This window comes from Nocardioides sp. (assembly GCF_041393715.1).
Taxonomy (GTDB): domain Bacteria; phylum Actinomycetota; class Actinomycetes; order Propionibacteriales; family Nocardioidaceae; genus Nocardioides.
Map to the genome: position 1 here is coordinate 56,043 of NZ_JAWKJQ010000007.1, position 56,409 is coordinate 112,451.

A 56,409-nucleotide genomic window follows, 5' to 3' on the forward strand; every position below is an offset into this window, starting at 1 on the left:
GACGCCCCCGAGGAGGTGATCGGTGGGCGGGTGGTGGACATGGAGCGCGACGCGCACGCCTTCTTCGGGTCGGACCTCCCGGCCCTGCTGGCCTGGAACCCGGACGATGCGGAGCTTCGGAGCGTCCACGCCGAGGTTCTGTGGGTCGGCGGCGACCAGAGTCCCCCGATGTTCGGCGAGATGCGCGACCGCCTCCGTCGGCTGGTGCCCCACTACAGCGAGCTCACCGTCCGAGGCGCCGGGCACCAGCTCGCGAGCACGCACCCGGCCGTGCTGGCCTCGGCACTCGTCGCGCACTTCACCGAGTGACGCACAGCCTCGACACAGCGAACCCGCAGGTCGTCCACGGCACCGTCTTGGGGTCGTGACAGGTGGCGGAGCGACGGTGGTGGCATCGACGGAGATCCCCAGGAGGACCCGATGCTCGCCAGGTCACACTCGCTTCGCACCCTCACCGCCGGCGCGCTGCTCGCGACGCCGCTGCTGGCCGTGCCGTTGGCCGTCCCGGCCGTGGCCGCGGACTGGCGGCCCTACGGTCCACCCGGGATGCCGGCGTACTCCGCGCAGGTGACGACCACCGAGCCGGCCACCGCGAGCGAGTCCGAGGGGGTGGTGCTGATCGACACCGAGCTCGACTACGGCACCGGCGAGGCCGCGGGCACCGGCCTGGTGCTCACCTCCGACGGCACGGTCGTCACCAACCACCACGTGGTCGAGGGCAGCACGAGCATCACGGTGACCGACCCCAGCACCGGCACGACGTACGACGCCGACCTGGTGGGCTACGACGCGGCGGCCGACATCGCCGTCCTGCAGCTGCAGGATGCCAGCGGGCTGACGACCATCGACCCCGACCGCACCACCTCGGTGGGCGAGGATGTGACCGCGGTCGGCAACGCCGGCGGCACCGGCACCCTCAGCGCCGCCGACGGCTCGGTCACCGCGACCGGCGCCGACATCCAGGTCAGCGACGAGCAGGGCGGCTACGAGAGCCTCAGCGACCTGATCCAGGTGGACGCCACCGTCATCTCCGGCGACAGCGGTGGTGCGCTCCTCGACGCCGACGACGAGGTGATCGGCATGAACGTCGCGGCCTCGACCGGCTACGTCATCGAGGGCTACGCCATCCCGATCTCGACCGTGCTGTCCCTGGCCGACCGGATCGAGGCCGGCGACACCAGCGGCGGCATCGAGCTCGGGTACGGCGCGGCGCTGGGCATCCAGGTCTACGCCGGCTCCGGCGGCCTCCAGGTCGGCGGCGTCGTGCGCGGCGGCGCGGCCGACGACGCCGGGCTGACCGCCGGCTCCACCCTGACCTCCGTCGACGGCACCGCGGTCGACACCGTCGACCAGATCGCCGCCGTGCTCGCCGAGCACGCTCCCGGCGACTCGGTGCGGATCACCTGGACCGACTCCTCGGGTTCCTCGCACACCGCCCGGGCCACCCTCGGTCAGGCGCCCGTCGCCTGAGACCCGACGGCACCCGGCCGCTACACGTGCCGGATCCCGTCGAGGACCAGCAGCGCGGCGAAGACGAAGAACGCCGCGGCGGCGGCGTACTTGATGACCCGTTCGGGGAGCCGCTTGCCCAGCGCGTAGCCGACCCAGATCGCGAGGGCATCGGCCGCGACCATCCCGATGGTGCTGCCGACCCAGGTCCCGAACCAGTCCTCGCGCACGGCCAGCGTGATCGTGGCCAGCATCGTCTTGTCGCCGAGCTCGGCCAGGCAGAAGGCGCTGCCCACGGCGAGGATCGAGAACCCGGTGCTCCGCTTGGCCTTCTGCGCCTCCTCCTCGGTGAGCTCGTCGCCGCGCGGTCCACCACCCGAACGCCACGAAGGCGACGCCGGCCCCGATCGAGATCCAGCCCTGATAGTCGGCGAAGGCCGCGCCGATGGAGAGGCCGATCGCCACCGAGGCGAGGTGCACGACGGCGGTGGCCACGGTGATCCCGACCAGGACGTCGCGGGCGCGGTACCGGGTCGCGAAGGTCATCGCCATCAGCTGGCTCTTGTCGCCCAGCTCGGCCACGAAGATGACCGCGGTGCTGAGCAGTAGTGCTTCCCACATGTGAGAACTCCTCGTCCTCCCGGACGAAGAGTCGCAGCCGACGAGTCCTCGACCGGGCTCGTCGTGCACGAATCCGGTCGAAAGTCTCGTCCGCCAGGATCTCCTGGCCTGCCGCACCGGACCCGTGGGTCAGCATGTCGACGCGGCTGTTGGGGACTACTCCCTTTCGCTGACCCCCAGCCTACCGAACGGGGTCCCGGGGCGGCACCACGGTCGCGGCGGCTGCGCTCAGCCGCATGCCCGCGCGTCGTCGGCGACGACCGCGATGTGCAGCTGCGCGTGGCCGGCGTACTCCTGGGCGGTGGCCAGGTCGTCGGTCGCCAGCGCGAGCGAGGTCCAGCCGAAGATCCGCTGGGCGTGGCTCTGCAGGCCCGGGAAGGTGTTGTTGGACGGGGACCAGTCGGCCACGGCCTGCTCGGCCTGCGCCCAGCGCGCCTCCGGGTCCGACCACGAGCCGCCGAGGACGTTGGCGGTCAGGCACTCGCGCTCGTCGGCGCCCGGCCCGGTGATCCCGGTCTCGCCGTGGGCGCCGGGCAGCAGCCCCTCCTCCGCCTCGCCGGCGATCTCGCCATCGCCGTCGGCGTCGCCGTACTCCGGCCCGTGGCTGCCGACGACGAGGTTGCGAGCGGTCTCCGCGCCCCGGTGCGCCTCGGTGATGTCCTCGGCCGACTGCCACTGGTCGATGGCCCTCTGGATGGCGTCGACCCGCCCGTCGAGCGCCTTGTCACCGGAGTCGACGGGGCCGTCGTCGGAGCCGGACGAGCAGCCGGCGAGGGCGAGACCGAGGACGACGGCGAGGGCGGCGAGGCGGGACATGCGGCCAACCTCAGCACGGCGGACGGCCCGAGAGAAGGGAGCCGAGACGGCCGTAAGCCTTCCGTCAGACCGGTCGCGGGGCTCGAACACCGAACGCTCGGCGCCGCCGGCCCCGGTCAGGTGCCGGTCAGGTGCTCGGGGCGGACCGGCACCCGGGTGAGGGCCAGTCCGGTGGCCGCGCGGATCGCGGCCACCACGGCCGGCGTCGAGGAGATCGTCGGGGGCTCCCCGACGCCGCGCAGGCCGTAGGGCGCGTGCGGGTCGGCGAGCTCGAGGACGTCGACCCGCATCGGTGGCATGTCGAGCATGGTGGGGATCAGGTAGTCGGTGAACGACGGGTTGCGGACCAGCCCGTCGACCACCTGGATCTCCTCCATCACCGCCAGCCCCAGCCCCTGGGCGCTGCCGCCGTGGATCTGGCCGACCACCGCGCCGGGGTTGAGGGCGTGGCCGACGTCCTGGGCGCAGTCGAGCGCGACCACCTTGACCAGGCCGAGCTCCACGTCCACGTCCACCACGGCACGGTGCGCCGCGAACGCCAGCTGCACGTGGGCGTCGCCCTGCCCGGTCTCGGGGTCGAGGGGCGAGGTGGGCCGATGGTGCCACTCCACCGTGTGCACGACGGGCTCATCGGCGACCAGGTCCGCGACGTCGATGCTCACGTCACCGGGGCCGGTCACCCGGCCGTCCTCGAGGCGCAGCAGCTCGGCGGCGACCCCGGCGCTCTCCGACGCCCTGGCCAGCAGCTCGCCCGCGACCTCGCGGCAGGCAGCCTGCACCGCCCCGCCGGTGACATAGCTCTGGCGCGACGCCGAGGTCGAGCCGGCGGATCCCACGGTCGTGTCGGCCGTCGCGACCCGGACCCGAGCGAGGCCGAGCTCCGTGCGGACGATCTGCTGCTGCAGGGCCACCAGACCCTGACCGACCTCCACGGCGGCGGTGTGCACGGTGGCCAGCGGCTCACCGCCCACCGCCTCGACCGACACCCGTGCGGTCGAGTAGTCGTCGAACCCCTCGGAGAAGCCGACGTTCTTGATGCCGACGGCATAGCCCACACCACGGCGTACGCCCTCGCCGTGGGTGGTGTTGCCGACCCCGCCGGGCAGCGCTCGCAGGTCGGCGGTGGGCGGCGGCGGCAGGGGCAGGTCGCGCACCCGGCGGACCAGCTCGGCCACCGGTGCGGCCGAGTCGAGCACCTGACCGGTGGCGATCCGGTCGCCCTCGGTCAGGGCGTTGCGGACCCGGATCTCGACGGGGTCGACCCCGACCGCCTCGCCGAGCCGGTCCATCTGGGACTCGTAGGCGAACGCCGCCTGCACCGCTCCGAAGCCGCGCATCGCGCCGCACGGTGGGTTGTTCGTGTAGGCGCCGTAGCAGTCGATCGAGACGTTCGGGACGGCGTACGGACCGGCGCCCATGGTGCCGGCGTTGCCGACGACCGCGGGCGTGCTGGACGCGTAGGCGCCGCCGTCGAGCACGATCTCCGCGCGGACGTAGACGAGGCGGCCGTCCCGGTCGGCGCCGTGCTCGTAGCGCATCCACGCCGGGTGCCGGTGCACGTGCCCGAAGAACGACTCCTCGCGCGAGTAGACCATCTTGACCGGCCGCCCGATGCGCAGCGCGAGCAGGCAGGCGTGCACCTGGATCGACAGGTCCTCGCGCGCCCCGAAGGCGCCGCCGACGCCGGCCAGCGTGATCCGGACCAGCTCCTCGTCGAGCCCGAGCGCGGCCGCCACCTGGCCGCGGTCGACGTGGAGCCACTGGGTGGCGACGTAGAGGTCGACCCCGCCGTCGGGCGCCGGCACCGCCAGCCCCGACTCGGGGCCGAGGAAGGCCTGGTCCTGCATGCCGACCTCGTACTCACCGGTGACCACCACCTCGGCGGTGGCCTCGGGGTCGCCGTGCCGCAGCCGCACGTGCCGGACCGTGTTGCCGCCCTCGTGCAGGGGCTCGCACTCGCCGCGCACCGCCGCGCGGGCGTCGGTCACCGGCGGCAGCACGGCATAGCCGACCTCGACCAGCTCGGCCGCGCGGCGGGCCGTCTCGGGGTGGTCGGCGGCCACCAGCGCGACCGGCTCGCCCTGGTAGCGCACCCGGTCCTGAGCGAGCACGGGCTGGTCGCGGTGCTCCAGGCCGAACCGGTTCACGCCGGTCACGTCCTCATGGGTGAGCACCGCGAGCACGCCGGGCAGCGCGAGCGCGGCAGCGGTGCTCACCTCGACGATCCGGGCGTGGGCGTGCGGGCTGCGCACCGTGGCGCCCCAGGCCGCGCCGTCGGCCCACAGGTCGGAGGAGAACGCGAACTCGCCGCGCACCTTGGGCACCCCGTCGGGCCGGGAGGCGCTCTCGCCCACGCCTCCGGGGGTACGACGCCGGGTGTCGGTCGGCGCGCTGGTCATCGCCCGCTCCGAGCCTGCAGGTCGCGGGTGGCGGTGACCGCGCGCTGCGCCAGGTCGTGCTGGTCGGCGGTCACCAGCGTGTCGTCCTCGACCACGGTGGCCCCGCCGACCAGTAGCCGGGCCAGGGGCGGCCGCGAGCCCAGGACGAGCGCGGCCACCGGGTCCTCACAGCCGGCGTGGCCGAGCCCGTCGACCCGCCACAGCGCCACGTCGCCGAGCTTGCCGGGCTCCAGCGAGCCGAGCTCGTCCTCGCGTCCGAGGACCCGAGCCCCGCCCACGGTGGCCAGCGCCAGCGCGTCACGGGCGGTCATCGCGGCCGGTCCCTCGCGCAGCCGCGCCACCATCACCGCGGCGTGCATCTCGGTGGCCAGCGAGCTCTCCTCGTTGGAGGCCGAGCCGTCGACACCGAGGCCCACGGCCACCCCCTGCCGGCGCATCTCGGCGACCGGCGCGAGCCCGGAACCCAGGCGGGCGTTGCTGGTCGGGCAGTGGGCGACGGCCGTGCCGGTGCCGGCGAGGCGACGGACGTCGCCGTCGTGGAGGTGCACGGCGTGGGCCAGCCAGACGTCCCCACCCAGCCAGCCCAGCCGGTCGGCGTACTCGGTCGGCGAGCAGCCGAAGCTGCTCCGACAGAAGTCCTCCTCGTCGAGGGTCTCGGCCAGGTGGGTGTGCAGACGCGCGCCGCGGTCGCGGGCGAGGGCGGCGGCCTCGCGCATCAGCGCCTCGGTGACGGAGAACGGCGAGCACGGCGCGACGCCCATCCGCAGCATCGAGCCGGGGGCGGGGTCGTGATGCTCGTCGAGGGCGGCGAGCGTGCCGGCCAGCGCCGCGTCGGTCGTCTCGACGAGGGAGTCCGGCGGCAGCCCACCCCGGCTGCGCCCCAGGTCCATCGACCCGCGGGTGGGGTGGAAGCGCAGGCCCACCTCACGGGCGGCGCGGACCGTCGCGCCCAGCACGTCGCCACCGTCGCGTGGGAAGACGTAGTGGTGGTCGGTGGTGCTGGTGCAGCCGGTCAGCGCCAGCCAGCCGAGTCCCGCGGCCGCGGCGGCTCCCACGACCTCCTCGTCGAGGCCCTCCCAGACCGGGTACAGCGTGGTGAGCCAGCCGAAGAGGTCCTCCTGCTGGGCCAGGCCGCGGGTCGCCCACTGGTAGAGGTGGTGGTGGGTGTTGACCAGGCCGGGCGTCGCCAGACAGCCGCGGCCGTCGACGACGGTGTCGGCGACGGCGACGACCGCCGGGTCGGCAGGGCCGGGTCCGACCGCCGCGATGCGGTCGCCGTCGAGGACGACGTGCCCGTCGGGGTGCTCGGTGCCGGCGGCGTCGACGGTCGCGACGGCGCACCCCTGGATCACCGTGGTCATCGGCCGCCTCCGCTGCGCGAGGCGGCGAGCCGGACGGCGTCGAGGATCTTCTGGTAGCCCGTGCAGCGGCACAGGTTGCCGGCCAGCGCCTCGCGGACGTCGGCGTCGGTCGGGTCGGTCTCCCGCTGCAGCAGCTCGTGGACGGCGACCACGAGCCCCGGCGTACAGAAGCCGCACTGGACGGCGCCCGCGTCGAGGAACGCCTGCTGCACCCGGTCGAGGCGATCCCCGTCGGCCAGCCCCTCCACGGTCACGACGGCGCGACCCTCGACCTGACCCGCCGCGACCAGGCAGGAGCAGACCGGCAGGCCGTCGAGATAGACCGTGCACGACCCGCACTCGCCCTGCTCACAGGCATTCTTCGAGCCGGGCAGACCGAGCCGCTCCCGGAGCATCGACAGCAGGCTCTCCCCGGCCCAGACGTCGTCGGCGACGCGTTCCTCGCCGTTGACCGTGCAGCGCACCCTCATGAACCCTCCCCCGCGCGGTACTCGTCCCACGCCCACCCGGCGGTGCGGGCCGCGACCACGGCGAGCGCGTGGCGGCGGTACGCCGCGCTGCCGCGGACGTCGTCGATGGGGTCGGCAGCCTCGGCGACGAGCTCGCCGAACCGGCGGAGAGCGCCGTGACCGACGGGGGCTCGATCGTCCCAGTCGAGCTCACCGGCGAGGTGCTCCTCGGCCGCCGGAGCCGAGCGCGGCGTCGGCCCGGCCGACCCGATGCCGGTGCCGACCCGTCGCTCGTCGGGGTCCAGCGCCAGGCCGAACGACGCCACCGCGATCACCATCGCGTTGCGGGTGCCGACCTTCGCGAACTGCTGCGGCCCCCGACCGACCGGCACGTGCACGGCCGCGATCAGCTCGTCGGGATCGAGAGCGTGCCTCTTCACGCCGGTGAAGAACTCCGCGACCCGGATCGTCCGGCTGCCGCGCACCGAGGCCACCTCGACGCTGGCGCCCACCGCCAGCAGGGGCGGATGCGCGTCGCCCGCGGGGGAGGCCGACCCGAGGTTGCCGGCGACCGTGCCGCGGTTGCGGATCTGCGGCGAGCCCACGGTGCGCGAGGCCATCGCCAGCCCCGGGCTCAGGGCGGCGAGCTCGGCCTGGACCCGGGCGTAGGTCACGCCCGCGCCGATCCGCAGCACGGCGCCGTCGACCGACCAGCCGCGGATCTCCTCGACCGCGGTCAGGTCGAGCAGCCCGGGAGGGCGGGCGCGCCCGAAGTTGAGGTCGACCATCACGTCGGTGCCGCCCGCGATCGGGACCAGCTCCGGACGCTCGGCGCGCAGCGTCAGGGCCTCCGCCCAGGTCTGCGGACGCACCAGGTCCATGGGTCACCGCCTCGCCGCTCTCCCGACTTCCTATCCCTCCCGGCGCTCCTTGGGAAGACGCTGGGCAGCGATGCGCTGCTCGGCGCCCGTAGTCTCGGGGGATGCCCGAGTTCAGCTGGCGGCCGGCCAACGAGGCGTCCACCGAGGAGGTCGAGGCCGTGTTCGACGGCGGTGGCGCCCGCAAGTGCCGCTGCCAGGCGCTCAAGGTGCCCGGCTGGATCTGGCGCGACAGCACCCAGGACGAGCGCGACGCCGCGCTGCTCCAGCAGACCGGCTGCGGCACGCCCGGCCCGACGTCCGGCCTGATCGGGTACGTCGACGGCGAGCCCGCCGGCTGGGTCGCCGTCGAGCCGCGCGAGAACTACCCCCGGATCTGGGCCCGGCAGAAGTCCTGGATGCGGAGGGATCCCGAGCTCGAGGGGGTCTGGTCGGTCACCTGCTTCGTGGTCCGCAAGGGCTTCCGACGTCAGGGCCTGATGTATGAGCTGGCAGCGGCCACCGTCGACTACGGCCGGCAGGTCGGCGCCCAGGTCCTCGAGGGCTATCCCAGCGAGCCGGCGCCCGGCAAGACCATCATCTGGGACGAGGCGTCGGTCGGGCTGCTCCAGGTCTTCCTCGCCGCCGGCTATGAGGTCGAGGCCTCCCCCACCCTGCGCCGCCGGGTGGTTCGTCACCGCCTCGGCGCGGCGACCTGACCGCCGGGAGGGCGCGGCCCGACCCGCTAGGGTCCTTGTCCTGTTCGTCCGGACGGACCGAGGAGGAACGTGGGTGTGCGGCTGCTCCTGGCAGTGCTGACCATGGGCGTCGTCGCCTCGATCGCGCCGGTCCCGCCGGAGGGGACCATCGAGGAGTTCGTCGCCCGCGAGCTGCCGGCGTCCGGTGCCCCCGGCGTCGCCTATGCCGTGATCACCGATGGTGAGATCACTACGCTTCGGGGTCACGGCGTGGTCGAGAAGGGGTCGACCACCGAGGTCACCCCGGACACGCCGTTCCTGACCGGGTCGATCTCCAAGAGCTTCACCGCGCTCGCCGTCATCCAGCTGGTGGAGAGGGGGGAGGTCGACCTCGACACCGGCATCGGCGCCTACGTCGAGGAGTTCACGGATCAGCCCGCGGGCAGCATCACCGTCCGGCAGCTGCTCGACCACACCAGCGGCTACTCCACGCTCCAGGGCAACTCCACCCGCACCGCCGCCGACGGCGCGGACGACGACCTCGCACATCGGGTGGCCGGGCTTGCCGCCGACGCCCCGGCCCATCGACCGGGCGAGCGCTGGGAGTACTCCAACGCCAACTACCTCATCCTCGGCCGAGCGGTCGAGGTCGTCAGCGGGCAGTCCTACCAGGCCTACGTCAGCCAGCACATCTTCGAGCCCCTCGGCATGACACACAGCTTCGTGGCCGACGGGGACACCCACGACTCCATGGCGACCGGGCACACCCCGTGGTTCGGCACCAAGCGCCCCGTCGTCGGCAGCCCGCCGGGCCCGGGCACGGCGCCCGCGGGCGGCGTCGTCGCGAGTGCCGGCGACCTGGCGCTGTATCTGCAGATGATGATGAACGGCAAGGACGACGTGGTCACCGCCCACGACAAGGCACAGATGATGACACCGGCCGGAGCGGTGTCCCCGTCCTATGGCTTCGGCTGGTTCCTGGACCCGACAAGCGGGACGGTCTGGCACGATGGGTCGACGCCGGGATTCGAGACGCTCGCAACCATGGAACCCGAGGAGCGAAGCGGTGTCGTCGTCCTGGTCAACGCCGGGAGCGGGATGGGGTTCGGTGAGACGGTCGGGCTCCGCAACGGCATCACGGCGCGAGCCCTGGGTCTGGACGACGACGGTGCGGGCTCCGCCCTGCCCCGGCAGGCGCTGTTCCTCGGCGCGGCGCTCCTCCCCCTCGGCTATCTCCTCAGCATCGTCTGGGCCTGGCGTCAGCGCGCGAGGATCCGCGCGAAGTCCGGCTTCTCCGGGCTGTTCAGTCTCTGGTTCCCGCTGCTCACCACGTCGGCGGCGGCGTGGGTGTGGCTCGTGCTGGTGCCGCGGCTGTTCGGCGCGCCGCTGAGCACGATCCGGGTGTTCTCGCCCGACTTCGGGCTGGCGCTGATCGCGTCCGGCGTCGGCGGTGTCGTCTGGGCGGTGTCCAGGCTGGCGGTGGCCTACTCGGGTCGGTCCGACACCTGAGCCGGCCGGTGCGGCGACGACGCGTCCGACCGCGCCCGCAACACGCCCGCGACGAGGAGCAGTTGCGCGGCGACGTAGGTCGCCATCACCCAGAAGCCCTGGGCGGGCAGCCCGAAGCCCGGCACGAAGGACTCGAGGGCGATCAGCCCGTCGGAGACCAGGAAGACCGCCCCGCCGACGCCGGCGTACCCGTTCAGGCCGGTCGACAGCACGGCCATCGTGCCGAGGCACGCGCCGTAGACCAGGACCGGCACGAGCATGTCCGCCGCCCCGCCCACGCAGGCGGCGACCAGGCCCACCACGGCGACGACGTACGCCGCCAGCCAGGGGCGGTGGACGTGGAGCAGGCTGTGGTGGCGGTAGGGCAGGAACGCCACGATGTAGCAGACCTGCGCGAGCAGGAAGAAGCCGACCATCAGCAGGAAGGCCGGGTCGCCGTCGACCAGCCTGGGCGCGGTGTCGCCGAGCCAGGAGAACCCGAGCGCCAGCAGGGTGAGGGAGACGAGCCGGCCGCGTGGTGTCGAGGTCTCCTCCCACAGCGCGGCTGCGAGAAGCGGCATCAGCAGCACCTGGGTCCCGCCACTGAGCCGGGACCGGTCGAGCAGCTGGGCCAGCAGGTGGATCGCGCTTACCACCGCGAACACCCCCAGGAGCAGCTGCGCAACACGCCGATCGGGAAGCATGGCCGGAGCGTAGCGACGAGGGCGGCCGCGGGTGGCCGAGAAGCACCGACTCCATGAACACGACGCCACGCACCTCACGTCCACTCGCTCGACTCGACCTCGGGTTCGAGGTCCTGCACAGCCCGGACTGGCCGGTGCTGACCATCAAGGTCGACGGCGTGGACCGGTTCGCCGCCGTGGCCAGCGACTGGCGAGGCTTCGATCCGGGACAGATGCTCGGGCCGCTGTCCCCACTCGTCCCCGAGCCGTTCGGTCGCCGCGTCGCCCTGTGCCGGTGCTCATGCGGTGAGGCCGGCTGCGGCGTCATGGCGCCGCTCATCGTCGAGTCACCCGACGGACGGACGATCTCCTGGCTGGACTTCCGCGACTACGTCGGCGTGTTCGGCGGGCCGACCGTGGCCGAGGACATGGTCGAGCAGCTCCTGTCGGTCTCACCCGAGGACTGGGTTCGCACCTTCGGCCGGCCGATCGGCTAGCGGAACCGTCGGCCGGCCTCTGCCGACGTAGCGGCCCCAGCCGCCCGGGCGGCTCGAGGCGCGCGGGGGTGAACGGCCCGACCCGGGGCCACCCGGGGGCGGTCACCGCGGGCGGCCTACCATCGCCAGCATGTCCAGCCGCGACATGCTCCGGTGGCGGCCCGCCCGGGCCCGGGGGTCCGGGGACGGCCGTCTCGCACGGCTCTGGTGGGTGGGCCTGCCGCTGGTGCCGATCCAGGGATACCGGCTCAGGCGCAGCATCCCGCGCTTCGCGGACGCCGACGGCACCACCGGCCAGGTCGGGTCGGGCACTCGCCGGATGACGGTCGTGGCGCTCGGGGACAGCGTCACGGCCGGATACGCGCTCGACCACCACCGCTCCTCGATCGCGGGCCAGCTGGCGCAGCGGCTCGCCGAGAGGTACGACGCCACGGTCGACTGGCGGGCCTGCGCGAGGACCGGCGCCACCGCCGGGGAAGCCAGGGACCTGGTCTCTCGGGAAGCGCTGGCCGACGCGGACCTGGTGTTCGTCTCCGTCGGTGTGAACGACCTCAAGAACCTGCACAGCACGACGCGCTTCCGCCGCGAGCTCGAGGCACTGCTCGACGAGGTACTCGCCGCCGCCCCGCGGGCCCAGGTCTGCCTGCTGGGCATCCCGCCCCTCCAGCACTTCCCGGCGTTCCCGAGACCTCTGGCCGACGCGCTCGGGTGGCGGGGCAGGGTCTTCGACGCGATCGGCGTGCAGGCGATCCACGCCCGCCCGAGGACGTTCCGCATCGAGACCACGCAGGCACTCGAGCCCGACATGTTCGCCGCCGACGGCTTCCATCCGAGCCCCACCCTGCACGCCGCCTTCGCCGACGCCGTGATGGCGAGCCCGAGCCTGGCCGCCGCCGCGCCGGGCGACGACGGCCGGGCGCGGCACTGAGCCTCCGCGCACCCCACGACCCGGACGCGCAACCCGCCGACCGCCGGCGCCGACTCGCCTAGGTGCGGCGCAGGAGGGCTCGCCCTCGGCGTGCCACCGCGAGACGCCACGAGCGCCGCCGCTCGCGCCGCTGCTGCCGTCGTAGCCGCACCGACCAGGCCGGCTCGCGATAGAGCGGGATCATCTCCACCTCCATCGGGACGCACACGCGGTCACGGCGGTCGAACATGTCACGAACCTAGCCCGCTCGACCCGGGGCGCGCTGCTGGCGGTCCGGGTCCGCGCCGGCGCGGGAGTCCGCACCCTGCGGACGTCAGAGCGGCAGCTCGACGAGCACGGTGGTGCCCCGGCCGGGGGTCGACTCCAGGCGCAGCGACGCCTCGATGAGGGCGCAGCGTTCGGCGATGGAGGAGAGGCCGAAGTGCTGGGACCCGTCGCCGTCTCCCGCCCGCTCGGCGCTCCGGGCGGAGGGATCGAAGCCGACGCCGTCGTCGGTGCAGCCGAGGACCACGGAGTCGCCGACGCGGCGCAGGGAGAGCACGACACGGTCGGCCTCGGCGTGGCGGACGGCGTTGGCGAGCGCCTCCTGGGCGATGCGGTAGAGCGCGGCGGCCGCGTGGTCCGGCACGAGCTCGAACTCCTCCGAGGCGTCGACGACCACGTCGATCGACGGGCCGTCGGCGGAGCCGGCGGCCTGAGCCAGCGACTCCAGTGCCGCGACCAGGCCGAGGTCGTCGAGGACCAGGCTGTGCAGGCCGGAGATGGCCGCGCGGGTCTGGGCGTAGGCCAGGTCGGCGAGGTCGCGGACCGTCGACAGCTCGCGGCGCGCGCGGGCGGCCAGGTCGGCCGGCGGGGTCGGGGCGATGCCGATGCCCGCCACGGTCAGGTCGGCCGACGAGAGGTGCATGGCCATGGAGGCGAGCGCGGTGGTCACACCGTCGTGGAGGTCGAAGGCGATCCGGCGGCGCTCGGCCTCCTGCGCGGAGATCGCGGCCTCGATCAGCCGGTCGCGCTCCGAGCGGTGCCGGTGGACGGCGCGCCAGAGCTGCTCGGCGTGCAGCCGCAGTCCCAGCACCTCGGCGTACGACGTCGCCAGCTGCTGGTCGGCCTCGGTGAACGGCCGATCGGGCGACCGGTGCATCGCCAGCACGCCGGCAACCACACCCTCGAGCCCGGGCGCCGGCAGGCACATCCGGGCGATGGTCTGACCGGGCGCCAGGCCGAGGAGCCGGCGGTGCACCGCGTTGCGCGGGGAGTCCTCCGCGAGCAGCGCCGCCCGGCCCGAGCGGGCCACCAGACCGGCGACGCCGAAGCCCACCGGGATCCTCAGCAGCGACGCCGCCACCGGATCGGCCGGCCAGGCGTCGGCGACCGTGAGCTCCTGCCCGTCGGCGGCGAAGACGACCACCCCGTCGGCGCCCAGCGCCGACCCGACCGCCTCGGCGGTGGTGCCGCCGGGCGGGTTCGCTGCGGCGCTCACCGGAACAGCCCCTCCCGCAACGCCACCGCGATCGCGGCACTCCGGTCGGAGACGCCGAGCTTGCGATAGAGCCCTCGGATGTGGGTCTTCACGGTGTCCTCGCTGACCACCAGCTTGGCCGCGACGCCCTTGTTGGAGTGCCCGGAGACCAGCAGCTCCAGCACCTCCGACTCGCGCTGGGTGAGCCCGAGGTGCGCACCCGGCCAGAACTCCCCCGCCAACAGCCGGGCCGCCGACAGGGCCACCCGACCGGCCAGCGCCGGGTCGATCACCGTCTCGCCCTCGGCGACCCGCTCCAGCTGCGCGACCAGCTCCGCGGCGTCGATCCGCTTGAGCACGTAGCCCGACGCGCCCACCCGCAGGGCCTGGAAGAGGTAGTGCTCGTCGTCGTAGACCGTCAGCATCACCACCTTGGTCTCCGGGTGCTCGGTGGTGATCTGGCGAGTCAGGTCGAGACCCGACTCGCGGCCGATGCGGACGTCGGCCAGCACGATGTCGGGCCGCTCCGCCGCCACCAGGCCCAGCGCCGCCGGTGCCGTGGTCGCCGAGCCGGCGATCTCCACGCGATCGGGGAAGTGCAGCAGCATCGCGTCGAGCCCGTGCAGCACCATCTCGTGGTCGTCCACGAGCACCAGGCGCAGCGGCTTCGACATGCGGTGAAGCGTAGGGGGTGCGCGGAGTCGAGCCGCCCAGAGCGTCGTCCGCCCGCCCGCCTCCGGCTCGGCCCACGTGGCGATAGTCCGCTACGTTGCGCACCAGTCAGAACCCCTGAGGTGGTGCCGAACGTAGCGGACTATCTCCCACCGGGAGGCGCGGGTCAGGCGAAGATGATCAGCCGGCCGGCCACCCAGGTGAGGTCGTCGGCAGCCTGGCCGGGCTCGACCGCCGGGGTGGTCAGGTGGGAGAAGATCATCCGCACGATGGTGTCGAGGGTGGCCAGCCGGGCGGCGTCGTCCATGTCCAGGTCGTAGGCCACGCTGCGGCTGCGGATCATCGACTTCGCCAGCTCGATCAGCTCGCCGGCGTTGGTGGTGAGCAGCGGCAGCAGCCCGACGTCGGCGCCCTGACCGCCGCTGAGGATCGCCTGCAGCACCGGCTGGTCGCGCGCGGCCGTCAGCACCGACTCGACCGCCTGGTGGATCGCGGCGAGCAGGTCGTCGGGATGGGCGTCGAAGGCATCCTCGACGGGGAGCCAGAAGCCGGCGAGCTCGCGCAGCACCATCGCCTCGCCGAGCCGCTCCCGGTTGCCGAACTCGTTGTAGACCGTCTGCCTGCTGACGCCGGCGCGCGCCGCCAGGCTCGCCATCGTCAGCGACGCCCATCCGCCCGAAGCCGTCAGCTCGACGGCCGCGGACAGGATCTTGTCGCGGGTACTCTCGACACCCCCGGGCTCGGACACGGGCGACAGTGTAGGAAGCCACGCGGGGCCAGTGGAAGAGGATTCTCGCTTCACGGTGCGGATTTTGCCTGGCCGGGCGCCGTACCCCGGGCCGGCGACCTGCGCGAGACTGGTCCCATGGCTCCTGCGAACCAGCCCGACCACCCGACCGGCATCGACTTCGGCGGCTCCGGCATCAAGGCCGCCGCGGTCGACCTCGAGACCGGTGACTTCGCCTCCGAGCGGGTCCGGGTCGACACCCCGCAGCCGGCCACCCCCGACGCGGTGGCGGAGGCGATGGTGGAGCTGCTCGCCCAGCTGCCGGACTCGGGCGGACCGGTCGGCGTCACGGTCCCCGGCGTCGTCAGGCACGGCGTGGTCCACTCCGCCGCCAACATCGACAAGGCCTGGATCGGCACCGACGCCGACGCCCTGTTCACCCGGGCCACCGGCCGCGACGTCCACGTGGTCAACGACGCCGACGCGGCCGGCCTCGCCGAGGTCCGGTACGGCGCGGCGCGCGGCCAACGCGGCCTGGTCATCGTCACCACACTCGGCACCGGCATCGGGTCGGCGATGGTCCACGACGGCGTGCTGGTGCCCAACTCCGAGCTCGGCCATCTCGAGATCGACGGCCACAACGCGGAGTCGCGGGCCGCCAACTCCGCCCGCGAGCGCGAGGAGCTGTCCTGGGAGACGTGGGCGAAGCGACTGAGGCGCTACTACTCCACGCTCGAGGCGCTGTTCTCCCCCGACCTGATCGTCGTCGGCGGCGGGGTGTCCAAGCACAGCGACGAGTTCCTGCCGCTGATCGGGATCGACACCCCCCTCGTGCCCGCCACGCTGCGCAACAAGGCCGGCATCGTCGGGGCCGCCCTGGTCGCCGAGCGGGAGCTGCGCGACTGACCGGCCCGGCCGCGCTCAGGTCGACGCTGGGCTCGGCTCCCAGAGGAACACGTCGGGGCTCGCATAGCTGCCGCTGGGCCTGCCGGTGCGTCCGGGGACCAGGTCGGTGGCGTAGGAGGTGAAGGCGATCCGCTGGCCGTTGCCGGACAGCGACGGCTCCTCGCTGCCGTAGTTGCCGTCGGTGAGCTGGGTGACGTCGGCGGCGCCCGGGCTCCAGGACAGCACCTGGCTCTGACCGCTCACGACGCCGGCGAACGCCACCACCGACCCGTCGCCCGAGACGGTGGGCTCGCCGCCGAGGTCGACGTATCCGGAGGGCACGCTGACCGTGCTCCCCGACGCGGCGGTGTAGACGCGCACGTCGTAGGCGTAGTCGGGTCCCGAGTAGTCGGACACGTAGTAGGCCACCACCCCGCCGTCGGCCGACAGCGCCGGGTCGCTGGCGAGCACCGAGCCGTCGGTGATCTTCTGCGACCGGCCGGTGCGAAGGTCGCGGAGCACCACGTCTCCGACGCCGGGGGCGGCCGACCGCGCGACGGCGTAGGTCAGCCATCGACCGTTGCCGGACAGCACCGGCGTCTCCGCCCGACGGTCCGCCCCGGCGTTGACGAAGGTGGTGGTCCGCTTCTTCCGGTCGTAGACGTAGACGTCGGGCCGCTTGTCACGGTCTGCCTTCACCAAGCGGGCGCGGGTGTCGTAGGCGACGTAGCGTCCGTCGTCGGACACGCTCACCGAGAGGGCGCCCCGCGAGCGCGGCACGAGCTGGAAGCCGCTGTGTCCCTTCCGCCAGATGAAGACGTCCTCCTGGGTGCCGTCGGGGTCGTGGCTCACCAGGTGACGCGACCACGAGACGAAGGCGATCAGCCGTCCGTCGGCAGAGATGTCGGGCGCCGTGCCGGGCGCCACCGGCCGGACCTGCTCGGAGCCGGTGTGCACGCGGTAGACCCAGCCGCCGGCCGCGTTGGTCGGACCACCCAGGTCGGAGGCGACCGAGGCGAAGGCCACCCAGGCCCCGTTGGCGGAGATCTCCGGGATGTCGCTGGTGTCGTCACCGGTGGTGAGCCGTGAGTAGATGCCGTAGGGCGTCACCGGCCCGACATCGAGCTGCACCCGGTCGGTGACCCGGCCCGCGCCCTTGGCGTCGGTGAACCGCACCCGGAGGATGAAGGTGCCGACCGCGACCGGCACGCCGGACATCACCCCGGTCTTCGGCTCCAGGGTCAGGCCGTCGGTGTCGCCGCTGAGGATCTGCCACTTGCCGGGACGGCTCGGCGTCGTCGTCTTGAGCTTGAAGGAGTAGGCCAGGCCGGCGTGCGCGCTGGCCATCCGCGTGGTGGCGATCACCGGCTGGGGGGCCGCCGCCCCGGCACCCGGCAGCGCCGCGAGCGACGCCGTCACGGCAGCTGCCGCGACCAGAAGGACCCGAACCCTCACCGACATGGAAACCCCCGTCTCGTCGTCGATCGACCCGGCCACGTTACCCCCGTTCCCTCCGGTCGTGTGTCCCAGCCGTCGTCGTCTCCGCGGGGCCGGACACAACCCGCGGCCGGCCGGATCAGGGCAGGGTCACGGCAGGGTCACGGCAGGATCAGGGCAGGGTCACGGCAGCGTCACCGTCGCGAGCAGGGAGAAGTGGTCGCTCACCTTGGGGTCGTCCTGCCGCACCCGCTGGGCGCGGACGCGCAGGCCGTCGGAGAAGAACAGGTAGTCGATGGTGCGGTCGGGTGCCGTCACCGACGGGTCGTTGGGGAACTGCGTGAAGTACGCCGGGTCCCCGCTGTCGACCTGCGCCGTGGAGGGGAAGTGGCGGTAGGCCTCGAGCAGCGGCGCCAGCTCGGTGTCCGGGTCATAGAGACGCTGCTGCGCCTTCGGCAGCCGGTCGTACGCCGACCGGGTGGCGAGCAGGTTGAAGTCCCCGCCGGCGACCCACGGCCCGGCGGTGTCGTCGAGGATGCTCTGCACCGCCTCGACCTGACGCTGCATCGTGTCGCAGCCCTGCGCGAACGCGTCGAGATGGGTGTCGAGGACGGTGAACGGGTCGCCGCCGCGCACCGGCAGCTCGACGGCCAGCACGGCCCGGTCGAAGTTGAAGGCGACGGTGACGGGGTCGCCGCAGAGATGCGGGAGCTGGTAGCGGGTGGCGCTGTCGATGCGGGTCTTGCTCAGCACGCCCAGGCTCATCCCGACCTCGCCCATCACCTTCGGGTGCGGCACGAACCGGGCCTTCCAGTAGTAGGCCGAGGCGGTGCACGGGAAGGCGCCCCCCAGCCGCGCCTTGAGCTGCGCGAGCTGGTCGACGCCGTCGGTGCGGGCACTGCTGCGGTCGACCTCCTGGAGCAGCACCACGTCGGGGTCCTCGTCACGGATCTCCTGCGCGACCTCCTGCAGGGTCCGGGCCAGCGACTGCTTGGTGGGGCGCTTGTCCGGCCCGGCGCCGTCGGGGACGTCGTACCAGAAGACGTAGCCGCGGCCCGCGAGGTACTGCACGTTCCAGCTCATCACCCGGACCTGCTGCCCGGCGTCGAGCGGCTCGGCGGCGCTGGGGCAGGTGACCTCGGCCGCCTCGACGGCGTCGGGGTGGTAGGTGAGCGCGTAGACGGTGCCGCCGGCCACCAGGGCGAGCAGCAGCAGCCCGACGGCCAGCCGGATCACCCACCCCACGGCTCGCTTCACGAGCCAGCAGTCTAGGGAGCCTCGTCGCTCGTCGAGGGCGGTTTGGACGAGCTCTCCGAACCCGTCGGGTGGAGCCGTCGGTGCCGGTGCCAGGCATAGAGGGCGCCGAGCAGGACCAGGGCGGCGGCGACCGCGCCCGCCTGGCTGAGCCGCGTCGCCACCAGCTGGTACGACGTCCCCGCGAAGTAGCCGGCCAGGGTCACACCCACGCCCCACACCAGGCCGCCGGCGGCGTTGAACGCCAGGAACCGGGGGTAGTGCATCCGGCTGGCGCCCGCCAGCGCCGGCATCACCGCACGCAGGAAGGCGGTCCACCGGCCGAGCACCACGGCCCGGCCCCCCCGGTCGCGCAGGTAGCCCTGGGCCTGCTCCAACCGGGAGGCATGCCGGCGCATCGGGCGCACCCCGAGCAGCCGCGGCCCGAAGGCCCGGCCCACCTCGAAGCCCACCGAGTCGCCGACCACCGCGGCCACCACGACGATGACCAGCAGCAGCCACAGCGTGAGGTGCCCGGTCGAGGCCAGCACGCCACCGAGCAGCACCGCGGTCTCCCCCGGCAGCACGAAGCCGACGAACAGCGCGGCCTCGGCGAAGACCAGCGCCGCGATGACGGCGTAGGCCACCGGCCCCGAGAGCTGCAGCAGCTGGTCGACGACCCCGGTCACCGGCCCGCCTCCTCTCGCGACGTGCCCACGTTGGCCGCTCCTGACAGGATCGCATCATGGACCCAACCGCCCGGACCAGCCTCCCCGACTCCGCGCCTCCGGACGACACGCCCGCCAGGGTCGAGGTCCGCGGGCTGACCAAGCGGTTCGGCTCGTTCACCGCGGTGGACCAGCTGTCGTTCGCGGTCCCGGCCGGCCGGGTCACCGGGTTCCTCGGCCCCAACGGCGCGGGCAAGACCACGACGCTGCGGATGCTGCTCGGTCTGGTCCGGCCCACCAGTGGGTCGGCGCTGATCGACGGCCGTCCCTACGCCGACCTGCCCGACCCGCTCGGCACCGTCGGGGCGGCGCTGGAGGCGACCAGCTTCCACCCGGGGCGCTCGGGACGCGACCACCTCCGCGTCCTCGCCGGCACCTCCGGCATCCCCGACCGCCGCGTCGACGAGCTGCTGGAGCTGGTCGGGATCGCGACGTTCGCACGGCGGCGGGCCGGCGACTACTCCCTCGGCATGCGGCAGCGGCTCGGCCTGGCAGCCGCACTGCTCGGCGACCCGCAGGTGCTGCTCCTCGACGAGCCGGCCAACGGCCTGGACCCGCAAGGCATCCGCTGGCTGCGCGGCTTCCTTCGCCACCTGACCGACGAGGGCAAGACCGTGCTGGTCTCCAGCCACCTGCTGCCCGAGGTCGAGCAGACCGCCGACCACGTGATCATCGTGCACCGCGGCCGGCTGGTCGCCGACGCGTCGCTGGCGGAGCTCGCCGGCGCGCGGAGCACGATCGCCCGCACCCCCGAGCCCGAGCCGCTGCTTCGGGGTCTGGCCGAGCGTGGCGTGGCCGCCCAGGTCGACCCCAGTGGCGCGGTGGTCGCGCAGACCACCGACCTGCGGCTGGTCGGGGAGCTGGCGCACGCGCTCGGCTGCCCCCTGTGGGAGCTGACGGCCAGCCGCAGCGACCTGGAGAAGATCTTCTTCCAGGTCACCTCCGACCAGCTGGAGCATCCGCACGCGACCGGCCCGCACGAGTCCCTCGAGGGAGGTGCCGCCTGATGGCCACCCGCGGACCCTCACTCGGCCGGCAGGTGCGCTCCGAGCTGCTCAAGCTCTTCACCACCCGGCTGTGGTGGGGCATGGCGATCGGCGTCTTCGCCGGGGGCGCCGCGTTCTCCACCCTGTTCGGGGTGCTCTACGGCACCGACAACCTCGGCCAGCTGAGCAACGGCGGCGGCAGCATCGTCGGCGACACCACCCAGATCGTCAACACCGTCTACACCGCCGGCATCGGGGTGGGCTACCTGCTGCTGCTGACCATCGGCGTGATCCAGATCGGCTCGGAGTACCGCCACCAGACGATCACCGGCACCTTCCTCGCCACACCGAAGCGGGTGCGGGTGATGCTCGCCAAGGTGGTCGCCCTGTTGGTGATCGGCGCCGGCTACGCGCTGGTCAGCATGGCCGGCTCCGTCGCCTTCGGCGCCACCACCCTCGCGCTGTTCGGCAAGGACCCCTTCCCCTCGGTCGAGGTGCTCCGGACGTTGGCGCTCTCGCTGCTGGTGCTAGGCCTGTGGGCGCTGATCGGGCTCGGAGTCGGCATCCTGATCCGCAACCAGATCGCCGCCCTGCTGATCGGCGTCGGAGTGGCCTGGATCGTCGAGCCGCTGCTCGCCTTCGGGCTGTCGTTCGTCGACGCGCTGCGCCAGCACGTCGTGCCCTTCTTCCCGAGCGAGGCCACCAACGCCGTGATCAACACGGTCGAGAGCAGCAGCGACACGGTCCGGCTCTCCTGGTGGGCGGCCGCCCTGGTGCTGGCGGCGTACGCCGCGGTGCTGGCCGGGCTCGGCATCTGGCGCACGGTGCGCGAGGACATCAGCTGAGCCGCGGTCGGGCGTCTCCGGCTGCTCGGGCGGCGGCCTCGACCAGGTCGGCCACCGGCAAGGCGAGGTCGAGGACGGTCCCGCGCTCGTCGGCGACCAGTGGCTCGAGCGTGGCCAGCTGGCTGTCCAGCAGGTCTGCCGGCATGAAGTGGCCGCGCCGGGCCCGCAACCGCGACTCGAGCAGCTCGCGCGACCCGTCGAGCAGCAGGCAGAGCAGCTCCGGGTCGCCGACGCGCAGCTGGTCCCGATAGCGCCGCCGCAGCGCCGAGCAGGCCACGACCAGGCCGCGGCCCTCGGCCCGAGCCTCCGCGAGGACGCCGGCGACGGCACGCAGCCACGGCTCCCGGTCCTCGTCGGTCAGCGGGACCCCGGCCGCCATCTTCGCCACGTTGGCCGGCGGGTGCAGATCATCGGCATCGACGAAGCCCGACCCCAGCCGCGCCGCCAGCGCCTCGCCCACGGTCGTCTTGCCGCTCCCGGAGACCCCCAGGACGACGATCCGGCGCTCGGCGCCGGGAGGCGGGGTCACCGAGTCAGACCGCCATCCCGAGCATCCGGCGTACGGCGCGCTCGAGGGCCTGCTCGGTGGTGCGCTGCGCCTTCGGGCCGCCCTGCACGGTGAGCCGGCCGCCGAAACCGTCGATCAGCGCGTGCAGCTCCCGTGCCGCCTCCTCGGGGGCCTGGTCGAGGTGGAACTCACCCTGGGCCACGCCCTGCTCGATGCAGTCCTGGGCGTAGGAGTCCCACGCCTTGTCGACCGCCACCCGATCCTTGGCGAGATCCGGCTCGTGCGCCGCGGCCCGCCAGTACTCCAGCCAGAGCAACCAGCCGTCGCGACCACCTCCGGCGTCCTGGTCGAGCGAGACCGCGCTCATGAAGAACTGGCGCAGTCGCTGCCAGGGGTCCTCGGTCTCTCGCAACGAGCTCTGCAGATCGGTGAGCTCGGACCTCACCAGGTGCCGCAGGGCCTCCTGGCGCAGCGCGGCCAGCGTCGGGAAGTAGTGCCGCAGGCTCGCGACGGCCACGCCGCTCTCCTCGGTGACGTCCTGGTAGCGCAGACCGGCGTAGCCCCGCCGGAGCAGACTCCGGGAGGCGGCGGCCAGCAGGTCATCACGTCGGTGAACCGGCGGGCGGCCACGGCGTCGGGGTTGTGTGGTGCCCACAATCTGAGAAGTTAGCGTGTCGCAGCAGGGACCGTGGCCGAACGCATTTATCGTTTCCACAACTGGGAAACGCAAGCGGCGTCGGGTTCGTGGGGTACCGGACGCCGCTGTCGTTTTCTCCGGGCGGCGTCACGCCAAGCCGGCTCAGAGCCCTGCGACCGTCCCGGGTCAGCGGACGATCGAGTGCGTGATCGTGCGCTTCTTGCCCAGGAAGAAGATGCCGGGGACCGTCTCGAACCCCTCGCTGACGTTGCGCTTCAGGGTGGACCAGGTGATCGCGAGCGTCCCCGACCGGTCGTTGCTGACGTAGAAGATCGCGCCTCCGCCCTCGTTGGCGTGGTTGTCGGTCATCGTGGTGCCGGCGACATAGAGGCGCATGGTGTTGCCGTCGTTGTAGATCGCGCCGCCGGAACCGCCGCCCTTGGTGCCCGCCCGCGCCGGGTTGGCGCCGTGACCGATCGCCTTGTTCTTGGTGAAGACGCTGTTGTAGACCGACCACGAGACGCCGATGCTGGAGAGTGCCCCGCCGTTGCTGCAGCGGCCCCCCTTGAACCGGCTGCCGACGACATAGACCGGCAGGTCGTGGAACTGGTCGAGCACCCGCACCGCCGCACCACCGAGGTCGGGGCCGGACTTGTCGCACCGGTTGCGCACGAACGTCGAGTCGACGATCTTGAGTCGACCGCCGCGAGCGAAGATGGCGCCGCCTCCCCCGCCGTCGAGCTTCTTGCCGGTCGAGTTGCCCTGCACCAGCCGGAGGTGCTGCACGACCAGCTTGGGGTAGGACTGGTCGTTGCAGTGGCTGGTCGTCCAGATCTGGTTCTTGTCGCAGGTGTTCTGGTAGAGGATGCGCCGCTTGCCGGCCCCGCTCAGCGTCACCTTGCCCTCGCCGTCGAGGACCACCCGCTTGCTGGTGTTGACGACCTTGGCCGTCGCCTTCATGACGATCCGGATCGGGTCGGGCCCGCACCGGAAGCGGATGATCCCGCCCTTCTTCACCGCGCGGACGACGGCCGCCGAGGTGCAGCTCGCGGGCGTGCCGTTGCCCACCCACCGGTCGGGGCTGGAGGTGTCGACCGCCTTGCCGGCGGAGGGCACCTTGACGTGCTTGGCGCCCTTGTCGGCGGCGTACGTCGGTGCGCCGGGCAGCACCCCGACGGACACGACCAGCGCGAGCAGGAGGAGGCAGCAGCGGCGGAGCATGCGTGCCAGCGTGACGGATCGGCCCGGGGTGCGCCAGTCGAACGGCGCAGCTCGAGCCGATCGTCCGGCTCGGATGGCCCGTCCGGGGTGCGTCAGTCGGCCACGGTCAGCAGGTCGCCGACCTCGCAGCCGAGCACCTCGCACAGGGCGGTGAGGGTGCTGAACCGGATCGCCTTGGCCCGGTTGTTCTTCAGCACGCTGAGGTTGACCACGGTCACCCCCACCTCCTCGGCCAGCGCCGCGAGCGTCATCCCCCGCTCCTGCAGCAGCCGGTCGAGGTGGCACTCGACCCGGTGCGGCTCCTCGACCGGCATCAGACGAGCCCGTCCACGTCGTCCTGGAGGCGGGTGCCGGCCTTGAACGCCTCGGCGACCATCGCGGTGATCAGGCCGGTCACGAACGGCACCACCGGCAGGGTCAGGGCGGCGCGCGGACCTCCCTCGACCCCGGCGGACTCCAGGTCGACGTCGGCCAGGATTGCGAACGTGCAGGTGGCCTCGACGAAGTAGGCGACGGTCCAGCCGGCCATCAGCACCAGCGCCAGAACGCGGAGCCGACGCACGTTCGCCGGGTCGAACGGCTCACCCCGGCCGATGGTCAGCATCACCCGCAGCAGCAGCCAGGCCACCGCGGACACCAGCAGCAGGTAGACGACCCCCGGAACGAGGTCGGCCATCCGCTGACCGGTGCTCGGGTCGGACAGCAGCAGGGAGTAGTCGGCCTCGCTGTGGCCGATCCCGGCTGCCGCCAGACCCGGCACCTCGACCTCGCTGAAGAAGGGCACCGCCAGAGGGTCGCCCTGCGCCCAGCCGATGATCGGGGCGAGCAGCCAGGCGACCACGCCGACCGCCACCCCGAGTGCGAGCAGCAGAGCCAGGCCCCACTGGTCGGCGCGGTCGAAGCGGAACCAGTCGCGTCGCTCCCCGGTGGCGTCGCGACCACCCGACGGGGTCGGGCTGGATGAGGTGGTGCTGTTCATGACGGTCCCCCTGCCTGACGACAACACATCGTTTGTCGATGTTCACGAAAAACGATATGCATATCGACAAACGATGTCAAGAGGGCACCGTGACGGAGGTCCCACCCGCCCGACGTGCGGGGCCGCGCCGACCCGGACTATCGTCGAGAGCGGAGTACGACGAGCCGTCGTACGCCGGCCGCGCCCGACCCACCGCCTCGCGCCGACCGACACGTCCAGGCCTCCCGAGGAGGACCCCGTGACCGAGAGGGACATCGCACCACCCAGCGCGTTGGGGACGGGGCGTCGGAGATCCGGCCCGGTCCGCACCCAGCGCCCCGTCTATGTCGACCTCCTGCCACCGTGCAACGAGCGCTGCCCCGCCGGCGAGAACATCCAGGCCTGGCTGGCCGACGCCAAGGCCGGCCACCACGAGCCCGCGTGGCGCACCCTCACCCGCGACAACCCGTTCCCGGCCATCCACGGCCGGGTCTGCTACCACCCGTGCGAGGAGGCCTGCAACCGCACCCGGCTCGACGGCACGGTCTCGATCCACGCGGTCGAGCGGTTCCTCGGCGACCTCGCCCTCGAGCAGGGCTGGCAGTTCGACCCGCCGACGGAGGAGACGGGGAAGCGGGTGCTGGTGGTCGGCGCCGGGCCGAGCGGGCTCTCCGCCGCCTACCACCTCCGCCGCCGCGGCCATGACGTCGTGGTCCGCGACAACTCCCCGAAACCGGGCGGGATGATGCGCTACGGCATCCCGGCCTATCGGCTCCCGCGGTCGATCCTGGACGCCGAGATCGCCCGGATCGCGGGGATCGGTGTGGTGTTCGAGCAGGACCACGTGGTGACCGACCTCCAGGCGGAGCTCACCGAGGGCGGCTTCGACGCGGCGTTCGTCGCGGTGGGGGCGCACCTCTCCAAGCGGGTCGACATCCCCCACCAGGACGCCGGCCGGGTGCTCGACGCCGTGACGTTCCTGCGCGGGGTCGAGTCCGGCGAGGCCTCCGGCCAGCTCGGCCGGGTGGCGGTCTACGGCGGCGGCAACACCGCGATGGACGCCGCCCGCGTCGCCCGCCGGCTCGGCGCCGACGACACCGTCATCGTCTATCGACGTACCCGCGAGCAGATGCCCGCCCACGAGGAGGAGGCCCTCGAGGCCGAGCAGGAGGGCATCCGGATCAACTGGCTGCGCACCATCGCCGACATGGACGAGCACGAGCTGACCGTGGAGGTCCAGGAGCTCGACGACAACGGCCGTCCGCACGGCACGGGCACGTTCGAGACGCTGGCCGCCGACACCGTGATCCTGGCGCTGGGCCAGGAGAGCGACACCCGGTTCCTGGCCGGCCTGCCGGGCGTGGAGTTCGACGGCGACGTCGTGCAGGTCGACCCGCTGACGTTGATGACCGGGGCGCCGGGGGTGTTCGCCGGCGGCGACGCGGTGCCGAGCGAGCGCACCGTCACCGTCGGCGTCGGGCACGGCAAGAAGGCCGCCCGCAGCATCGACGCCTGGCTGCGCGGCGACGACGCGGGCCCCGCCCCGAAGCACCCGCTGGCGTCGTTCGACAAGCTCCATCTGTGGTACTTCGGCGACCACGCGCAGCGGCAGCAGGCCGCGCTCGACCCGGAGTCGCGGGTGCGGGCCTTCGACGAGGTGGTGGCCGGGCTGTCGCCCGACGAGGCGACGTTCGAGGCCGGCCGGTGCCTGTCGTGCGGCAACTGCTTCGAGTGCGACGGATGCCTCGGCTCGTGTCCCGAGGATGCGGTCATCAAGCTCGGGCCGGGCAACCGCTACCGCTTCGACTACGACCTGTGCACCGGCTGCGGCACGTGTGTCCGGCAGTGTCCGGTGCATGCGATCGAGCTGATCGGCGAGTCCCCCGACGCGGAGGTGCTGTGGTGAGCGAGGTCCGACGCACCACCATCGACGGCAACGAGGCCGCGGCCGACGTGGCCTACCGGCTCAACGAGCTGTGCGCGATCTACCCCATCACCCCGTCCTCGACGATGGCCGAGCTGGCCGACGAGTGGTCGAGCCACGAGCGGGCCAACGTCTGGGGCACCGTGCCGACGGTGATCGAGATGCAGAGCGAGGGCGGCGCGGCCGGCGCGCTGCACGGCGCGCTGCAGGCGGGGGCGCTCGCCACCACGTTCACGGCCTCGCAGGGCCTGCTGCTGATGATCCCCAACATGTACAAGATCGCCGGCGAGCTCACCTCGTCGGTGATCCACGTCGCGGCCCGGTCGCTGGCGGCCCAGGGGTTGTCGATCTTCGGTGACCACCAGGACGTGATGGCGGTCCGGCAGACCGGGTTCGCGCTGCTCTCCTCCGGCTCGGTGCAGGAGGCCCACGACTTCGCCCTGGTCGCGCAGGCGGCGACGCTGCGGGCCCGGGTGCCGTTCGTGCACTTCTTCGACGGCTTCCGCACCTCCCACGAGCTCAACACCATCGAGCTGCTGTCCGACGACGTGCTGCGCGCCGTCGTACCCGAGTCGCTGGTGCACGACCACCGGCTGCGCTCGCTGTCGCCGGAGCGGCCGATGGTGCGGGGCACCGCGCAGAATCCCGACGTCTACTTCCAGGCACGCGAGACGGTCAACCCCTACTACTCCGCCGTGCCCGGCCTCGTGCAGGCCGCGATGGACGAGGTGGCCGGACACACCGGCCGTGGCTATCGCCTCGTCGAGTACGACGGCCACCCCGAGGCCGAGCGGGTCGTGGTGATCATGGGCTCCGGCGGCCAGACGGTGGCGGAGACGGTGCGGCACCTGGTCGCCGCCGGGGAGCGGGTCGGCGTGCTCCGGCTGCGCCTCTACCGACCCTTCCCCGCCGACGAGCTGGTGGCGGCGCTGCCGACGTCCGTGCGCACGGTGGCCGTGCTCGACCGGACCAAGGAGCCCGGCGCCGGCGGCGAGCCGCTCTTCCTCGACGTGGTGACGGCACTGTCGGAGGCCGCAGCCGCGGGGCGGCTGGCCTCGATGCCGCGGGTCGTCGGCGGCCGCTACGGCCTGTCGTCGAAGGAGTTCACCCCCGGCATGGTCGCCGGGGTCTACGCCGCCCTCGACGGCGGCGACCTGCCGAGCCGGTTCACCGTCGGCATCCGCGACGACGTCAGCGGCACCTCGCTCGACTACGACGCGGCGCTCGACATCGAGGACCCCGAGACCCTGCGGGCGGTCTTCTTCGGGCTGGGCTCCGACGGCACCGTCGGCGCCAACAAGAACACCATCAAGATCCTCGGCGCCGACGAGTCGGTGTTCGCCCAGGCCTACTTCGTCTACGACTCCAAGAAGTCGGGCGCCACGACGGTGTCGCACCTGCGGTTCGGGCCGCACCCGATCCGGGCGCCGTACCTCGTCCGCGAGGCGGGCTTCGTGGGCTGCCACCACCTCGGCCTGCTCGACAAGCTCGACGTCCTCGGGGTCGCCGCACCCGGCGGCACCCTGCTGCTCAACGCCCCGCTCCCACCCGACGAGGTGTGGGACGCCCTGTCGACGCCGGCGCAGGAGCAGATCGTCGCCAAGCGGCTGCGGCTGTTCGCGATCGACGCGGGTCGGGTGGCCCGTGACGCCGGCCTGCCCGGCCGCACCAACACGGTGCTGCAGACCTGCTTCTTCGCGATCTCCGGCGTGCTGCCGCGCGACGAGGCGATCACCCAGGTGAAGGGTGCGATCCGCAAGACCTACGCGCGTCGCGGCGCCGACGTGGTCGCCCGCAACGAGGCCGCCGTCGACGCCGCGCTCGGGGAGCTGCACGAGATCGAGGTGCCCGGCGTGACCTCGGCGCGGCCGGCCCCACCGCTGGTGCCCGACACGGCGCCGGAGTTCGTCCGGACGGTCACGGCCACGATGATGGCCGGCCGCGGCGACGAGCTGCCGGTGAGCGCACTCCCCGCCGACGGCACCTGGCCGAGCGGCACCACGGCGTACGAGAAGCGGCGGATCTCCGACCTGGTCGCCGCCTGGGACCCCGAGGCGTGCATCCAGTGCGGCAACTGCGCCTTCGTCTGCCCGCACTCCGTGCTGCGCGCGAAGTTCTACGAGGCCGACTGGCTGGACGAGGCACCCGACGGCTTCGTGTCGGCGCCGCTCAACGCCGCCGGGCTGCCCAGCTCGCGCTACACGCTGCAGGTCTACACCGAGGACTGCACCGGGTGTGGGCTGTGCGTCGAGGCCTGCCCGATCACGGTGCCGGCGGCAGCCGACGCGGAGTCCGGTGACCGCAAGGCGATCAACCTGACCGAGGACCGGGCGGTGCTCGACGCCGGACCGGCGCAGGTCGCGTTCTTCGAGCGGCTGCCGCTGACCTCGCGGTCGCGGGTGGACTTCGGGACGGTGCGCGGCACGCAGTTCCTGCAACCGCTCTTCGAGTTCTCGGGCGCCTGCGCGGGGTGCGGCGAGACGCCGTACCTCAAGCTGCTCACCCAGCTGTTCGGCGACCGCTCGACGGTGGCCAACGCCACCGGCTGTTCCTCGATCTACGGCGGCAACCTGCCGACGACGCCGTGGGCCAAGAACGCCGAGGGCCGGGGCCCCGCCTGGTCCAACTCCCTCTTCGAGGACAACGCGGAGTTCGGGCTCGGCATGCGGCTGGCCGCCGACCTGCACACCCGGCTGGCCAGACAGCGGGTGACCGAGCTGCGCGACGTGGTCGGTGCCGAGCTGGTCGACGAGATCCTCGCGGGGGAGCAGGTGACCGAGTCGGAGCTCGCGCGCCAGCACGAGCTGATCGGCGAGCTGATGCGGAAACTGGACGCGCTGTCGGAGACCGGTTCGGTCGACGAGGCCGCCGTGGCCGACCTGCGCAGCGTGGCCGACCACCTGCTGCGGCGCAGCGTCTGGATCGTCGGCGGCGACGGCTGGGCCTACGACATCGGTTCCGCCGGGCTCGACCACGTGCTGGCCAGCGGGCGCAACGTCAACGTGCTCGTGATGGACACCGAGGTCTACTCCAACACCGGCGGCCAGTCGTCGAAGGCCACGCCACTGGCCGCGGTCGCGAAGTTCGCGTCGGCGGGCAAGACCGCGGCGAAGAAGGACCTGGCGCTGCAGGCGATCGCCTACGGCTCGGTCTACGTCGCCCGGGTGGCGATGGGCGCCGACCCGCAACAGACCCTGCGCGCGTTCCGGGAGGCGGAGGCCTACGACGGACCCTCGCTGATCATCGCCTACAGCCACTGCATCGCCCACGGCATCGACATGAGCAAGGGGCTGGACCAGCAGAAGCGCGCCGTCGACTCCGGGCACTGGCCGCTGGTGCGCTACGACCCGACGCTGCGCGACCACGGGCTCAACCCGTTCATGCTCGACTCCCCGCGGCCGACCATCCCGCTGCGCGACTATGTCTACTCGGAGCTGCGCTACCGCTCGCTGCGCGACGCCGCCCCCGAGGAGGCGGAGCGGCTGCTCGGCCTCGCCCAGGCCGCCGTCGACCAGCGGTGGGCGACCTACGAGGAGATGGCCACGCGCTCCGCCGCCGACTTCCTCCCCGACCCGCGCCGCAAGGCGCACCACCCGCTGGAGGGGCACGGCACGCCGCTGGGCACCTGAGGGTGGTGGGGCCGGCTGTCGGTCCGACGTGTCGACGTTTGGCCCACAACGACGCGATTCAGCGACCGGAGTGCGTCGTTTGTGCCCAAACGTCGTCATTTCGCGACCACCGGCTGCACTTTCCGCACAATCGCGAGCCCCTCGGGCCGCGGGTCGACTCCCGACGCCACGGTGGCCCGTTCCCGCCCTCTTGACAAGAATTCACCACCTGTGGAATAAATTCACCATGCGAGGAAATGCCGCCACCGCCGGTCACGCGCCGGACACCGTCTCCACCAAGGCCGTGATGCCGGTCATCGCGCTCTCCCTGATGACCATCGTCTCCGCCGTGGTCGGTCTGAACGTCGCACTGCCCGACATCGCCCGGGCCACCGGCGCCACCCAGACCCAGCTGACCTGGATCATCGACGCCTACACCGTGGTCTTCGCGGCGCTGCTCTTCTTCGCGGGCGCCCTGGGAGACCGGTTCGGCCGCAAGCCCCTGCTGGTCGGCGGGCTGACGATCTTCGGACTGGCGGCGGTGGCCGGCACCTTCATCGACACGCCGACCGGGCTGATCGCGGTGCGGGCGGCGATGGGGTTCGGCGCCTCCGCGGTGATGCCGACGACGCTCTCGGTGATCACCACCTCCTTCCCCGAGGAGGAGCGGCCGCGCGCCATCGGCGTCTGGGTCGGCATCGCCGGCGCGGGCGCGATCGTCGGGCTGTTCCTGACCGGCACGCTGCTGGAGTTCTTCGAGTGGCAGTCGTTCTTCTGGATGAACGTCGTGCTCGCGGCCGCCGCGGTCGTCGGGACGATCGTCAAGGTGCCCGACTCCGTCGACGAGCACCCACCGTCGGTCGATGTCATCGGCGGGGTCCTCAGCCTGGTCGGCATGGGCGCCCTGGTCTTCGGCATCATCGAGGGCCCGGAGCGCGGCTGGACCGACGCCGCGACCCTGACCGGCCTGGTCCTCGGCGCGGTGACGCTCGCCGGCTTCATCGGGTGGGAGCTCCGCCGCGCGGAGCCGCTCCTGGACCCGCGGCTGTTCGGCTCCCGCGGCTTCTCGGTGGGCAGCCTGGCCATCATGGTCACGTTCTTCTGCTGGTTCGGGCTGATCTTCTCGGTGCTGCAGTATCTCCAGTTCGTCGTCGGCTACAGCCCCCTCGAGGCCGCCGTACGCCTGCTGCCCATCCCGTTCCTGCTGATCCCCACCGCCCGGCTCGCTCCGCGCGTGGCGACCCGGCTGGGCTTCCGGCGGCTGGTCCCGGTCGGCATGGTGCTGCTGGCGGTCGGACTCTTCGTCGTCAGCCGGGCCCAGGTCGACCTCGACTACCCGCTGTTCGCCGCGGGCCTGATGATCGGCGCGGCCGGCATGGGTCTGTCCGGTACGCCGTCCACGACGGCGGTCACCGAGGCCCTGCCGCAGGCCAAGCAGGGGGTGGCCTCCGCGATGAACGACACCGCTCGGGAGCTCGGCTCGGCGCTGGGCATCGCGGTGCTCGGCTCGACGCTCAACCAGGTCTACCGCGACGCCATGGTTGACCACGTGGCCGGGCTGCCGCAGCAGGCGGCCGACGCGATCCTCGGGTCCGTCGCGTTCGTCTCCTCTCCCGAGCTCGCCCGCCTCGGCCAGCACGGCCAGGAGCTCGCCGACCTCGGCCGGCAGGCGTTCGTCGACGGCGTGAGTGCGGCGCTCGTGCTCGCGGCGGCCGTCGCGCTGGTCACCGCGGTCCTGGTCGCCGCCTTCGGGCCCGGCTCCCACCGGGACGACGACCAAGGCTGACCGACGAGGCCCGCGCCTCCGCGGGCGACAAACGTCCCGCCACCGACCGTGGCGATCGCGTCCGCGGTCTGGTGGGATGCCCTCGTGCTCAACGCAATCCGCTCCCGTCTCCTCCCCGAGGTGCAACGCCGCTCGCTGGAGGAGCTGACCCACGACCTCGACCTCACCGAGGGTGACGCGCGGTCGAAGTTCTCGGCGTTCTGGACGATGCTCACCCTCTCGTCCCTCATCGCCGGCGCCGGCGTGCTCGCCGACTCCACGGCCACCGTGATCGGGGCGATGATCATCGCCCCGCTCTCCACGCCGATCATGGGCTCGGCCCTGGGCCTGGTGAAGCGCGACGGCACCCGTGCCTTCCGCTACGTCGTCATCGGCGCGCTGCTGGTCATCGGCATCGGCATGCTGTTCGCCGCCTTCCTCCCGAGCAGCACCGACCTGCTGGCCAACAGCCAGATCTCCGGCCGGGTGAGCCCGGGCGTGTTCGACCTGATCGCCGCCATCTCGACCGGGCTCGCGGGCGCCGTTGCGCTGGCCCGCAAGGACGTCGCCGCGGTGCTGCCGGGCGTAGCCATCTCGATCTCGCTGGTACCGCCGCTCGTCGTGGTCGGCATCTGCCTGGGGCAGGGAGCGGTGCTGCTGGCCCTCGGCGCGCTGATGCTGTTCCTGTCCAACCTGCTGGCCCTGGTGCTGGCCGGCACGTTCGTGTTCGCGTTCCTGGGCTATGCGACCGGCGACCAGGGGCGGGCCCGCGGCAGCACCCGCCGGGTCCGGCTGATGCTCGCGACCCTGGCGCTGGCGGTGGCCACCCCGCTGCTCATCAGCTCCGCGTTCTCCTACTACATCAGCCAGATCAACGTGGAGGCCTCCCGCACCGCGGAGGCCTGGCTGAGCGGCACCCGCGGGGCGTCGGTGACCAGCGCCGACCTGGCACTGCCCGACTACGTCATCGAGGTCCGGACCCCCGGCGACCTGCCGTCGGTCGAGCAGCTGCGCCAGGACCTGCACGGGGTGCTGCCGGCCGGCCTGCACGTCGTGGTCGTCACCACCGTCGGGGACCGGGTCGAGGTGGGCGAGGTGCCGTGACCGCTGCGCTGCGGGACCGGCAGCTTCAGCGTCTGTGTGACGTCCTCGACGCCGTGGACGCCGACGCCGACACCTGGTGCGCGGGCTGGACGGCCCACGACCTCGCGGTGCATGTCTGGACCCTCAAGCGCGATCCCCTCGGCTGGCCGGGCGTGGTCGTGCCACGGCTCGGCCGCGGGCGGGCCGCGCGGATCCACTCCCGCTGGGAGTACGCCGACCTCGTCGGGCGGCTGCGCCGAGAGCCGGGCGGCATCGCCGCGATGCCACTCGACCGGTGGGAGGACCACCGCCACGCCCTGGGGGAGTACTGGATGCACACCCAGGACGTCGCCCGCCCCCAGGGCGTGCCCCAGCCCCCGGTCGACGACGCGCTCGCCGAGGCGCTGTGGCTGCGGGTGCAGCGGGCAGCCCACGCCCTGCACCGGCGTACCCGCGGGCTCACCCTGGTCCACCCCGACGGCCGCCGGGCCGCCGTCACCCGCGGAGCGCCGACGGTCGTGGTGACCGGCGAGCCTCCCGAGCTGATGTGCTGGGCCTACGGACGCCCCGCCGAGGTCCGGGTCGAGCGGCCGGGGTCGTGAGCCCCGACCCGACGGCTCAGTCGTCGGCGGCCGGCTCCACGAACCGCTCGAGGTCGGACAGCGCAGGCACGGCGTAGTAGCCGCCCGTGAGCGGGGTGGAGTAGCGGGTCAGCGCGTCCCGCGGACCCGCGACGCCGGCCATGCTGGCCAGCATCGCCTCCAGCGGCGCCCTCGAGGAGGCGAACCCGACGAAGGTGGTGCCGTGGTCGAGGACCGTGCCGTAGGCCGTGTTGCGGCGCAGGATGTGGCCGTAGTCGGCCTGGTCGGTGCGCGCGACATGCGAGGTCTCGGGTGGGTCGTCGAGCTCCTCGTCATCCACCTTGGTGCGGCCCATGACCTGCTCCTGCTGGGCGTCGGACAGCGAGGTCCAGTCGGCCCAGTGGTGACGCCACTTCTGCAGCAGCAGCACGCTGCCGCCCGCGCCGGGTGCGCCCTCGGGGGCCACCACCTCGCCCATCGCCTCGCTCAGCGGTGGGTTCTCGGTGCCGTCGACGAAGCCGGTCAGGTCGAGGTCGCGGTGATAGGTCCAGCCGAAGGTCTCCGCGACGAGCTCGGCCACGCCCGCCACCGCGGTCGTGACCTCCACGGCGCGGTCGAACACGACGTCCTGAGCCGGTCCGGCCACCCAGACCACCGCGTCGCGCTGGGTCGCGGGCATGGTGAACCCGTCCTGGCCGACGACGGGGTCGGTGAAGCCGCCGAGCCCGACGATCGCCGCGTCGGGGGCCACCTGAGCCCACAGCTCAGGACGCACGCCGACCACCAGGTTGGCCGCCCCGGTGGTGGGTCGTCCGGCCGCCAGCCCGGCCAGGGCCGAGACCAGCTCCCCTGCGTCGTCCGTCCGGGTCAGGTCGAGCTCGAGGTAGGCGTGCGCCGCCGTACCGAGCGCGAAGATGCCGGTCTGCGGGACTGCCATGGTCGCTGGATCCTCTCCTGCGTCAGGCGAGGTTCTCGAGGGCGTCGCCACCGAGGGCCGCGAGGGCTCCGGCGAGCTGGTCCATCAGCTGCTCGTGCGAACCCGTGGGCGTGAACTGGAGGGCGAGGAAGGCGCCGTCGAACGCCGCCAGCGCGAAGTCCGCGGTCGCCTCGCCGACCGCGTCGGCACGGTCGGGGGCCACCTCCGCGAAGGCCCGGCCGATCATCTCCACCAGGCTGGCCCGGCCGTGGGCGCGCACCCGGGCCACGATCTCCCGTGCGTCCTCGTCCTCACTGCTCAGCGTCAGCAGCGTGAAGATCCGCAGGAAGTCCGGCTGCTCGACCAGCACGGCACCGGCGGCGTGCATGGCCCGCCCGAGGTAGTCACGAGGGGACTCTCCCTCGCGCCGGGGTGGGTTCTCCACCGCCACGAAGAAGCGCTCGGCGCCGCGCTCCATGACGGCGGCGAGGATGCCGGCCTTGGAGGTGAAGTGCCAGTAGATCGAGCTGTTCGGCAGCCCCGACTCCCGGGCGATGTCCGCGACGCTGGTGCCGTCGAAACCGCGCACCGCCATCATCCGCTCGGCGGCATCGAGGATCTCGCCGCGCGAGCGGGCCCCCTGGGCCAGGCGCTTGTTGGTGGTGGTGCTCGTGGTGGGCATCGCCAGAAGTCTACGAAGTCCGGCATGACCGATCAGGACACGGGTGCGTCCGTCATTCCGCTCTCTGGAATGAGCGTTCCAGATCCCTTGACACCTGTGACCGTCGCCACCTGTAATCGTGGTCACTTCTATCTGGAACGTTCATTCCAGATCGACGGCATGCTCGCACTGCGAGGAAGGACCAGCACGATGACCAGCACCCCCACCAGCCCACGTACGACGCCGACGTCGCGATCCTCGGCTACGGCCCCTCCGGGGTGGCCGCGGCCAACGCCCTCGGGACCCTCGGCCTGAGCGCCGTCGCCTTCGAGCGCGACCGCGAGATCGACCCCCGAGCGCGGGCCGTCACCATCAGCGACTGGACGATGCGGTTGTTCCAGTCGGTCGGGCTCGACCACGCCCTCAAGGCCGACATGGACGAGACCGTCGCCCTGCGCTGGAAGACCTACGACGGCACCGAGCTGCTGAACCTCCCCTTCCCGCCCGGCCAGCTCGGGCACGCCACGTCGTACGCCATCTACCAGCCGACCATGGAGCAGACCCTGCGCGAGGGTGCCTGCCGCTTCGGCGACAAGGTCCGGGTGCAGTACGGCACCGAGGTCGTCGGCGTCACCCAGGACGAGTCCGGCGTCACCGTGACCAGCAACGACCTGGCCACGGGAACGACCCACACGACCCGCACCCGCTATGCGCTGGCGTGCGACGGCGGCTCGAGCACCACCCGCCAGCTGCTCGGCATCGAGATGACCGGCGACACCATCGACACCCGGTGGGTCGTCATCGACGCGAAGGTCAAGCGGTGGTGGCCCGACCGCCACATCCTCACCTTCTGGTCCGACAAGCAGCGGCCGGTCGTCGACATCGCCCTGGCCCGCGGCAACCACCGCTGGGAGATCCCGCTCAACCCGGGTGAGAGCGACGCCGACTTCGCCACCCCGGAGCAGGTGTGGCCGCTCCTCGAGGCACTCGGCGTCTCGCACGACGACGTGGAGATCCACCAGCACGCGTTCTACAGCCACCACATCCGGGCGGCCGAGCGCTGGCGAGACGGTCGGGTCTTCCTGCTCGGCGACGCCGCCCACCTGATGCCGCCCTGGGCCGGGGCCGGCATGCAGTCGGGGATCCGCGACGCGTTCAACCTCGCCTGGAAGATCGCCGCCGTCATCGACGGCCGGCTGCCCGAGAGCGTGCTCGACAGCTATGAGGCCGAGCGCCGCCCCAACGTCGGGTTCTACACCGAGGTCGCCCACCAGCTCGGCCGGATCATCAAGCAGGAGCTCAGCGAGGAGGAGATGGCGGCGCTGGCGCCGAAGCCCGACGAGGAGCCCGAGCTCCCGCCGCTGCTGTGGCCGCCCAGCTATCCCGCCGGCTGGTTCACCGGAACCGTCACGCCGCAGGGGCCCGTCGGCCAGATGATCCCCCAGCCCCGGGCCGCCGGCGTCACCGGCCTCATCGGCCCGCTCGACGACCTCCTCGGGGGCGGCTTCGTCCTGCTCGGCGACAACGTCGACCCGGCCTCCCTGCTCTCGCCCGAGGGGCGGGCCGCGTGGGCGGGCGTCGGCGCCCGCTTCGTCACCGTGCGCGCCGCCGACCAGGGGACCGAGGGACCCGACGAGATCGTCGACATCGACGGCACCCTCCTCGGCTGGCTCCGGGAGCGCGGCGCGCGCGTCGTCGCCGTACGCCCCGACGGCTTCGTCGCCGCCAGCGACGTCTCCGGGCTCGGCCTACCCGCCTGACCGTCTGCCACCGACCACCACCACCACGAAGGAGTCACCATGACCGCAACCATCAAAGAGCTGTCCTACGTCGGCATCGAGGCGTCTGACCTCGACGCCTGGAGCGGCTTCCTCGGCCAGCTGCTGGGCATCATGCCGGCCCGGGAGGAGGAGGACGTCCCCACCTTCCGGCTCGACGACTACATCCATCGCACGATCGTCACGAGGGGCCCCAAGAACGACATCGCCTTCGCCGGGTTCGACTGCGGCAGCGACACCGACCTCGACGAGGTCGTGGGGCTGCTTCGCTCCGAGGGCCACGAGGTCGTCGAGGGCGACGAGGCGTTGCGCGCCGAGCGTGGCGTCGCGCGCGTCTTCGTCACCCACGACCCCGAGGGCATCCGGGTGGAGCTGATCACCGGGCTGCAGAAGGCCACCGAGCCCTACCGCAACGAGGTCAACCAGCAGGGCTTCCAGACCGACCAGGGCGGCGCCGGCCACATGTTCCTGCTGTGCAGCGAGGGCGGCCGGGACAGGATGCTGGAGTTCTACGGGCACCTCGGCTTCAAGATCTCCGACTACATCAAGGAGGAGATGGCCCCAGGCGTCTACATCGACGCCGCCTTCACCCACTGCAACGGCCGGCACCACACCCTCGCCTTCGCCGAGGCGCCCGCGCCGTTCAAGCTCCACCACTTCCTGATCGAGAACAACGCCCGCGAGGACGTCGGCCTGGCCTACGACCGCGTCTGCGAGGCCCGGGTGCCGCTGCTGATGACGCTGGGGATGCACCCCAACGACAAGATGTTCTCCTTCTACGCCCACTCGCCCTCCGGCGTCGCCGTGGAGTTCGGCTGGGGCGGGCTGATCATCGACGACGACGACTGGGAGGTCACGCAGTACGACTCGATCAGCCTGTGGGGCCACCAGAACCCCATGGAGCTCGGCAAGTGGCTGGTCGAGGGCGCCGAGCGGGGCGAGGCGCTCAAGAAGGCCGCCGTCGACGAGGCCGTCGCCGCCTCCGTCCTGGGCGACGAGGGCCGATGACCGCGTCGCCCACCGACGGGCTCGCCGGCCGGGACGTCCTGGCCGGCGAGCACCGGCTGCGGGTCTACACCGCCGGCGACCCGGGTCGTCCGGCCGTGCTGCTCGTGCACGGCTCGGGTCCGGGGGTCAGCGCACCGTCGAACTGGGGGCACCTGCTGCCGGTCCTCGCCGAGGACTTCTTCTGCATCGCGCCCGACGTGCTCGGCTTCGGCGACTCCGAGCACCCCGACCCGGCGCCGACCGGCGGGATGCCGGCGTACACCACGCTGCGCGCGCAGAGCCTCCTCGCGCTGCTCGACGCCTTGGGGCTCGAGCGCGCGCACTTCGTGGGCAACTCCATGGGCGGCATGATCACGTTGCGCGCGGTGCAGCTCGCTCCCGAGCGGGTGGGCAGGATCGTGCTGATGGGCAGCGGCGGTGCGCCGATCCCGCCGACCGACGACCTGATGCGGCTGATCACCTTCTATCGGGACCCCTCGGTCGAGGCGATGGCCGACCTGCTCCCCCGCTTCGTCCACGACGACGCCCTGTTCGCCGACCGACTGGGGGAGATCGCGGCCGACCGGTTCGCGAAGGCCGACCGTGCCGACGTACGCCGGTCGCACCTGGCGACGTTCGACCCCGAGGTCGGGCCGGTGCGCTTCACCGAGGAGGAGCTGGCCGCGATCCACCACGAGGCGCTGGTCATCCACGGCCGCGAGGACCGGATGCTGCCGGTCGAGGCCGGCTACTACCTCGCCCGCCACCTGCCGAACGCGCAGCTGCACGTGCTGCCGCACGCCGGGCACTGGGTGCAGATCGAGCAGGCCGCCCGGTTCGTCGCGCAGACACGGCTCTTCCTCACGGAGTGAGGCGCAGCCCAGCACAAAGCCCCAGGTCACAGACCTGGGGCTGTCGTGCGCGAGGGGGGAGTTGAACCCCCACGTCCTTTCGGACACACGGACCTGAACCGTGCGCGTCTGCCTATTCCGCCACTCGCGCGTGAAGCGACGCTCAGGGTATCCCAGCGCGCCCGGGGTGCCCAAACCCGGAGGTGGGCTGTGGAGGTTCATCATGTGAAGCAGACGAGTTGTCACTTCTCCTGGTGAGTTCACCACGAGAAGTGCGAGGCCACCTGCTCCACATGATGAACCTCCACCACCGCAACAACCCCCAACCCCCGCGGATGCGGGGAAGGCGGGGGCGGCCCCGATACGATCGAACAGGTTTCAACCGCGGGTGGGGCGGAGGCGTCCCACCCCCACAGGCTTGCCACGACATCGGGAGCCACGACGCAGGGAGGAGGTCGCCGCGGGCATGGGTGCGCTGTCACGCCTGGAGCAGAGGCTGGAGTCGGCGATCTCCGGCGTCTTCGCGCGCGCCTTCCGCAGCGCCGTCCAGCCCGTCGAGATCGCGGCCGCGCTGCAGCGCGAGACCGACAACAACACCCAGATCCTCAGCCGCAACCGCCGCCTGGTCCCCAACGACTTCCGGGTCGAGCTGAGCGCACCCGACATGGACCGGCTCGCGGCCTACGACTCCGCGATGGCCCGCGACCTGGCCGAGCAGCTCGAGGACCACGCCGAGCAGCAGTCCTACGTCTTCCCCGGCCCGATCTCGATCAGCTTCCAGGAGTCCGAGGATCTCACGACCGGGAGGTTCCGGGTGACCAGCCGGGCGGTCGCCGCCGTCCACGGCCGCGGCGACGACGGTCACCGCTCGCGCGCCGTCCTGGAGATCAACGGCAGCCGGCACCCCCTGCTGCCGCCGGGGCTGGTGATCGGCCGCGGCACCGACGCCGACATCCGGATCAACGACCCCGGGGTGAGCCGCCAGCACATCGAGTTCAGCGTCACCGAGGACCCCGAGGCCGAGCGCGGCCTGCGCCTGGGCGTCCGCGACCTCGGCTCCACCAACGGCATGCTGATCGACGGCCACCGGGCGACGTCCGTGCGGGTCCGCGACGGCTCGGTGGTGCGCATCGGCCACACCGAGATCGTGGTCCGGGTGGTCGACGAGCCGGCGCCCGACGTGCCCGACCCCGACGAGGTCCCCTACGGGTCCGCCGGAGAGGAGCCCGGTGTCTGAGCTCACCCTGTTCCTGATCCGGCTCGCCTATCTCGCCATCCTCTGGATCTTCGTGCTGTCCGCGATCTCCGTGATCCGGTCCGACATGTTCGGCGCCCGGGTGCCCGAGGCCGCGCGTGCCGCGGCACCCACCCCGCGCGGTCGCCGCCAGAAGGCACCCCGCCGACGCGGGCAGCCCACCCACCTGATCGTGGTCGAGGGCTCCAACGTCGGCGCCCGCGCCGAGCTCGTCGACGCGCCGCTGCTCATCGGCCGCGGCCCCGACGCCGCCATCCGGCTCGACGACGACTACGTCTCCACCCGGCACGCGCGGGTGGCCGCCTCCGAGGACCAGTGGTTCGTCGAGGACCTCGGGTCCACCAACGGCACCTACGTCGGCAGCGGCCGGATCACCCAGCCCACCACGCTGACCCTCGGCACCCAGATCCGGATCGGCAAGACCGTCCTGGAGCTGAGGAAGTAGCCGATGGCCGACCTCCGACTCCAGTACGCCGCGATCTCCGACGTGGGCCGGGTCCGCAAGGACAACCAGGACTCCGGGTACGCCGGCCCGTGGCTGCTCACCGTCTGCGACGGCGTCGGCGGCGCCGCCCGCGGCGACATCGCCTCCTCGACCGCCGTCCAGCAGATCCGCAGGATCGACGAGCAGCCGCGCGACGACGACCTGCTCTCCGCGGTCGCCGGCGCCCTGCACCGCGCCCATGACCGGATCGGTGAGCTGGTCGAGGAGGACCCGGCGCTGACCGGCACCTCGACCACCGCCACCGTCGCGCTGTTCGACGGCTCCCGGCTGGGCGTCGGGCACCTGGGCGACTCCCGCGCCTACCTCCTCCACGACGGCGAGCTGGTCCGGCTCACCCACGACCACACCTTCGTCCAGTCGCTGATCGACGAGGGCCGGATCACCGAGGAGGAGGCCCGCACCCACCCGCACCGCAACCTGATCCTCAAGGCGATCGACGGCATCCACGAGGCCGACCCCGACCTGTTCTTCGTCGACCTGGCGCCCGGTGACCGGCTGCTCCTGTGCAGCGACGGCGCCTGCGGTGTCCTCACCGACGGCCGGATGGCCGACATCCTGACCACCGGCACCCCCGACTTCGCGGCGGTCGAGCTGGTCCGGGCGGCCCTCGACGCCGGCAGCAACGACAACATCACCTGCATCGTCGCCGACACCGTCCCCGCGGAGACGCCGCTGGAGGAGGTGCTCGAGCCGATGCTGGTCGGCAGCGCCGCCGAGCTGCCCCGCAAGCCGATGCTCGCGGGTCGGGCCACTGCGCTGTTCCGCGGTCACCGCGCCGGCGACACCGGCGAGATCGAGGCCATCGACGCCGAGATCCCCGAGGAGGCCGGCTTCGCGATCGCCTCCGACCCGATCGACCCCGAGCACGCCCGCTACGCCCCGGTCGAGCGACCCCGGTTCGTGTGGCTGCGTCGGGTGCTCGCCACCCTCACGGTGGTCGGCCTCCTCGCGATGGCGCTGGGCGTCGCGCAGTGGTGGCTGCACCAGCAGTACTACGTCGGCGTGCAGAACGGCGCCGTGACCATCTTCCGCGGCGTGCCGGGCGACGTCCTCGGCTACTCCCTGTCCGAGCCCTACGAGACCACCAACCTGACCGTCAGCCAGCTCTCGCAGGTCAACGCGAAGGCCGTCAACGAGGGGCTCGGCGCCGAGGACCTCCAGTCGGCGCGCGACACCGTCGAGCGGCTCAACGAGGAACAGGTCTCCTCCACCTCGTCCGGGACCGGCTAGCCCGTGAGCCAGACCTCTGCCCTGATGGGCTTCGTCCACCGGCGTCGGCGCGGCGCCGAGCTGTTCCTGCTCGTGATCGCGCTCGCCGTGGGCATCGGCGCCTACGCCGCGGTCGGGGTGGGCGTCGAGGGCGAGGTGCCGACCGACATCCTCGGCTACGGCGGCTGGCTGGCCGCCCTGATCATCGGCGCCCACATCGTCGTGCGGCTCGTGGCGCCGTACGCCGACCCCGTGCTGCTCCCGGTCGTGGCCGCGCTCAACGGGCTCGGCCTCGCGGTGATCCGGCGCCTCGACCTCGCGGCCGGCAACGGACCCGACGAGGGGTTCGCCCGACAACAGCTCACCTGGATGACGCTGGGCGTGCTGCTGTTCGTCGCGACCCTGCTGATCGTGCGCGACCACCGGGTGCTGCAGCGCTTCACCTACACCTTCGGCCTCGGCGCCATCGTGCTTCTGCTGCTGCCGATGCTCCCCGGCATCGGCAAGGAGATCAACGGCGCCCGCATCTGGATCCACCTCGGACCGTTCAGCTTCCAGCCCGGCGAGGTCGCCAAGGTGCTGCTGGTGCTCGCCTTCGCCGGCTACCTCGTGCGCCATCGTGACGCCCTCGCGCTGGCCGGCCGCCGGCTGCTGTTCGTCGACCTGCCGCGCGGCCGCGACCTCGGCCCGATCCTGGTGATGTGGCTGATCTCGCTGGCCATCCTGGTCCGTCAGTCCGACCTCGGGTCGTCCCTGCTGTTCTTCGGTCTCTTCCTGGTGATGCTCTACGTCGCGACCGAGCGGCCCGGCTGGCTGCTGGTCGGCGGGACGCTCTTCGCCGCCGGCGCCACCCTGGCCTACTACGTCGTCCCGCGGGTCGCGCTGCGCGTCGACCTGTGGCTGCACCCCTTCGACTACTACGGCGGTGAGGGCGTCCGCGACAGCGGCCGGCAGATCGTGGAGTCGATGTTCGGTCTCGGCTGGGGTGGTCTGCTCGGCCGGGGCTTCGGCAACGGGCAGCCCTGGCGGATCTCCTACGCCGAGTCCGACTTCATCATCGCCGCGATCGGCGAGGAGCTCGGGCTGACCGCGCTGATGGCGGTGATCCTGTGCTACGGCCTGATCGTCGAGCGGGGCCTGCGCACCGCGCTGATCTGCCGTGACGCCTTCGGCAAGCTGGTCGCGACCGGCCTGGCGATCGTGTTCGCGTTGCAGGTGTTCGTGGTGATCGGCGGCGTCACCCACCTGATCCCGCTGACCGGCCTCACCACGCCGTTCCTGTCCAAGGGCGGCTCCTCGCTGGTGGCCAACTGGGTGATCGTGGCGTTGCTGCTGCGCATCTCCGACTTCGCCCGCCGGCCGATCCCGGTGCTCGACCCGGCCGAGGAGCCCGACGTCGACGCCGAGGTCACCCAGGTGGTGAAGCTCGGATGAACAAGCCGATCCGCACGCTCTCGCTGTTCGCGCTGCTGCTGTTCCTGCTGTTGCTCGCCAACGTCACCTACGTCCAGTACGTCCGCGCCGGCGACCTCAACGCCGACCCGCGCAACCGGCGGGTGATCGACGCGGCGTTCTCCCGCGACCGCGGACCGATCCTGGTGGGTCGCGAGGCGATCGCCGAGTCGGTGCCGAGCGATGACCGCTACGAGCACCAGCGCGTCTATGCCAAGCCCTACCGCTACGCCCCGGTCACCGGCTTCTTCTCCTTCTTCACCCAGACCGGCATCGAGCAGACCCAGAACGGCGTGCTGTCGGGCGACGACTCCCGGCTCTTCGTGACCCGCCTCGTCGACCTGCTCAACAACGCCTCGCCGCAGGGCGGCCAGGTCCAGCTCACCATCGACCCGAAGGCGCAGGACGCCGCCTACGACGGCCTGGCCGCGCTCGGTCCCGACGTGCAGGGCGCGGTGGTGGCCATCGAGCCGAGCACCGGGAAGATCCTGGCGATGGTGTCGCTGCCCAGCTTCGACCCCAACAAGCTGGCGACCCACGACCTCGACGCCGAGGTCAGCAACTACCAGCGCCTCGACGCCGACCCCACCAAGCCGCTGCTCAACCGGGCCATCCAGACCCGGCTGCCTCCGGGCTCCACGTTCAAGATCGTCACCGCGGCCGCCGCGCTGGAGGACGGCCTCGTCGAGAACGCCGAGTCGCAGGTCCCCGGCGGGCCGTCGTACCAGCTGCCGCAGAGCGACGCCGTGATCGACAACGGCGGTCGTGCGTGCGGCACCGACACGATCAGCCTCACCCAGGCGCTGGCGCAGTCGTGCAACACCACGTTCCTCCAGCTCGCCGACGAGCTCGGCCAGGAGAAGATGCTGGAACAGGCCGAGAAGTTCGGCTTCAACAGCACCTACCTCGACGACCTCAACGGCCAGGTCGAGTCGGTCTTCCCCGATGACATGGACCGCCCGCAGACCGCGCTGTCCGGCATCGGCCAGTTCGACGTCGCTGCCACGCCTCTGCAGATGGCCATGGTCGTCGCCGGCGTCGCCAACGGCGGCACCGTGATGAAGCCCTACCTCGTCGACAAGGTGCTCTCCCCCGACCTCGACGTGATCGACAACCCCAAGCCGCAGAGCCTCTCCGAGGCCGTCTCGAGCACCACCGCCTCCGAGCTCACCAAGGCCCTCACCGCCACCGTCACCTCGGGCACGGCGTCCCCCGGTGCGATCCCCGGCGTCCAGGTCGCCGGCAAGACCGGCACCGCCGAGAACTGCGACGGCTGCCGGCCCTATGCCTGGTACGTCAGCTTCGCCCCGGCCGACGACCCGGAGATCGCCGTCGCCGTGATGATCCAGGGGTCCGACGTGGCCACCGACGACATCGCCGGCGGCCGGCTCGGCGGCCCCATCGCCAAGGCCGTGATGGAAGCCGTGGTGTTGGACCAGTGAGCAGCAGTGTCGGAGCCGGGTTGGGGGCACCAGTGCGCAAGGATGGGAACCGATGAGCGAACCGATCATCGTCGGAGGCCGCTACCAGCTGGGCGAGGAGCTCGGCCGGGGCGGCATGGCCGAGGTGCGCAAGGGCACCGACCTGCGCCTGGGTCGCGAGGTGGCGGTCAAGCGACTGCGCACCGACCTGGCCAGCGACGCGACCTTCCAGGCCCGGTTCCGCCGGGAGGCGCAGTCGGCCGCGTCGCTCAACCACCCCTCCATCGTCGCCGTCTACGACACCGGCGAGGAGATGGCCCACGACGGCACCGACGTGGCGCAGCCCTACATCGTGATGGAGTACGTCGCCGGCCGGACGCTGCGCGACATCCTCCGTGAGGGTCGCAAGATCCTCCCCGAGCGGGCGCTCGAGATCACCAGCGGGGTGCTGTCGGCCCTCGACTACTCCCACCGCGCCGGCATCATCCACCGCGACATCAAGCCCGGCAACGTGATGCTCACCCCCGCCGGCGACGTGAAGGTGATGGACTTCGGGATCGCCCGCGCCGTCTCCGACGCCTCCTCGTCGATGACCCAGACCGCCGCCGTGGTCGGCACCGCGCAGTACCTCTCCCCCGAGCAGGCCCGCGGCGAGACCGTCGACTCGCGCTCCGACGTCTACTCCGCCGGCTGCCTGCTCTACGAGCTGCTCACCGGCCGGCCGCCGTTCGTCGGCGACAGCCCGGTGGCCGTGGCCTACCAGCACGTCCGCGAGCAGGCGCCGCCACCGTCCGACCACGACACCGAGCTGCCGCCCGAGGTCGATGCGATCGTGATGAAGGCGCTCACCAAGCGGGTCGAGGACCGCTACCAGAGCGCGGCCCAGATGCGCGCCGACATCGAACGCTACCTCGCCGGCCGCCCGGTGCAGGCACCCGCGGTCGCCGCGGGTGCCGCGCTGGCCGCGACCGCGCTGGTGCCGACGCCGCCCGCCGAGTCGACCTCGGTGGTCGCCATGGAGGACGTTCCCGAGGAGGAGGAGCGTCGCAGCGGCCGGTGGTGGCTGGTCGCGATCCTGGTGCTGCTCGGCATCCTCGCCGCGCTGGCCGCCTGGCTGCTGCCGCAGCTGCTGTCCGACCCACCCCGGAGCAGGTGGCCGTGCCCGATGTCGTCGGCCTGAAGCAGGCCGACGCCGAGAAGGAGATCACCGACGCCGGGCTCGTGGTCGGCGACGTCACCGAGCAGAACGACGACACCGTCAAGAAGGGCCGGGTCATCTCCCAGGACCCCGATCCGAAGGACGGACGCGTCGAGGTCGGCAGCACGGTCACCATCGTGGTCTCCCTCGGCAAGCCCGAGGTCACGGTGCCTCCCGTGGTCGGGCTGCAGAAGAAGGCCGCCGCCCAGGCCATCCGCGACGCCGGGCTCGAGCCCGTGCTCGAGGAGAAGGAGTCCGACGAGCGGGCCGGTCAGGTGATCGAGACCGATCCCGCTCCGGGCACCTCGGTCGAGGAGGGCTCCGAGGTCACCGTCTACTACAGCGACGGGCCCTCGCAGGTGCCCGACGTGGTCGGCAAGCAGCGCGACGTGGCCACCCAGATCCTCGAGAACGCCGGCTTCACCGTGAAGGTGTTCGAGGACGACAGCCCGACCGACCAGGCCACCGGGACCGTGCTCGAGCAGACCCCCGAGGCCGGCACCACCCAGCCCCAGGGGACGCAGATCGTGCTCGTGGTGACGACGTACGTCGCCCCGACGGAGACGCCGTCGCCATCCGACACCACCTCGCCGTCGCCGTCCGACACCACCTCGCCGTCACCCTGACCAGCGGGGCGGTCGGCGGCCCCGGACCCACGGCGGTCAGCGCTTGACGGTGGCGTAGCTCATCGTGGTGACGCCGGTGTAGCCCGGCACGGTGATGTCGGCGTGCGACTCGAGGTTCCAGCCGACCGCGATGTCGGGCAGCTTGGCCTGCTCGCGGTAGGTCTGCAGGTCGCGGTCCTCCTCGATCGCGCGGAGCAGCGCGACCTGGTCGCCGACGGCGGTGATGACATAGGGCTGGGCATAGGGCTGGCCGTCGAGCTGCACCGCGTTGCCCTCGCACTTGATGCCGGTGGTGGTGACCAGCCGCTGTCCCTGGACGGCGACCGCCACGGCCCCGCCGCGCCACATGGCGTTGACGACCGCCTGGATGTCCTGCTGGTGGACGACCAGCAGGTTGAGGTTGCGGGTGGTGGCGTTGATGACGTCCTCGGGGGCGTCGGACAGGGTGACCGTGATGCCCGGGCCGGAGACCGGCTCGAGGCCGGCCGGCACCCGCAGCGAGTCGGCCTTGTTCTGCAGCCGGGTGACCCGCTTGTCGTTGACCGCCTCGGCGAGCTGGTCGACCTCGGCGCTCAGCGTGGTCACCTGGGCCTTGAGCCGGGTCACCTGGTTGCTCTCGGTGGACACCAGGGAGGCGAGATCGGTGTAGCGGCCCGGGCGCAGGTCCTCACCGTCGCTGTTGACCGCGCTGAGCACGAACAGGATCCCGCACATCCCGAAGGCGACGAGCGCGGCGGGACGCCAGCTGCTCGACCCACGTTCCTCCGCTCCCGCCGGGGGCGGCGAGGCATCCTCCTCAGCGGAGGGCCGGAGGTCGGATCCCGCGGTCATGGCGACTAAGGTAGCCCGCGATCCCCCCGAACCGGAGGGATGCCCAGCTGCGCGAGGAGAAGCGTTGTCCAAGCCGAAGGCCAAGCGGTCCGAGTTCGCCGACCCGTCTGCCGGGCCGATCCTCTCGGTGCGGTTCGTGCTGGCGATCCTGCTGATCCTCGCCGGGATCGCCTGGATCGCCTACTACTACGTCGTGGTCCGGGTCGACCCCACCGCGGCCGCCCCGGGCAAGCCCGGTGGTCCGGCGTTCATGGGCGACTGGGCGAACTGGAACTACCTGGTCGGGTTCGGCGCGGTGATGCTCGGTCTGCTGGTCGCCGCCCACCCCAGCACGCCACTGGGCCGCACCCCCGGCGCCGCGGCGACCATGGTCACCTGCTTCCTGATCGGGCTCGCCTGGATCGTGGCGTTCTACCTGTTCAGCAACGACATCTCGCCGGTCCCGGTGATGAACGACCTGGGTCAGAAGAACCTGTTCGTCGGCATCGGCTTCATGGCCGTGGGCTTCGCCTACGCCACGCGCTGGGAGTAGCCCTCAGTCCACAGGTGTGGATGCGCTTGTGGAGAACTACACGGGTGTGATTCGCCGCCGATCGGCGGCCCGCGGCTCGACCCTCACGACGCGGACTCGCCGTGCTCGGCGGCGGCGGCCTCGCACCACTTCGTGAGCAGGCGCCCGCGGTCCCCCTGGAACAACCGCAGCCCGGCGCCGAAGGCCGCCCGGAGCGTCTCCCGGTGGTTGATCTGCCGGCTGCCGACCAGGATGCCGGCGGCGCGCAGCTCGGCGACCAGCGCGGGGTCGTAGTGGGTGGCATCGAGCTGGACCAGGTCGTAGCCGTGGTCGATGATCCATGTCGTCGCGACCGCTCCGGGGCCGACCCGGAAGAAGGTCTGCAGCTCCGGAGCCAGCTCGGAGAACTCCACCGACCCGGCGCTGCCGACATAGACGTCGGCCTCCATCCCGAGGTCGTGGATGGTCGCCGCCAGGGCCGGCAGCCCGACGCTGTCCCAGCGCTGGCGGTAGCGGCCGTGACGCTTGATCTCCACCAGCACCCGAGTGCCACTGGCCTGTGCGGCCGACAGCGCCTCCGCGAGGGTGAGCACCCGCCCGCCGCGGGCCAGGCGGACGGCGGTGATCTCGGCCAGCGTCATGTCCTCCGCCGCCTGCTTCACCTTCCCCCCGGTGACTCGCCGGAGGGTGTCGTCGTGGACCATCACCAGCCGGTTGTCGGAGGTGAGCCGCACGTCGAGCTCGGAGCCGAAGCCCCAGCGCGCCGAGTCGGCGATGCCCACCGCCTGCTCCTCGTCGTAGGGCGGCAGCTTGGCCCGGTGGATCACCAGCACGCACTGGCTCCCGGGGACGTAGCGAGTGGCCGCGGCGGGCTGCGGCGCGGCCATCGTCGCGCCCATCGCCAGCGCGAGCGCCAGCGCGCCAAGACTCCTCGTCACGGGTATCGGTCCTCCGGGCTGCGGTGCTGTCGCTCACCGACGCTGGCCGTCGCCCCGAGGACGCGCGTCGCCCCTATCAGAACACCAGGTTGCAGGAAGGTGCAATCCCCGATCCACAGCCGACCGGTCCGCCGACTGCACAGAAGCGCACCGTGGGTCCGCGAGCGGCCCGATCAGGCCAGCGCGGCGGTGCGAGCGACGATGGCCACCACGGTCACCACCAGCACCGTGGTGATGCCGAGCGCCTGCCAGGCGGTCCGCCGCTGCCGCGGAGCATAGGCGAGGATGCCCGCGATCAGGATGCCACCGACGAGCCCACCGAGGTGTCCCTGCCAGGAGATGCGCGCGTAGGAGAACGTGATCACGATGTTGATGCCGAGCACCACCAGGATCTGCTGGACGTTGCCCCCGACCTTGTGGGCGAAGACCAGGAGCGCCCCGAGCAGCCCGAAGATCGCACCGGACGCACCGACGGTGGAGCCGTAGGGGGACGACAGCCAGTAGACGGCCGCCGAGGCGGTGAGCGCCGACCCGACGTAGAGCGCGAGGAAGCGCCCCCGCCCGAGCACGCTCTCGACGATCGGGCCGAGCATCCACAGCGAGAACATGTTGACCGCGATGTGCCAGACCTCGATGTGGGTGAACGCCGCGGTGAGCAGCTGCCAGTAGGCGCCGTCGCTGACCCCGGGGGTCCAGAGACCTCCCCCGGCCCGGCAGACCTGCTCGGCGACCGCGTGTGCCGACCCGTCGGGGAGCACGCAGTAGCCGCGCGGCTGCAGCGCCAGCAGGTCGGCGATCCGGCTGGCGTAGCCGCCGGTGGCCATGATCAGCAGCCAGACCACGCCGTTGACCCCCATCAGCACGATGGTGGTCAGCCGCGGGTCGGCCGAGCGCTTGCCGCCGTACGCCGTCCGCGCCTGCCGGGTCTGCTTGGCGCCCTCCTTGACGCAGTCGGGGCACTGGAAGCCGACCGCCGCGTCGCGCATGCAGTCGGGGCAGATCGGCCGGTCGCACCGCTGACAGCGGATGTGGCTCTCCCGGCCCGGGTGCCGGTAGCACACGGGCACCGCGGTGGCGGCGTCGTCGCCGGCGCCGGGTGGGATCGGAGGTTCGGTCACCGCGGGTGACGGTCAGCCGCGGGTGATCTCCACCGACTCGATGACGACGGGCTCGACCGGCCGGTCGCGCGGGTCGGTCGCGGTGGTGGCGATCGCGTCGACGACGTCGCGGGAGGCCTGGTCGGCCACCTCGCCGAAGATCGTGTGCTTGAAGTTGAGCCAGGTGGTCGCACCCACGGTGATGAAGAACTGCGAGCCGTTGGTGCCCGGGCCGGCGTTGGCCATCGCCAGCAGGTAGGGCTTGTCGAAGACCAGCTCGGGGTGCGGCTCGTCCTTGAAGGTGTAGCCCGGACCGCCGGTGCCGGAGCCGAGCGGGCAGCCGCCCTGGATCATGAACCCGGGGATCACCCGGTGGAAGCCGAGGCCGTCGTAGTAGCGCACGCCCGAGCGACCGGCGTCGTCCCGATAGTCCTTGGTGCCCTCGGCGAGCCCGACGAAGTTGTCGACCGTCATCGGCGCGTGGTCGGGGAAGAGGGTGACGACGACATCACCGCGGTTGGTCTTCAGCGTGGCCTGCAGGTCGGACATGGGGGCCTTTCGGGTCGTTCGAGTACGTCGGCCCGTCGCGGGCCGCCTGCCGCGATCCTCCCATGCACGGCCAACTGGTCCGGACGCCGGTCGCGGCGGCGCCAGCCCGGTTCCCCGGACGGGGTGGCATGGCGCGCCGTGCCGGTGGGTACTGTCGAGACATGCCCACCCGACGCAAGAAGTCCCTCACCAGCCAGGCCGCCGAGCTCGCCGAGTCGGTGCTCCCCGCCCTGGAGGATGCCTTCGAGAGCGCGAAGGACGCTGCCGGCCCCCTGCTCCACGACGTGAAGGAGATGGCCTCGGACGCGGCCTCGATCGCCAAGGAGAAGGCCACCGAGGCGGCGGCCGCCAGCAAGGACAAGGCGGCCGACGCCGCCGCAGCCGGCAAGGAGAAGGTCGCCGAGGCCGCCGCCGCGACCGCCGCCGCTGCCGAGGCCGCCAAGGACAGCGTCCCCGCGGTCTCCGGTGCCGAGCCCGAGCCCAAGCGCGGCCGGCGCTTCCTCAAGCGGCTGCTGCTGGTCGGCGGGATCGCCGCTCTGGCGGCGTTCGTGGCCAAGAAGCTGCGCACCGAGGACGCGGGCGACAACTGGCAGAGCTCCTACGTCCCTGCCCCGCCGCCGGCGCCGGTCCCCAGTGAGCCGGCGAGCGACGACGCCGGTGGCGCCGGCCCCGACGAGGCGCTCGCCGACGCGGCCGAGGAGCCCCATCCCGTGACCACCCCCGACGCCCCGGCCGAGTCGGTCGACGTCGACCCGGAGGGTGACAAGCCGGCCGAGGCCTGACCGCGGGGCGTCGCAGACGGGGCGGTCACGTGCCGGCTGGGTCGATCAGCGGACCGCGGCTCGCCGGGCAAGGTCCTCGGGCTGGTGCTCGCTGACCCACTCGTCGACCCGCTCCCACCAGTCGAAGAGCCACTCGATCCGCTCCTCGCGGGACTGCGGGATGTCCTCGCGGCGTACCGACCACCACCGCATCACCAGCCGCTTGTCCATCGGCAGCGCGCGCCACAGGTCGCCCACGGTGAGCAGGTGGTCGAGGCCGGTGTGCGCGACCAGCACCACGTCGGCGTCGGGCGCGGCGTCGAGGGCGGCCAGGAAGCCGCCCGGCCGCGGGGCCAGCACATGGGTCATCGACTCGGCCCGGTCGGCCATCCGGTCCAGGCCGAGGGAGCGCAGCCGGGCGATCGCGCGGTCGCGGCGCGCGGGCGTGAAGTTGCCGCCCTCGGGGAAGATCACGAAGGCGTCGTCGGCATCGAGACCGTCGGCGAGCGCCGCGATCTGCGACTCGAGGTCCTGCCCCGCCCCCGGATGCGGCGTGATGAACCGCGCCGGCAGCCGGTTGAGGACCACGTCGATGGCCGGGTCCCAGGCGAGGCTGTCCTTGAGCACCACGCGAGGCTCGCGCTGGAAGTCGTGCATCAGGGCGTGGACCAGGGTGAAGGAGTCGCCCGGCCCGGCGTGCCGGCAGCAGACCAGGATCGGCCGGCCCGGGAAGGCGTCGGGCGTCGGGCCGTCGGTGACGATGCTCAGGTTGAGCACCCGCCGGGCCTCGCGGAAGAACACCCACAAGAAGCCCTGCACCAGCTCGTAGTGCACGCCCTCCCAGTACGGCGTCCGGATGCGGCGCCCGAAGCCGCTGGCGAGCCACCAGCCGAACAGCACGACCAGCAGCACTCCCTCGAGCGTGAGGTAGAGCAGCGCGACCCACATCAGCCGGAGCAGCCGCATCCGTCCCGGGAGCACCGGTGACAGCGCGGCGGCCACGATCAGCCACAGCGGCGAGAAGAGCCACGCCCAGGCGGTCAGCCAGACCACGAACGGCGCCAGCAGCAGCCGGCGCCCCCAGTGGGTCATCGTGGGCTCCTCATCGTTCGGGGTCCGGCCGCCGCTCCCCCGGTGGACGTCGCTGGTCCTCATCCTCGCGGGGAATCACCCAGTCGTCGAGGTAGTCGGCCGTGGCGGCGTACGACGCGTCGATGCGGTGCTCGACGGTGGAGAAGTCGCGGAAGCCCAGCGGGTTGTCGTCCTTGGTCGAGGTGCCCCCGGCGGGCAGCACGTGGGCCTCCACCTCGGCGGGCAGCTCGGCCATCTCGCGGGCGAAGCGGTGCCGGCGGGCCACCTCGAAGGAGACCCGGGCGACGTCCCACGGCCGGGTGGGCACCGAGAGCGGCCGGTCGATGCGCCCCACCTGGAGCACGAAGATGCGGGTGGCGCCGAGCTGCACCGCCCGCCCGACGGGGATCGAGTTGACGATGCCGCCGTCGAGGAAGTGCTCGTCGCCGACCTTGGCCGGCGGAAGCAGGCCCGGTACGGCGGCGCTGGCGACCACCGCCTCCACCACCGGCCCGGAGGAGAACCAGTGCTCCGCCGCCCGTTCGATGCTGGCCGCGCAGACCTGGAACCGCACCGGCAGATCCTCGAAGGTCAGGTCGCCGAGCTCCTCGCGGAGCCGGTCGGTCAGCGGCTTGGCGGAGTAGATGTGGGTCCGCGTCGACACCACCCGGCGGACCGTGCGCAGCGGGCGGTCGCCGTAGACCATCCGGTCGTCTGCCGCGGACTTCCAGAGCGCGGTGAGCCTGTCGATCACCCCGAGACTGGGCTCGCGCGCCACCATCGCACCGTTCAGCGCGCCGACGCTGGTGCCGAGGACCAGGTCAGGGGTGAGGTCGCGCTCCAGGAGAGCGCGGAGCATCCCGACCTCCACCGCGCCGAGGACCCCGCCCCCGCCCAGCACGTAGGCCGTCGTCATCGCCGCCGCCTCCCACCTCGATAGTCCGCTACGTTGCGCACCGGTCGGGCCACCGCTGATGGTGCCGAACGTAGCGGACTATCCCCCGGTGGGGGACGACTCCGCCTGCAGCACCTTGTGCTCGACGCGGCGCTCCACCCAGAAGATCAGCAGCGGGATCAGGCCGGCGGCGAGCATCAGCACGGTGAAGGTGATCGTCCAGCCCTCCCGGCGGGCGAGCAGGAAGGCCACCACGACGTAGGCGAGGTAGACCCAGCCGTGCACGACCCAGACCAGGCTGAGCGTCACCCCGAGCTGCTGGAGGTCGGACCCCTCCGCCGCGAGGTACTTCAGCGGTACGGCGACGAAGGCGCCGAAGGCCAGCAGCACGCCGACGACGTAGGCGAGCACCCGGTAGGTGCGGAAGAGACCGTCCACGCGGTCAACCTAGCCGCTCACTGGGCGCCGGCTCGGCCCGGGGATCGCGGTCCGGATCGCGGTCCGCGTCCTGCTCGGGCTCGGGCTCGAGGTCGGGGAGGTCGCGCTGGTCGCGCAGGTAGCGCCACCACAGGAAGACCGCGAACCCACCGAAGACCCACCACTCGAGCGCATAGAGCAGGTTGCGCAGCGAGGTGAACGACCCGACGTCGGGCTGCCGCGGCGGGGCGACCGGAGACAGCCCCTGGGTGCCGGGGTTGACCGCGCGGTCGCCGACCGGCCAGGCGCCGGGGGTGGCCTGGTCGGCCACGATGCCGTAGGCGCCGTAGAGATCCTGGTCGACGTGCTGGATGGCGTCGGCGATCCGCAGCTGCGGCAGCAGGTCGTCGGTCGGGTCGGTGTCGACCTCGCCGGTGCCGTCGGGTGGCTGCAGCCCCGCGACCAGCTCGGCGGCGCCGGTGGGCGGTGCCGGGGCGTCGTCCACGCTCGGCGCCCAGCCGCGCACCACGAGGAGCGCCGACCCGTCGGCCCCGTCGACGGCCAGCGGCGTCACGGCCCACACCCCGTCGCGGCCGTCGTCCAGCCGGCCCGTGACGTAGACCGTGCCACCGGGCACCCAGGTGCCGTCGACGACCACCGGCTGCCCGACCATGTCGCCGGGGAACGGGTCGTCGGGACCCAGCGCCTCGGCGAGCGGGATCGGGTCGACCGCGGTCAGGTCGCGCGCCGCCGCCTCACGGTGCGCCTCCCAGGCCTGCCACTGCCACACACCGAGCCACCCGGCGAGCGCGGCGGCCGCCAGGGCGAGCAGGTGCACCGGCCAGAAGCGTGGCGCGAGCGGAGAGGACACACCCCGAGGGTACGGCGCCCCCGCGAGGCGCCCGCGCGGCAGATCCCGCGCCTTCCCTCAGCCGGCTGCGGCTCGCTGGCCCACGGGTTCCGCCGGGTCGGCCGACAGGATGTCGATGATGGTGCGCGACACGTCCTCGCCCGGCGCAGGCAGCATCCGCCGCGGCGTCTGCGCGGGCACCGTCAGCTCGGGAGGCCCCTCGGTCCTGGCGACGCTCGCCAGCCACGCGTCGATCACGCGGTCCGCGTGAGCGCGGATGTCGGCCTCGCGACGGACCACCTGGTCCCGGAGCAACCTGCTCACCCGCACCTCGGCGCGAGGAGCCACCACCTGTCGCCACTCCTCCACCTGCCTGCGGTGGTCCCTGGCGCGGCGGGCCTTGAACCCGCACGCGGTCCCGTCGTCCTCCCAGATCAGGTTGAGCCGGAACAGCCCGGTGAGGTGGTCGCCGTAGACCTGGGCCAGGACACCTCCACCCTCCCGGTCCCGCGCCAGCAGGCCCAGATCGACCCGTTCGTCCCACCCCGGCGTCTGCTCGTCGAGCAGGGCGACGCCTCGGTTGACCCTGCGCCGCGCCGTTGTCTGTCGCATCCCCTCAGTCCTCCCCACACCGTCGGTCGCCGTCGCCTGACGGGCCCGGCGCCGCAGCGCCGGGTCCCACCACCCCTCGCGCAGACGCTCGGGTCACCCCGGTCAGGCGGCGCGCGACCTCGCCTCCACTAGCGGAGCGAGCAGCCCCACCAGTCGCTGGACTCATGCCGCGCGCGTGGCAGCCGCGTCACCCGTTCCCCCGCCACCAGCGCCGGTCGAACGCGAGCCGCCCCGGGCCAGCCGGCCGCCGGCGGTCGCTGAGGTTCCCACCACACCTGGCGGCCCGGCTCCCGCAGTCGGAACGAGAAGCGATCTCGGCGGGGCCGAGACCGGCCCCTGTTCCAGAGCGCGCCGATCACGGCGCGCGGAGACTTCCCCATGTCAGATCCCCACCATCCGGCCCCAGAAGGGGCACGTCCAGCACCGTAGGCGCGGACCTCGGCCCGGGGCAACGGTGCCGCCTCGTGGTACAGACCAGCCGCCCGCCGCCGTCCGTCCCGCGATGACGTCACCATGACGCCGCGAGGCGGCCGCCCGTCGGCCCCGTCGACGTCCCGCGGACGTCACCGCCATGACCCCGTCGCGGCCGTCGTCCACGCCGGCCCGCAGCATCAGACCGTGCCGACCGGCCACCCCAGGTGCCGCGACGAACCACCGGTAGGGCAGGCCCGCGTCATGTCACCGGCGGAACGGGTCGTCGGGACCCCAGCCGTCGGCGAGCGGCGATCAGGTCGACCGAAGGTCTCAGGTCGTGGTCGACCGGCGGCGAAGGTGCGCGTTGGACTTCTCCTCCTGCCACCACGACGAGCCACCGGCGTGCCTCCGCCAGGGCTCAGCGACCACCATCGAGCGTGGCGCGTGCCGTTGGCACACCCCGCGGCGGCGTTCCGCGAGGCCGCCCGCGTGGCCGTCGTTTAGCACGTCCACCCGCACTCCGGCCCACTCGTTGTTGGTGAGGTCGGCCACAGGATGCCGATGATGGTCGATCGGCGTGACCTCGTTGCAGGTTCCAGTAGGCATCCGCCGTTGCGTCTGCGCGGGCACCGTCCAGTTCTTGCCGAACTCGAAGTGCTTCGCCGACGCTCGCCGGTCGGTCGTCCGACGCCGCCGCGTGCGCGGATGTCGGCCTCGCGACGGAGCACCCCTGGTCCCGGAGCCCGCAGGCGAGGCTCGGCGCGAGGAGCCGCCATCAGGCGGTCGCTCCTCCACCTGCCTGCGGTGGTCCCTGGCGCGGCGGGTGATGCTCATGGTCTCTCCTCCCAGATCAGGTTGCGCCCGCGCCGGTCGCGGGTGTGCCGTAGACCTGGATGCCAGGACACCTGGAGCGTCCCGGATCAGCGCCAGGGTGGCGGTCGACCGGGTCGTTGCCGCGCGAGGCCCCGGCGCTCTGCTCGTCGGCGGGCCGGACGCCTCGTGGTTGACTCCTCGACCGATGGCCTGCTGCCATGATGAAGTCGGTGACCCCGGACGCGTCGGCCCGTGAGCCTGACGTCCGTCACGCCGGCGCCTGGCTCG

At 72.5% G+C, this 56,409-nt stretch carries 54 protein-coding genes, 1 tRNA gene and 2 pseudogenes (1 of these 57 cut by a window edge); 25 read left to right on the forward strand and 32 right to left on the reverse strand.

What is annotated here, in order from left to right; genetic code table 11:
• Positions 1-309, forward strand: the 3' portion of a protein-coding gene (locus tag R2740_RS12440; protein ID WP_371303010.1) for an alpha/beta fold hydrolase. 102 nt of this gene lie to the left of the window's left edge; the window shows 309 of its 411 coding nt (coding positions 103-411); its start codon lies beyond the left edge, outside the window; its stop codon occupies positions 307-309.
• Between the two features lie 111 nt (positions 310-420).
• Positions 421-1,470 carry a S1C family serine protease gene (locus tag R2740_RS12445; protein WP_371303011.1) on the forward strand — a complete coding sequence of 350 codons (1,050 nt, stop codon included), beginning with the start codon at positions 421-423 and terminating at the stop codon, positions 1,468-1,470.
• Between the two features lie 20 nt (positions 1,471-1,490).
• Here R2740_RS12445 and R2740_RS12450 read toward each other — a convergent pair whose 3' ends face one another.
• The 7 genes and pseudogenes from R2740_RS12450 to R2740_RS12480 form a co-directional block, all read right to left on the reverse strand.
• Complete coding sequence (locus tag R2740_RS12450) at positions 1,491-1,745, reverse strand: TMEM165/GDT1 family protein (protein ID WP_371303012.1); 255 nt, start codon at positions 1,743-1,745, stop codon at positions 1,491-1,493.
• 139 nt (positions 1,746-1,884) lie between these two features.
• Positions 1,885-2,070, reverse strand: a pseudogene (locus R2740_RS12455) (TMEM165/GDT1 family protein); the annotation flags it as partial.
• Between the two features lie 228 nt (positions 2,071-2,298).
• Entirely contained in the window at positions 2,299-2,886 is a 588-nt protein-coding gene (locus R2740_RS12460) for a hypothetical protein (RefSeq protein ID WP_371303013.1), read from the reverse strand.
• A gap of 116 nt (positions 2,887-3,002) precedes the next feature.
• Positions 3,003-5,285 (reverse strand): xanthine dehydrogenase subunit D, encoded by a 2,283-nt coding sequence (gene pucD, locus R2740_RS12465; protein WP_371303014.1) that lies wholly within the window; start codon positions 5,283-5,285, stop codon positions 3,003-3,005.
• Positions 5,282-6,646: an 8-oxoguanine deaminase gene (locus R2740_RS12470; protein ID WP_371303015.1), complete on the reverse strand. Its 1,365-nt coding sequence runs from the start codon at positions 6,644-6,646 to the stop codon at positions 5,282-5,284. Before R2740_RS12470 ends, pucD begins: the two co-directional genes overlap by 4 nt.
• Positions 6,643-7,116 carry a (2Fe-2S)-binding protein gene (locus tag R2740_RS12475; protein WP_371303016.1) on the reverse strand — a complete coding sequence of 158 codons (474 nt, stop codon included), beginning with the start codon at positions 7,114-7,116 and terminating at the stop codon, positions 6,643-6,645. Before R2740_RS12475 ends, R2740_RS12470 begins: the two co-directional genes overlap by 4 nt.
• The gene (locus tag R2740_RS12480; RefSeq protein WP_371303017.1) at positions 7,113-7,976 is read right to left on the reverse strand and encodes a xanthine dehydrogenase family protein subunit M; all 864 of its coding nucleotides are present in this window, start codon (positions 7,974-7,976) and stop codon (positions 7,113-7,115) included. Before R2740_RS12480 ends, R2740_RS12475 begins: the two co-directional genes overlap by 4 nt.
• A gap of 101 nt (positions 7,977-8,077) precedes the next feature.
• On the opposite strand from R2740_RS12480, the gene R2740_RS12485 reads away from it, so the two are divergent.
• Complete coding sequence (locus tag R2740_RS12485) at positions 8,078-8,671, forward strand: GNAT family N-acetyltransferase (protein WP_371303018.1); 594 nt, start codon at positions 8,078-8,080, stop codon at positions 8,669-8,671.
• A 75-nt stretch (positions 8,672-8,746) separates the two neighbouring features.
• Positions 8,747-10,159: a serine hydrolase domain-containing protein gene (locus R2740_RS12490; RefSeq protein ID WP_371303019.1), complete on the forward strand. Its 1,413-nt coding sequence runs from the start codon at positions 8,747-8,749 to the stop codon at positions 10,157-10,159.
• Here R2740_RS12490 and R2740_RS12495 read toward each other — a convergent pair.
• The gene (locus R2740_RS12495; RefSeq protein ID WP_371303020.1) at positions 10,135-10,842 is read right to left on the reverse strand and encodes a lysoplasmalogenase; all 708 of its coding nucleotides are present in this window, start codon (positions 10,840-10,842) and stop codon (positions 10,135-10,137) included. The genes R2740_RS12490 and R2740_RS12495 overlap by 25 nt on opposite strands.
• Positions 10,843-10,895: 53 nt before the next feature.
• Here R2740_RS12495 and R2740_RS12500 point away from each other — a divergent pair, with 53 nt between their 5' ends.
• Together R2740_RS12500 and R2740_RS12505 are read left to right on the forward strand one after the other, a co-directional pair.
• Entirely contained in the window at positions 10,896-11,318 is a 423-nt protein-coding gene (locus R2740_RS12500; protein WP_371303021.1) for a hypothetical protein, read from the forward strand.
• 130 nt (positions 11,319-11,448) lie between these two features.
• Positions 11,449-12,246 carry an SGNH/GDSL hydrolase family protein gene (locus R2740_RS12505; RefSeq protein WP_371303022.1) on the forward strand — a complete coding sequence of 266 codons (798 nt, stop codon included), beginning with the start codon at positions 11,449-11,451 and terminating at the stop codon, positions 12,244-12,246.
• A gap of 58 nt (positions 12,247-12,304) precedes the next feature.
• On the opposite strand, the gene R2740_RS12510 is transcribed toward R2740_RS12505, so the two are convergent.
• The 4 genes from R2740_RS12510 to R2740_RS12525 all read right to left on the reverse strand — a co-directional run bounded on the left by R2740_RS12510 (position 12,305) and on the right by R2740_RS12525 (position 15,125).
• A complete protein-coding gene (locus R2740_RS12510) occupies positions 12,305-12,475 on the reverse strand; it encodes a hypothetical protein (protein ID WP_371303023.1) in 171 nt (56 codons plus the stop codon).
• A gap of 84 nt (positions 12,476-12,559) precedes the next feature.
• Complete coding sequence (locus R2740_RS12515; protein ID WP_371303024.1) at positions 12,560-13,726, reverse strand: GAF domain-containing sensor histidine kinase; 1,167 nt, start codon at positions 13,724-13,726, stop codon at positions 12,560-12,562.
• A complete protein-coding gene (locus R2740_RS12520; protein ID WP_371303025.1) occupies positions 13,723-14,379 on the reverse strand; it encodes a response regulator in 657 nt (218 codons plus the stop codon). Before R2740_RS12520 ends, R2740_RS12515 begins: the two co-directional genes overlap by 4 nt.
• Positions 14,380-14,543: 164 nt before the next feature.
• Positions 14,544-15,125: a TetR family transcriptional regulator gene (locus R2740_RS12525; protein ID WP_371303026.1), complete on the reverse strand. Its 582-nt coding sequence runs from the start codon at positions 15,123-15,125 to the stop codon at positions 14,544-14,546.
• A gap of 117 nt (positions 15,126-15,242) precedes the next feature.
• On the opposite strand from R2740_RS12525, the gene ppgK reads away from it, so the two are divergent.
• Positions 15,243-16,010 (forward strand): polyphosphate--glucose phosphotransferase, encoded by a 768-nt coding sequence (ppgK, locus tag R2740_RS12530; protein WP_371303027.1) that lies wholly within the window; start codon positions 15,243-15,245, stop codon positions 16,008-16,010.
• Between the two features lie 15 nt (positions 16,011-16,025).
• On the opposite strand, the gene R2740_RS12535 is transcribed toward ppgK, so the two are convergent.
• The 3 genes from R2740_RS12535 to R2740_RS12545 all read right to left on the reverse strand — a co-directional run bounded on the left by R2740_RS12535 (position 16,026) and on the right by R2740_RS12545 (position 19,348).
• The gene (locus R2740_RS12535) at positions 16,026-17,408 is read right to left on the reverse strand and encodes a TolB family protein (RefSeq protein ID WP_371303028.1); all 1,383 of its coding nucleotides are present in this window, start codon (positions 17,406-17,408) and stop codon (positions 16,026-16,028) included.
• A 201-nt stretch (positions 17,409-17,609) separates the two neighbouring features.
• Positions 17,610-18,683: an endonuclease/exonuclease/phosphatase family protein gene (locus R2740_RS12540; RefSeq protein ID WP_371303029.1), complete on the reverse strand. Its 1,074-nt coding sequence runs from the start codon at positions 18,681-18,683 to the stop codon at positions 17,610-17,612.
• An 11-nt stretch (positions 18,684-18,694) separates the two neighbouring features.
• Complete coding sequence (locus R2740_RS12545; protein ID WP_371303030.1) at positions 18,695-19,348, reverse strand: DedA family protein; 654 nt, start codon at positions 19,346-19,348, stop codon at positions 18,695-18,697.
• A 56-nt stretch (positions 19,349-19,404) separates the two neighbouring features.
• On the opposite strand from R2740_RS12545, the gene R2740_RS12550 reads away from it, so the two are divergent.
• On the forward strand, positions 19,405-20,394 hold the full coding sequence (locus tag R2740_RS12550) for an ABC transporter ATP-binding protein (protein ID WP_371303031.1): 990 nt from the start codon (positions 19,405-19,407) through the stop codon (positions 20,392-20,394).
• Positions 20,394-21,218, forward strand: coding sequence for an ABC transporter permease subunit (locus tag R2740_RS12555; RefSeq protein WP_371303032.1), 825 nt, complete (start codon positions 20,394-20,396; stop codon positions 21,216-21,218). The genes R2740_RS12550 and R2740_RS12555 overlap by 1 nt, the downstream gene beginning before the upstream one ends.
• On the opposite strand, the gene R2740_RS12560 is transcribed toward R2740_RS12555, so the two are convergent.
• From R2740_RS12560 to R2740_RS12580, 5 genes are all read right to left on the reverse strand, one after another.
• Entirely contained in the window at positions 21,211-21,747 is a 537-nt protein-coding gene (locus R2740_RS12560; protein ID WP_371303033.1) for a gluconokinase, read from the reverse strand. The two genes, R2740_RS12555 and R2740_RS12560, sit on opposite strands and share 8 nt — an antisense overlap.
• A gap of 4 nt (positions 21,748-21,751) precedes the next feature.
• Positions 21,752-22,381, reverse strand: a complete 630-nt coding sequence (locus tag R2740_RS12565; protein ID WP_371303034.1) for a TetR/AcrR family transcriptional regulator — start codon at positions 22,379-22,381, stop codon at positions 21,752-21,754.
• A gap of 168 nt (positions 22,382-22,549) precedes the next feature.
• Positions 22,550-23,584, reverse strand: coding sequence for a hypothetical protein (locus R2740_RS12570; protein ID WP_371303035.1), 1,035 nt, complete (start codon positions 23,582-23,584; stop codon positions 22,550-22,552).
• A 92-nt stretch (positions 23,585-23,676) separates the two neighbouring features.
• Positions 23,677-23,898, reverse strand: coding sequence for a helix-turn-helix domain-containing protein (locus R2740_RS12575; RefSeq protein WP_371303036.1), 222 nt, complete (start codon positions 23,896-23,898; stop codon positions 23,677-23,679).
• Positions 23,898-24,563 (reverse strand): DUF2975 domain-containing protein, encoded by a 666-nt coding sequence (locus R2740_RS12580; RefSeq protein ID WP_371303037.1) that lies wholly within the window; start codon positions 24,561-24,563, stop codon positions 23,898-23,900. Before R2740_RS12580 ends, R2740_RS12575 begins: the two co-directional genes overlap by 1 nt.
• A 238-nt stretch (positions 24,564-24,801) precedes the next feature.
• On the opposite strand from R2740_RS12580, the gene R2740_RS12585 reads away from it, so the two are divergent.
• From R2740_RS12585 to R2740_RS12605, 5 genes are all read left to right on the forward strand, one after another.
• Entirely contained in the window at positions 24,802-26,448 is a 1,647-nt protein-coding gene (locus R2740_RS12585; RefSeq protein ID WP_371303038.1) for an NAD(P)-binding protein, read from the forward strand.
• The gene (gene nifJ / locus R2740_RS12590) at positions 26,445-30,095 is read left to right on the forward strand and encodes a pyruvate:ferredoxin (flavodoxin) oxidoreductase (protein WP_371303039.1); all 3,651 of its coding nucleotides are present in this window, start codon (positions 26,445-26,447) and stop codon (positions 30,093-30,095) included. Before R2740_RS12585 ends, nifJ begins: the two co-directional genes overlap by 4 nt.
• Before the next feature lie 226 nt (positions 30,096-30,321).
• Positions 30,322-31,860 carry an MFS transporter gene (locus R2740_RS12595; RefSeq protein WP_371303040.1) on the forward strand — a complete coding sequence of 513 codons (1,539 nt, stop codon included), beginning with the start codon at positions 30,322-30,324 and terminating at the stop codon, positions 31,858-31,860.
• Positions 31,861-31,944: 84 nt separating this feature from the next.
• Positions 31,945-32,943: a TIGR00341 family protein gene (locus tag R2740_RS12600; RefSeq protein WP_371303041.1), complete on the forward strand. Its 999-nt coding sequence runs from the start codon at positions 31,945-31,947 to the stop codon at positions 32,941-32,943.
• Complete coding sequence (locus R2740_RS12605) at positions 32,940-33,524, forward strand: maleylpyruvate isomerase family mycothiol-dependent enzyme (protein WP_371303042.1); 585 nt, start codon at positions 32,940-32,942, stop codon at positions 33,522-33,524. The genes R2740_RS12600 and R2740_RS12605 overlap by 4 nt, the downstream gene beginning before the upstream one ends.
• 16 nt (positions 33,525-33,540) lie before the next feature.
• On the opposite strand, the gene R2740_RS12610 is transcribed toward R2740_RS12605, so the two are convergent.
• On the reverse strand, positions 33,541-34,440 hold the full coding sequence (locus tag R2740_RS12610; protein ID WP_371303043.1) for a Dyp-type peroxidase: 900 nt from the start codon (positions 34,438-34,440) through the stop codon (positions 33,541-33,543).
• A 22-nt stretch (positions 34,441-34,462) separates the two neighbouring features.
• Positions 34,463-35,101, reverse strand: coding sequence for a TetR/AcrR family transcriptional regulator (locus tag R2740_RS12615; protein ID WP_371303044.1), 639 nt, complete (start codon positions 35,099-35,101; stop codon positions 34,463-34,465).
• Between the two features lie 143 nt (positions 35,102-35,244).
• Here R2740_RS12615 and R2740_RS12620 point away from each other — a divergent pair, with 143 nt between their 5' ends.
• The 3 genes from R2740_RS12620 to R2740_RS12630 are packed head-to-tail and all read left to right on the forward strand — an operon-like array spanning position 35,245 to position 38,717.
• Positions 35,245-36,840: a bifunctional 3-(3-hydroxy-phenyl)propionate/3-hydroxycinnamic acid hydroxylase gene (locus tag R2740_RS12620; RefSeq protein ID WP_371303194.1), complete on the forward strand. Its 1,596-nt coding sequence runs from the start codon at positions 35,245-35,247 to the stop codon at positions 36,838-36,840.
• Positions 36,841-36,879: 39 nt separating this feature from the next.
• Positions 36,880-37,866 carry a VOC family protein gene (locus R2740_RS12625; RefSeq protein ID WP_371303045.1) on the forward strand — a complete coding sequence of 329 codons (987 nt, stop codon included), beginning with the start codon at positions 36,880-36,882 and terminating at the stop codon, positions 37,864-37,866.
• Positions 37,863-38,717 (forward strand): alpha/beta fold hydrolase, encoded by an 855-nt coding sequence (locus R2740_RS12630; protein ID WP_371303046.1) that lies wholly within the window; start codon positions 37,863-37,865, stop codon positions 38,715-38,717. Before R2740_RS12625 ends, R2740_RS12630 begins: the two co-directional genes overlap by 4 nt.
• A 46-nt stretch (positions 38,718-38,763) precedes the next feature.
• On the opposite strand, the gene R2740_RS12635 is transcribed toward R2740_RS12630, so the two are convergent.
• Positions 38,764-38,847: transfer RNA gene (locus R2740_RS12635), tRNA-Leu, on the reverse strand.
• A gap of 315 nt (positions 38,848-39,162) precedes the next feature.
• On the opposite strand from R2740_RS12635, the gene R2740_RS12640 reads away from it, so the two are divergent.
• The 6 genes and pseudogenes from R2740_RS12640 (at position 39,163) to pknB (ending at position 46,362) form a co-directional block, all read left to right on the forward strand.
• A complete protein-coding gene (locus R2740_RS12640) occupies positions 39,163-39,933 on the forward strand; it encodes an FhaA domain-containing protein (RefSeq protein WP_371303047.1) in 771 nt (256 codons plus the stop codon).
• The gene (locus tag R2740_RS12645; protein WP_371303048.1) at positions 39,926-40,396 is read left to right on the forward strand and encodes an FHA domain-containing protein; all 471 of its coding nucleotides are present in this window, start codon (positions 39,926-39,928) and stop codon (positions 40,394-40,396) included. Before R2740_RS12640 ends, R2740_RS12645 begins: the two co-directional genes overlap by 8 nt.
• Positions 40,397-40,399: 3 nt before the next feature.
• On the forward strand, positions 40,400-41,686 hold the full coding sequence (locus R2740_RS12650; RefSeq protein ID WP_371303049.1) for a PP2C family serine/threonine-protein phosphatase: 1,287 nt from the start codon (positions 40,400-40,402) through the stop codon (positions 41,684-41,686).
• Positions 41,687-41,689: 3 nt separating this feature from the next.
• Positions 41,690-43,099, forward strand: a complete 1,410-nt coding sequence (locus R2740_RS12655) for an FtsW/RodA/SpoVE family cell cycle protein (RefSeq protein ID WP_371303050.1) — start codon at positions 41,690-41,692, stop codon at positions 43,097-43,099.
• Entirely contained in the window at positions 43,096-44,559 is a 1,464-nt protein-coding gene (locus R2740_RS12660; protein ID WP_371303051.1) for a peptidoglycan D,D-transpeptidase FtsI family protein, read from the forward strand. The genes R2740_RS12655 and R2740_RS12660 overlap by 4 nt, the downstream gene beginning before the upstream one ends.
• 52 nt (positions 44,560-44,611) lie before the next feature.
• Positions 44,612-46,362: pseudogene (pknB, locus tag R2740_RS12665) on the forward strand (Stk1 family PASTA domain-containing Ser/Thr kinase).
• 36 nt (positions 46,363-46,398) lie between these two features.
• Here the strand turns inward: pknB and R2740_RS12670 are convergent.
• Positions 46,399-47,193 carry a DUF881 domain-containing protein gene (locus R2740_RS12670; RefSeq protein WP_371303052.1) on the reverse strand — a complete coding sequence of 265 codons (795 nt, stop codon included), beginning with the start codon at positions 47,191-47,193 and terminating at the stop codon, positions 46,399-46,401.
• Between the two features lie 64 nt (positions 47,194-47,257).
• Between R2740_RS12670 and R2740_RS12675 the strand changes: the two genes are divergently transcribed.
• Positions 47,258-47,725 carry a cell division protein CrgA gene (locus tag R2740_RS12675; protein WP_371303053.1) on the forward strand — a complete coding sequence of 156 codons (468 nt, stop codon included), beginning with the start codon at positions 47,258-47,260 and terminating at the stop codon, positions 47,723-47,725.
• Between the two features lie 83 nt (positions 47,726-47,808).
• Here R2740_RS12675 and R2740_RS12680 read toward each other — a convergent pair whose 3' ends face one another.
• The 3 genes from R2740_RS12680 to R2740_RS12690 all read right to left on the reverse strand — a co-directional run bounded on the left by R2740_RS12680 (position 47,809) and on the right by R2740_RS12690 (position 50,288).
• Complete coding sequence (locus R2740_RS12680; RefSeq protein ID WP_371303054.1) at positions 47,809-48,642, reverse strand: glycerophosphodiester phosphodiesterase; 834 nt, start codon at positions 48,640-48,642, stop codon at positions 47,809-47,811.
• Positions 48,643-48,815: 173 nt separating this feature from the next.
• Complete coding sequence (locus R2740_RS12685; protein WP_371303055.1) at positions 48,816-49,760, reverse strand: rhomboid family intramembrane serine protease; 945 nt, start codon at positions 49,758-49,760, stop codon at positions 48,816-48,818.
• Positions 49,761-49,772: 12 nt separating this feature from the next.
• Entirely contained in the window at positions 49,773-50,288 is a 516-nt protein-coding gene (locus tag R2740_RS12690; protein ID WP_371303056.1) for a peptidylprolyl isomerase, read from the reverse strand.
• A 161-nt stretch (positions 50,289-50,449) separates the two neighbouring features.
• Here R2740_RS12690 and R2740_RS12695 point away from each other — a divergent pair, with 161 nt between their 5' ends.
• On the forward strand, positions 50,450-51,070 hold the full coding sequence (locus tag R2740_RS12695) for a hypothetical protein (protein WP_371303057.1): 621 nt from the start codon (positions 50,450-50,452) through the stop codon (positions 51,068-51,070).
• A gap of 45 nt (positions 51,071-51,115) precedes the next feature.
• On the opposite strand, the gene R2740_RS12700 is transcribed toward R2740_RS12695, so the two are convergent.
• From R2740_RS12700 to R2740_RS12720, 5 genes are all read right to left on the reverse strand, one after another.
• Positions 51,116-52,141, reverse strand: a complete 1,026-nt coding sequence (locus R2740_RS12700) for a 1-acyl-sn-glycerol-3-phosphate acyltransferase (RefSeq protein ID WP_371303058.1) — start codon at positions 52,139-52,141, stop codon at positions 51,116-51,118.
• A 10-nt stretch (positions 52,142-52,151) separates the two neighbouring features.
• Complete coding sequence (locus R2740_RS12705) at positions 52,152-53,036, reverse strand: patatin-like phospholipase family protein (RefSeq protein ID WP_371303059.1); 885 nt, start codon at positions 53,034-53,036, stop codon at positions 52,152-52,154.
• A gap of 78 nt (positions 53,037-53,114) precedes the next feature.
• Entirely contained in the window at positions 53,115-53,453 is a 339-nt protein-coding gene (locus tag R2740_RS12710; protein ID WP_371303060.1) for a DUF3817 domain-containing protein, read from the reverse strand.
• Between the two features lie 4 nt (positions 53,454-53,457).
• Complete coding sequence (locus R2740_RS12715; RefSeq protein ID WP_371303062.1) at positions 53,458-54,303, reverse strand: SURF1 family protein; 846 nt, start codon at positions 54,301-54,303, stop codon at positions 53,458-53,460.
• A gap of 57 nt (positions 54,304-54,360) precedes the next feature.
• Complete coding sequence (locus R2740_RS12720) at positions 54,361-54,894, reverse strand: hypothetical protein (protein WP_371303063.1); 534 nt, start codon at positions 54,892-54,894, stop codon at positions 54,361-54,363.
• Between the last annotated feature and the right edge of the window lie 1,515 nt (positions 54,895-56,409).

Coding starts and splice junctions, on each gene's coding strand:
- R2740_RS12445 (WP_371303011.1), top strand. CDS start 421: ATGCTCGCCAGGTCACACTCGCTTCGCACCCTCACCGCCGGCGCGCTG.
- R2740_RS12460 (WP_371303013.1), bottom strand. CDS start 2,886: ATGTCCCGCCTCGCCGCCCTCGCCGTCGTCCTCGGTCTCGCCCTCGCC.
- pucD (WP_371303014.1), bottom strand. CDS start 5,285: ATGACCAGCGCGCCGACCGACACCCGGCGTCGTACCCCCGGAGGCGTG.
- R2740_RS12470 (WP_371303015.1), bottom strand. CDS start 6,646: ATGACCACGGTGATCCAGGGGTGCGCCGTCGCGACCGTCGACGCCGCC.
- R2740_RS12475 (WP_371303016.1), bottom strand. CDS start 7,116: ATGAGGGTGCGCTGCACGGTCAACGGCGAGGAACGCGTCGCCGACGAC.
- R2740_RS12480 (WP_371303017.1), bottom strand. CDS start 7,976: ATGGACCTGGTGCGTCCGCAGACCTGGGCGGAGGCCCTGACGCTGCGC.
- R2740_RS12485 (WP_371303018.1), top strand. CDS start 8,078: ATGCCCGAGTTCAGCTGGCGGCCGGCCAACGAGGCGTCCACCGAGGAG.
- R2740_RS12495 (WP_371303020.1), bottom strand. CDS start 10,842: ATGCTTCCCGATCGGCGTGTTGCGCAGCTGCTCCTGGGGGTGTTCGCG.
- R2740_RS12500 (WP_371303021.1), top strand. CDS start 10,896: ATGAACACGACGCCACGCACCTCACGTCCACTCGCTCGACTCGACCTC.
- R2740_RS12505 (WP_371303022.1), top strand. CDS start 11,449: ATGTCCAGCCGCGACATGCTCCGGTGGCGGCCCGCCCGGGCCCGGGGG.
- R2740_RS12510 (WP_371303023.1), bottom strand. CDS start 12,475: ATGTTCGACCGCCGTGACCGCGTGTGCGTCCCGATGGAGGTGGAGATG.
- R2740_RS12520 (WP_371303025.1), bottom strand. CDS start 14,379: ATGTCGAAGCCGCTGCGCCTGGTGCTCGTGGACGACCACGAGATGGTG.
- ppgK (WP_371303027.1), top strand. CDS start 15,243: ATGGCTCCTGCGAACCAGCCCGACCACCCGACCGGCATCGACTTCGGC.
- R2740_RS12550 (WP_371303031.1), top strand. CDS start 19,405: ATGGACCCAACCGCCCGGACCAGCCTCCCCGACTCCGCGCCTCCGGAC.
- R2740_RS12555 (WP_371303032.1), top strand. CDS start 20,394: ATGGCCACCCGCGGACCCTCACTCGGCCGGCAGGTGCGCTCCGAGCTG.
- R2740_RS12570 (WP_371303035.1), bottom strand. CDS start 23,584: ATGCTCCGCCGCTGCTGCCTCCTCCTGCTCGCGCTGGTCGTGTCCGTC.
- R2740_RS12575 (WP_371303036.1), bottom strand. CDS start 23,898: ATGCCGGTCGAGGAGCCGCACCGGGTCGAGTGCCACCTCGACCGGCTG.
- R2740_RS12580 (WP_371303037.1), bottom strand. CDS start 24,563: ATGAACAGCACCACCTCATCCAGCCCGACCCCGTCGGGTGGTCGCGAC.
- R2740_RS12595 (WP_371303040.1), top strand. CDS start 30,322: ATGCGAGGAAATGCCGCCACCGCCGGTCACGCGCCGGACACCGTCTCC.
- R2740_RS12610 (WP_371303043.1), bottom strand. CDS start 34,440: ATGGCAGTCCCGCAGACCGGCATCTTCGCGCTCGGTACGGCGGCGCAC.
- R2740_RS12615 (WP_371303044.1), bottom strand. CDS start 35,101: ATGCCCACCACGAGCACCACCACCAACAAGCGCCTGGCCCAGGGGGCC.
- R2740_RS12625 (WP_371303045.1), top strand. CDS start 36,880: ATGACCGCAACCATCAAAGAGCTGTCCTACGTCGGCATCGAGGCGTCT.
- R2740_RS12630 (WP_371303046.1), top strand. CDS start 37,863: ATGACCGCGTCGCCCACCGACGGGCTCGCCGGCCGGGACGTCCTGGCC.
- R2740_RS12640 (WP_371303047.1), top strand. CDS start 39,163: ATGGGTGCGCTGTCACGCCTGGAGCAGAGGCTGGAGTCGGCGATCTCC.
- R2740_RS12650 (WP_371303049.1), top strand. CDS start 40,400: ATGGCCGACCTCCGACTCCAGTACGCCGCGATCTCCGACGTGGGCCGG.
- R2740_RS12660 (WP_371303051.1), top strand. CDS start 43,096: ATGAACAAGCCGATCCGCACGCTCTCGCTGTTCGCGCTGCTGCTGTTC.
- R2740_RS12670 (WP_371303052.1), bottom strand. CDS start 47,193: ATGACCGCGGGATCCGACCTCCGGCCCTCCGCTGAGGAGGATGCCTCG.
- R2740_RS12690 (WP_371303056.1), bottom strand. CDS start 50,288: ATGTCCGACCTGCAGGCCACGCTGAAGACCAACCGCGGTGATGTCGTC.
- R2740_RS12695 (WP_371303057.1), top strand. CDS start 50,450: ATGCCCACCCGACGCAAGAAGTCCCTCACCAGCCAGGCCGCCGAGCTC.
- R2740_RS12700 (WP_371303058.1), bottom strand. CDS start 52,141: ATGACCCACTGGGGGCGCCGGCTGCTGCTGGCGCCGTTCGTGGTCTGG.
- R2740_RS12705 (WP_371303059.1), bottom strand. CDS start 53,036: ATGACGACGGCCTACGTGCTGGGCGGGGGCGGGGTCCTCGGCGCGGTG.
- R2740_RS12720 (WP_371303063.1), bottom strand. CDS start 54,894: ATGCGACAGACAACGGCGCGGCGCAGGGTCAACCGAGGCGTCGCCCTG.